Genomic DNA, 57,671 nt, shown 5'->3' with positions numbered 1-57,671 from the left:
CGACGGAGCGCCGCTGGGTGGCTTGCTGGCGGAGCTGCGGCTGGGGCTGACGGGGCACGAGCACGACGACGAGCTCGGGCTGATCAACCTGAAGGGGCGGATTTACGACCCGAAGCTGAAGCGGGTGCTGACGCCCGATCCGGTGGTGTCGGCGCCGCTGTTCGGGCAGAGCTACAACCGGTACAGCTACGTGCTGAACGACCCGATGAACCTCGTGGATCCGACGGGGTACGAGCCGACGGGGCCGGACTGCACGACGTGCGCGCCGTGGACGCCGCCGGGTGATGGCGGCGGGGGAGTGACCATCATCTCGGGGGGCAGCGGAGATGGGGGCGACGGGAACCCTTACTCCCGGGATGGGAGCGCCGACGACCGCGACGACCTAGGTCCGCCTTCGCCTCCGCAGGTGGTGAAGTCGGACGTGGACGGGTTCCAGGGAGCGGGGGCCGGGTCGCACCAGGAGAGCTTGCTGGTGCAGCTGTTGAACGAGCGCGCGCGGCAGGACCGGCTGTACCACGAGGCGCTGCAGCGCGATACGTTCCGGGTGACGCAGTGGGCGATGCTGGGCGCGGGCGCGGCGCTGCTGGTGTGGTCGGGGGGCTACGCGCTGCTGGCGATCGAGGAGCTGTCGGTGTTCGGCGGGGCGGTGGGGATGACGTCGACGCAGGTGGCGGCGGCGAACGCGGCGAGCTTCGCGCTGAAGGCGGTGCCGGCGCTCGTGGGCGAGGTCTGGGTGCTGGAGGGGCTGAGCCAGAACGACCCGGGGAGGATCGCCGACGGGCTGATGATGGCGGCCTCCGCGGGCGCCAGCTTCGGCGACGGGTTGGGGGCGGGGCCGCGCGCGGGTGTGGGAGTGGGAACGTCACCAGGCGTGACACGAACCGCAACGATGACTCAAGAAAGCATTGAGCATATTGCGCTACGGCACTTCCCAACAAGCGGGGCAACTGGCGCCGGAAAATTCGACACTACATCCGTTCGCAGGGTTCGCTCACTTATCAATGAAACGGTCCTGCATGGCGCTAGCAGGCCCAATACACGAGGTCGTCCCGGTCAGATTGTTGAGTATAACTTCGGGCGACCAATCGGTACCGATGTGTCCGGTGCCCCAGCGATGCGGCTGCGGGTTGTTCTAACTCCGGGAGGAGTTGTTAAGACAGCATTCCCCTACTGAGGTAATATGATTGCGCTGGGATATTCGATCGAGAAGGCGCCTCCGAAAAATGCTGATTTGCGGGAGGCGGACGATAGCGATCTTCATTACGACCTGTTTCTTGGTGATATTGTGTTCCGGGTAAACGGATCTGACTTGAGCACGCGATGGGGATGGGTTCCAGTGCTCGATTTTGCGGTATGCCTCCACAGAATTTCTGAAGCTTTGCGGCCAGGTGTGTGTGAGAGCTTTGAGTTTACGGAGTCGGAGCATCGAATCGATTTTTTGCTGAATGGAGAGATTGTTGAGGTTCGCACGACCTACGGAGCTCCATTCGTCTGCGTACCACATGCCGAGCTTCGGGTATCGGCGAAGCGGTTTTTGAAGCAGGTGATTGATGAGCTGGAGTCTAGTTATACGACGTTGAAGCACAATCCATTCATTCGTCGACTCTACCCAGAGTGACAAACCTCCGCACGAGAGTACGCGCGGCAGTAGACGGACCCGCCGGGATCGGCGGCGTTCGCGTATCGGCAGGGGTGCCACCGGTGCGGCATTCCGGTGGCGCGGAAGCATCTCGTGCATCAGGCGATGTGCAAGCTGAGGTGGCATTAATTTCTTGTACGAGGATCCGCGCTCGGACCTGCTGGGACGGGGCTTTCTCGGATTCGGGAGGGTTCGTGTGGGAGCTCAAGATCCCGCGCGGGCGCGCCTCTTGGATGCGCGCCCGCACGTGGTGTCGTACAACCTCGACGGCAGCTTCCATTACGACGCGCGCGGGTGTCTGGAGCGGGACCCGGAGCGGGAGATCCGGTACACGAGCTTCGACCTGCCGCGTGAGATCACCACGGCAGCGGGGGTGACGCGGTTCGACTACGACGCGGCGGGGGCGCGGGTGCGGAAGGTGGGCCCGGCGGGGACGACGGTGACGGTGGGCGGCCTGTACGAGCGGCGGCAGGGGGAGGAGGGGACGAAGCACGTGTTCCTCGTGCCGGGGAGCGACGGGCTGATGGTGGCGCAGGTGGTGGTGGAGGCGGGGAGCGCGGCGCGGCGTGTGCAGTACCTGCATCAGGACGCGCAGGGGAGCGTGACGCTGGTGACGGAGGCGGACGGGAGCGCGTCGAAGTCGGCGTATGCGTATTACGAGCCGTTCGGGAGGCGGATCGAGCGCGACGGAGCGCCGCTGGGTGGCTTGCTGGCGGAGCTGCGGCTGGGGCTGACGGGGCACGAGCACGACGACGAGCTCGGGCTGATCAACCTGAAGGGGCGGATTTACGACCCGAAGCTGAAGCGGGTGCTGACGCCCGATCCGGTGGTGTCGGCGCCGCTGTTCGGGCAGAGCTACAACCGGTACAGCTACGTGCTGAACGACCCGATGAACCTCGTGGATCCGACGGGGTACGAGCCGACGGGGCCGGACTGCACGACGTGCGCGCCGTGGACGCCGCCGGGTGATGGCGGCGGGGGAGTGACCATCATCTCGGGGGGCAGCGGAGATGGGGGCGACGGGAACCCTTACTCCCGGGACGGGAGCGCCGACGACCGCGACGACCTAGGTCCGCCTCCGCCTCCGCAGGTGGTGAAGTCGGACGTGGACGGGTTCCAGGGAGCGGGGGCCGGGTCGCACCAGGAGAGCTTGCTGGTGCAGCTGTTGAACGAGCGTGCGCGGCAGGACCGGCTGTACCACGAGGCGCTGCAGCGCGATACGTTCCGGGTGACGCAGTGGGCGATGCTGGGCGCGGGCGCGGCGCTGCTGGTGTGGTCGGGGGGCTACGCGCTGCTGGCGATCGAGGAGCTGTCGGTGTTCGGCGGGGCGGTGGGGATGACGTCGACGCAGGTGGGGGCGGCGAACGCGGCGAGCTTCGCGCTGAAGGCGGTGCCGGCGCTCGTGGGCGAGGTCTGGGTGCTGGAGGGGCTGAGCCAGAACGACCCGGGGAGGATCGCCGACGGGCTGATGATGGCGGCCTCCGCGGGCGCCAGCTTCGGCGAGGGGCTGGGGGCGGGGCCGCGGGCGGGGGGAGGGGCACGAGCACCGCGCCGGGGAGGTCCGGCCGCGTCGCGCCGGCGTGCCGCGCCCGCGCGTCGGCGGCGGACAGGGGCGCGCCGCCCAGGGTGAGCGTCCCGGTCGCGGCGCCGAGCAGGACGAAGCGGACGCGCCCCGCGGGGTCGACGTCGAGGAGGGGCGCGCGCCGCGCGCCGAGCACGCGCTCGGGGAGGAAGAGATCGCACGGGCGCCCGTCGTCGCGCCGCTCGCCGACGTCGAAGGCGCGGGGCGGCGCGAGGTGCTGGACGAAGAGGACGGTCGTGCCCCACGAGACGAGGATCTCCACGGAGCGCACCGCGGCTCCCGCGGCCTCGCCGGGGCTCGCCGCGTCGGGCGGGCACGCGGCCGTGGGGGTTGCGTCGGTGATGGCGGCGGCGCCGCCCGCGGCGTCCGATGCGTTCGCGCTGGGCATGGATCTCCCCTGTGCGCCGCGCGGAGCGGCGCGCTCATGTCGTCAGAAATCCGGCGGCAGGCGCGTGGATCCGCGCCCTCCGGGCGACGCGCTCGGCGCTCCGGCCGGCGGTCCGTCGTGCCAGCGACAGACAGCGGCGCCGCGGGGAGGTTCCGGCGGCGAGGGGGGCGGGCGTTGCTCGATGGGAGCGCGGCGCGGGCGTCGCTCGGCAGGAGCGCGCCGCGGGCGTTGCTCGGCGGGAGCGCGCCGCGGGCGGCGCGGCGCGAGCCCGCTGAGGCCCGGGCCGCCGGCGGATCAGCTCCAGCCCACCTGCAGCACGCGCGCCCCCGCGCTGCCGCCGCCGATGCGCAGCACGATCCCAGCGGTCGTCCGCGGACGTGGGAGGGGGTGTTCTTTCTGCCCGAGGCGGAGAGCATGTGGGCTGCCGTTTCAGAGGATTCACCCGGCGAGGGGGGGAGGCGCCCGCGCGTCCCGTCGGGCTCTGACGTGCGGGTTGACCTCGTAGACCCCTCGCGAAGGGCGCGATTCAGAGAGCACGCGACCGACGACCCGCGCCGCCCCTCCCTTCGCCTGCGGCGCTCACGCCGCTTCGCAGCTCGGGCTCCGCGCACGCGCGATGGGAGGCGCCTCGCTCGGGAGCCCGAAATGCTTGAGGATGGCGACGATGGTGCGAACGGCGAAGGAAGGTGCCGGCGCCAGGCGGCGAGAGCCGCGCGCTCGACGTCGCGACGTCAGTCGACGGAGAGCTCGACCGCCGTGTCGTCCGGGTACGTGAAGCTCTGCTCGACGGTGAACGGCTCGCCGAGGGAGCACAGGCCCTCGTCTTCACACGTTTCCGCGCCGAAGAGCTCGAGGGCGATCTTGAACGCTCCGGGCTGCACGGCGACCGCGCGCGGGCAGTCGTCGGCGAATGGATTGTCCGGCTGCGCCGCGCAGGCGATCGGCATCTGCTGGGTCTCGTATAGCAGACCGCTCCAGGAGAACGTCGCGCTCTCTCCGGCGGCGATCTCGAACGTGCTCCCGCCCAAGCAGTCTTGCGGCCAGTCGTCTTCCGTCTGGACCTCTTCGCAGGTCATATACACCCACGGGTAATCCGCCGTGCCGAGGCGCCCGCCCTCCGGACCGATGCGGAAGCGCTCGACGCACTCGTTGCCAAGGTGATAGATGGACGTCGCTCGGTGGTTGGTCACCCTGATCGTCACCGGGGTTCCCGGCTCATCGTCCTCGAACGCCGAGCAATCGACCTCGCCGCCGCCGCTGCCACCGTTGCCGCCGGGCCCTCCGCCGGAGCCGCCGTCCCCGCCCTGGCCGCCGCCGCTGGCGGAGCTGCTCGTGGAGCCGGACGGGCTCCCCCCCGTCGTGTCGTCGCCGCATGCGGACGCCAGCAGACAAGCGCAAACCATCGCCAAGAATCTCGACATGAGCGTTACCTCTCGAGCCCGCGGACGGCAAACGGCGGGCCAGGCTGGGCGAGCCCGAAGAACGCGTGGTTTTGTCGCGTCGCAGGAGGGAGCGTGTGCCGCGGTGAGCCTTTCTGTGTCGGATAGGCGAGGACGTCGAATGTGCCTTCTACCGCCCAGTGGCCGGTTGTCGGGGCGCCTCGGGTCGGTCGGCGCTGCGCGACCGAGCGCGTTTGCCGCGAACCTGGGGCGCGGGCAGCTCCGCGGGCGCGCCGACGTCAGGGCGTCAGGGCAAAGCAGTAGATCCCGCCGTAACCGCCGCCGGCGCCGACGCTGGTCGAGCCCTGCTGCGGTCCCCCCGCGTCCACGAGGTTGACGCCCGGGGTGCACCCGGCCGCGTCGTGGGCCGACATCCAGTGGGCCATGTTGATGCCGCCCGGGCCGCCGGCCCCGCCGCCGCCGAAGCTCCTCGGCCACGAGTGCCCGAGACGCGGTTTCGAGCTCCTGTCCGCTGCGGCGCTCGTCCAATCGCTGCACGTGGCCGTCGCGCCATAGAGCCGCCCCTCCGCGTTGCTCCCGGTCAACGTGTCGTGGTTGTCCACCTCGGGCAGGCTCGGATCGGGCTGGTGGTTGGGGACGCCGTCCTCGTTCGGCAGATCGTCGGCGACCGCCTCGTCGGCCCCGGAGGGGCGCTCGTTCAAGAGCTCTTGTTTGTTGTTGGCGACCAGCCGGCCGATGCGGTCGTACCAGGGCCCCTCGCCGATCCGATCGATCGCGTCGACCCGCTTGCCGTCCTCGCCTGCCGCGGCGCTCAGGAACGCGCGCCACGTCTTGCTCCCAGCGCCCGGCAGGCTCTTCTCGGCGATCGTCGCGCAGATCTTGTCCGCTCCGCGGAGGCCGGCGCCCGGGCCGGTCTCCCCGAAGCGGAGATCGCCCCCGAAGCCGTCCTGGGAGCCCGACAGCTCCCGCATGGCGGCGAGGCTGGTTACGAAGAAGCTGAACTTCTCGGTCGTCCCGCCGCCGGTGGACGCGGTGGTGCTGCCGCCGCCGGTGGACGCGGTGGTGCTGCCGCCGCCGGTGGACGCGGTGGTGCTGCCGCCGCCGGTGGACGCGGTGGTGCTGCCGCCGCCGGTGGACGCGGTGGTGCTGCCGCCGCCAGCGGTCGCGGAGCCGCCGGAGCTCGACGACGCGCCGGTCGCTCCGTCGCTCGAGGATTCGGTGTCCGAGGCGGAGCAGCCGAGCGCGGGAGAGAGCAGCGCCAGGGTGAGGGGGAGCAAGGAGAGGTGATAAGCGCGTTTCATGGTCTCGTTTCCTTGTCTTGGTAAGCTGGACTGTCGGTCGCGCCGCGATCGGCGAGGCTCACTGGCCCCGCCCCCGCACGGCTGGTTACAGAACGGCACACGCGGCGTGAGGAGCCGGCAGCCCCTTCGCCGGCCTCCAGCTCCCAGCAAGGCGCCGACGAGGCACGTGGGGGCGCCGGTCGCTCGCTCCGTCCGGCGCCCGGAGCCGTCGGGGCCCCCGGCGTCCGGCGTGCCGCTCACGCCCTCCGTCGAGGTCGAGCAGCCGAGCGACACGGCAGAGAAGCCCGCCGAGGGCGCTGGCGCGGCCTCCGCACCGATGGGGGAATTTTACAATTCCAAGGAGTTCTTGCGACATCTCGATGACCAGGTTGAGGTGTCGCAGGAACGGGGGTCAATCATTATTTACGGGCGCCGCGCCCGCGCGAACGCCGGCGCTCACCTGCCACTCCGGAGGCGTGTACAGTATAGCGGTAACCGCTGAGCCCAACGGGACACGCTTACCCGCTAAAGACTAGGGTGTTCCGGATGGCACGAACACATCGTGGTTGTGCGATGATGTCAACCGAACGTTGGGGCGAGTGGGCGCTTGCCTTCGCAAAGGCGTTTGGACCCCCATACCCACGTCGGCGACCTCCTCGTTGGCCCACATCCAGGTCGGCCAGCGATCGAAGGCGCGCAGCACCGCGCGGGCGCTGCTCCCCGCGTCCGCGCAGCCCTTCACATAGCGGTTGACGCGGTAGCGATCGGGCCAGTCGCCCTCGACGGCGATGAAGGAGGCGCCGGCCTCGACGATCTGCCGCCTGGAGAGCGCTGCGCGCCACGTGTAGCGCTCGCGCGTCCCGTGCGTCGCCTCGCCCAGGAGCGCGCAGCGCGCGTCGCCGATGCGCTCGGTCAAGGGGTCGAGATCGGCCGTGGAGCGCAGCGGCCGAGCCAGCGCGCGGAGCCCGGACACGAGGTCGGGTAAAAGTGTCGCTTCCTCGGATGTCCCGCAGGCGCGAGCTTTCGCGAGGTGTTCCCGGAGACGATCCGGATCGATCCCATCGACTACAAACTGGTTGAACATTTGCACCCCAACCAAGCGCTGCCCGCTCCGGTCGTACGATTCCCAGCGATAAGCGTGATCGAACCGCCCTCCGCTGGGAATGGTCGTCTGATGGTGTCGTCTCGGCCAACCTTCTCCAGACCTCTCCCCCGAACGGCCCTCCTCCCCCTGTTCGTCGCGTGCGGCCCCAGCGATGGCGGCATCACAGTTGATGAGGATGACACCACCAGCACCGGCAGCCCGACCAGCGGCTCTTCGTCGGCTGGCACCACGTGGTCCGTGGCCGGCACCGGCGGCGGTAACATCAGTGGCGTGACCTCGGGAACGGGCGGTCCCTCGACGAGCGGTGCGGGCGTCCGTGGCCCGGACCCGACGGGCGCCGGCGGCTCGAAACCGACGGGCGGCGGGGACACGACGCTGGTCGGGGTCGAGACCCCCGGCGCGGACTGTCCCGTGCCCAACATGCCCGCCTTCAGCGAGCTGAAGGCGTATGACGAGCTGCACGATCCCTTCACCATGATGGAGGGTACGAAGGTGACGACCCGGTCGCAGTGGGTGTGTCGGCAGCGGGTCCTCGGCTTGACGGTGAACGCATCGCGCTGCGCCCTGAAACTTCTCGTTTACCTGTCATTGGCATAGTCACAGCGCAAATTCGCACACGTGACAAAACAGCGTTACCAACGCGAAAACACATAGACTTCTTTACCGTCTGCTATAAGTACGGCGATTGCGTGTCACTTACTACGTGCCATGCACGGCGTGTCGCATTCCGCCACTGCAATCGAAACATGGAGGCCTGCATGCCTGTCCGTTCTCGTGCCTCGCGCAAATTAATCGCTCTCGCGGTTCCCGTCCTCGCCCTCTTCAGCTTCCCTGGCTGCGCTTCAGATATAGGATCCGGCGGTACCGGGGGAGACGGCTCGGGCACAGGCGGCGGGACATCGGGCGGGAGCGGGGGAGTCACCACGAGTGGAGGCTCCGCGACCAGCGGTGCTTCCACGACCAGCGGAGTCGCCGGCATGGGCGGCGGTGCTCCGACGGGCGGAACCGGCACGGGCGGCTCCCCGACCGGCGGGACCGGCGGGACCGGCGGGACCGGCGGGAGCGGCGGGACTGGCGGCGGCGAATTCACGTGTACCCTGCCCACTTTGCCCGAACCGAGTGGTCTGACCGAGGTAAACCCGAAGCTCCCGGATCCGTTCACCTTCTTCAACGGAACGAAGGTCACCACCAAAGAACAGTGGGAGTGCCGCCGCAAGGAAATCCTGGCGATGGCGGCCAAGTACCTTTACGGTCCAGTCCCCTCCGAACCGGATGAAGTGACCGGAACCGTATCCGGGGGCAACGTTTCAATCACCGCCAAGGTAGGCGGAAAGACAGAGACCTTCTCGGCGAGCATCAGCGGGTCCGGCAGCGTCATCGCTCTCAAGCTGTCGGGCGGGATTTTCCCGTCAGGCAGCAAGACGCTGTCGTTCGGGAGCGGCTTCGAAGGCAAAATTAGAAACCTCTTCGGCCTGTCCGAGCTCAACACCAACATCGCCAACGGATGGATGATCGACCGGGTGATGGACGTGTTGGAACAGAACCCGGGCAGCGGACACGATCCCACCAAGGTGATGGTATCGGGGTGCTCCGGATGCGGAAAAGGCGCTTACCTGGCGGGCGTCTTCAGTCGCGCCCCGGTGGTCGTCATCGTGGAATCTGGCGGTGGTGGTGTAGCCAACCTGCGTCAGGCAGAGTGGTTCAGGCACGGTGAAGGTGGTTCCGTTTGGCAGTGCTCGGACGCCAAGCCGCAGAGCATCGACAACCTCGAAGACAGCGGCATCTGCGGACCCTGGGTGACCAGCGCGGCCCGTTGGCTCCGGAACGACCCCTCGAAGGTATACAACCTCCCCTTCGATACGCATATGATCCTGGCGACCATCGCTCCACGGCATCTGGTGCACTTCACGAATGCCAATGGCAGGAACTCATGGTGTCACCTGGGTGGAACCTGCGAAGCGCTCTCCGCATGGGCAGCAAAACCGGTGTGGAAAGCGCTCGGCGTTCCAGAGCGCATGGGCTTTCAGATGTACAGCGCGAACCACTGCGGCGCATCGGGCTCTCAAACCGCCCTTGCAGGCGAGATGTTCAAGCGAGCGTTCGAAGGGAATGCCAGCGCAAACACGGACGTGGTGGGGATCCTGGACAATGGCGTTCAGCAGCCGGTCAGCGAATGGAAAGGCATGTGGGTTGACTGGGATATGGATACAGTGCTGAAGTAGTGATGCCCTCGGGGGCATGAAAGCCATTCTGGCCTTGCCCTCATTCGGCGTAATCCCCGGGCGTCGGTCATTCGCCCCACGAGCCTCCGCCGCCCGCCACACGGGCAGGCCAACACGTCCTCGAGGTACACCCGACGGAGCAGGCCGACGCTCGGCGCGCGTGCTCGACGAGGCGAAGCCCTCGCGACGTGTACCGCGACGAACGGCGCAGCGCTCGGGGCGTGCTCGACGCGGCCAGGTGCTGACGGCGATCACCAACCGTGAGTGCTCCACGGGCGCCCTGGCGGGCTCCACGGAGACGGAGCAGTCCCACTAGGTCCGGTCCAACCGGACGTAGGTGTTCATCCAACGGGCCGCCTCGCGCTGGGCTTCTGGCAGGGGCGGCCCGATCGGCCGGTTCAGGCGCTCGCCTTCCTCCCGCGCGGAGAGCTGGTGGCGCAGGGCCCAGCCCATCGGCTCGAACCAGGCCGGCCCCCCTTCCGGTGCGAAGCGGGGTCGGCTCCCGGCGTCCGCCCCCAGCCCCTGCCAGCGCTGCAGCACGATCGGCAAGAGGGCAGGGTGCAGCAAGTCCGTGAGCCAGGTGCGGATCGCCGGGACGGCGGCCAGGTCGCGGGCCAGCTCCGCGACGACGTCGGCCTCCAGGTACAGCAGCAGGGCCTCCGTCAGCACCAGGACGCCGTTCGAGGCCTCGCCGACGTGGGCCAGCAGGGCCCGGCGCGCGTCGGGCTGGGAGAGATCGACGGGGTGGCGCTCGACGTGGCACCTCGGCCGTTCGCTCGCGAGGACCTCCTCCTTGTAGGCGACCAGCCCCGGCAGGTCGGCCTCGATCCAGCGCAGGGCCGCGGGCAGGTCCAAGCGGTAGGGGCGGGTGTCGAGGCCCGCGGCGAGGTTCAGGACCGTGTCGATGCCGCCTTCCGCGAGGCGCTCGAGCAGCAGCCGGTCGAAGGAGACCGTGCGGGTCACCAGCGAGGCCACGGTGGAGCCGCCCATCGTGGCTTCGATGGCGGCGCCGCGCTCGCCGGCCAGGACCCGCGCCAGGGGGTCGTGGAAGAGCGCGTCGGCGCGATCTCCCTCCGTCCCGCGGCACCAGGCGGCCCAGCGGGCGGTGTCGGAGACGTCGCGGATCAGGGGTTCTGACATGTGGACCTTTTCCGTCCTAGGGAAGCGGGCTGGCGCCGGCTCCGCCACGATGGTGACGTCGGTATTTTGGCCCGCCACGACCTTGAAATCCACCCGAGGATACGACGGCAAGTCACCCAGGAATCCCACCTGGAGCGCAGCCCTCGTGAGCCAGCATGTTCCTCTGCGAGGCCTACGGCGACCTGCTTCTGTTCGGTTTCGGCTTCGTCGCGCCGCTCGAACAGGAGGAGTCCCTGCGGATGCTCTTCACGACGATGGTGAGCGGCGCCATCGTGGAGCGGGGCTATTCGCTCCACGGGGAGGCGCGCGTGCGTCGTGATCAGATCCCGGCCGGGCTCGAGGTCAGCGCGCCGCCGAGCGTGATCCAGCTCGACCAGCCGCCGTCGTAGTACTTGTGCCAGATGGCGTTGTCGGTGCCGCGCGCGAACACGACCAGGCGCCCTTCGGGCGTGACCGCGGACCCGGGCTGATCCACCATGGCGCCGCCGAGCGAGCTCCAGCCGGACCAGCCGCCGTCATAGTACTTGTGCCAGATGGCGTTGTCAGTGCCGCGCGCGAACACCGTCAGCCGCCCCTCGGCCGTGACGACCGCCGACGGGCCCGAGGCGATGGTGCCGCCGAGCGAGATCCAGCTGGACCAGCCGCCGTCGTAGTACCGGTGGACGAGCTCGCCGGTCGAGCTCCTCGCGAAGACGACCAGGCGCCCCTCGGCCGTGACGACCGCCGCCGGATCGTGCGTCGTCGCGCCGCCGAGCGAGATCCAGCTGGACCAGCCGCCGTCATAGTACTTGTGCCAGATGGCGTTGTCGGTGCCGCGCGCGAACACCGTCAGCCGCCCTTCGCGCGTCACGGTCGCGGCGGGGGCCGACGCGAGCGGGCCGCCGAGCGAGGTCCAGCCCGACCAGCCGCCCTCGTAGTACTTGTGCCAGATGGCGTTGTCCGAGCCCTTCGCGAACACCGTCAGGCGGCCCTCCCGCGTGAGCGTGGCGGAGGGCGCCGAGGTGAGGCTCCCGCCGAGCGAGGTCCAGCTGGACCAGCCGCCGTCGTAGAACTTGTGCCAGATGGCGTTGTCCGAGCCCTTCGCGAACACGACGAGCCGCTGCGTCACGTCGCGCAGGATCGGGGACTCCTCGAGGATCGACGTGATCCTGACGCCGGCGTTGGCGCCGCCGCTCGAGGTGCACCCGCCGTTCGTGTGGACGCCGACGATCTTGCCGGACGCGGCGTGCAGCACGCCTGAGCCGGAGTTGCCGCCGAGCGTGTCGAGAGAGTTATACTGGAGATAATCGCCGCTGAAGCCGCTGGCCGGGCCCGCGTCGACCTGCTTGGGCTCGCCGCTCGGGTGGCCGATGACGGCGAGCATGTCGTTGACGGCGGCGTCCGTCGTGGAGACGACCGTGAAGCCGTAGCTCGCCGCGGCGCTCCGCGCGAGCTGCACGACGGCGTAATCGAGGCCGCCTTGCCGGTACTCGCGCAAGGACACGATGTCGAACGACTCCGCCGTCCTGAGGTTGCCGCTCGGGTCCTCCTGGTAACCGAAGTTGACGCGCATCTCGGCGGCCCCCTGGCTCGCCGAGATCGGCGCCTTCGAGGCGGTCCGGGGCCAGGTCCAGCCGTTGCCGTCGGGGTCGAAGCAATGGCCGGCGGTCAAGAAGAGGTTGTGCGCGATCAGCGTCCCGGAGCAGGTGCGGGTGCCGCTCACGTTGCCCGGGTTCGCGTAGCGGGACGCGAGATCGCTCTTCCACTGGATCTGCCCGACCGGGGCCTCGTGCGCTCCGACGAAACCCGTCGTCACGCCGAGGGTGCCGTCGTACTGCTCGACGTGCTGGAAGTCGACCGTGCTGCCGCAGATGGTGGGCTGTGAGACCTCACCCACGAGCTGCTCGTCGAGATCGGGCGCCGCCACGCAGCCCATCATCATCGCCGATGCCGCCGCCAACGCGCTCGAGACCATCGCGGAAACTCGCATGTCGATTCACCCTCGGTTCGTGTTCCGCAGGTCGACGGGGAGCCCTCCCGGCCTTCGCCGGATCCGGCGGCGCCAGGGAGGCGTGCCTGCGTGTCCGGAGCAATGGCAACCTCGATGCCATCGGCGCGCGCGGCCGATCGAGGCGATTCGGGCGCGAAATCGACCGTCGCGCCGGCTCGAGGGCGCCCGGCTAGAGGCTGCAGCCTTCAGGGGTGGCGGCTCGCGCCATCACCTGGAGAGCGCCGCGCTCGCCGCGCAAGCGATGCTGAGAATACTGATGGCTCTAGCGAACGCAGGCTTCGTGGGGCAATCCGAGGATGGCGTCGCGCCCCTCGGACAGAGGCGAGTTGAACGGCACGGCGCCGTCCTTGCCCGCTGTCGCATTGACGTAATCCACCAAGTCTTGGCCGGCGCGGAGCTCGTGCATGCCGATCAGCGCGCGCGACGCTTCCGAGTAATCCTGGGAGAGATCCCGCGCCGCGCCGCCGCCGCCCGAGACCGCGGCTTCGTAGGTCGGGTCGATGACGCACTCGTCATCGGAGAACCAGGCGAACGAGCCGGTGGCGGTGAAATTGCCGTCGTCCACGACGTTGCTCGAGAGCCGCTTCGTCGTCCATTCGTTGAAGGCGGCGCCCCGATCGCTCTTCTCGCGCTGGACGGGGGTTCCGCCCAGGAAGACGTTGTCTTCGAACAGCAGGGTGCCGCCGACCCGCACGCTGGCGAAGTCCTTGTAATAGTTCATGAACACGTTGTTGAACATGTGCGAGGAGCCGCGGCGCAACAAGGGCACCCTCCGGGCCGTGCCGCGGCCTTCGTCATAGAACGACTCGCTGGTGATGAACGCGTTGTGGTGCATGGTGGTGGTGATCTGAGCGTCGATGGTGTGGTCGTCGCTGGAGCCGTGCAGGGTGGCCCGCTTCACGTCGAGGACGCGGTTGAACGACATGGTGATGTCGTGCGCGCCGACCTTCACGTCGAAGGCGGAGTCCCCGGTGAAGCTGAAGCTGTTCTTGTGGATCCAGATGTCGTGGGACGCGCCGGTGGAGCGGATCATGTCCGGATCCAGGCCATGGTCTTCCACGTGGCCGGCGCCCTTGAAGCTCAGGTGGGTGAGGATCACGCTCTCGGCGGTCTGGGTCGGCATGCCGGTGCTGTCGCGGCCTATGGCGAAGCCGCTGAAGCGAAAGACCGCGCGGCTCATGCGACCATCGATGGTGGTGTTGGAGCCGATCACGACGTTGCGAATGGGCAGGCTCGCGTCGTTCAGGGCGACGTTGAAGAACTGATGTTCGCAGTCTGCCGCCGGCACGCCTTTGACGCTGCACCACTCCTTGTAATCGACGCACTGCCGCTCGGTGGCGCCCAGCTTGGCCAGGACCGCGGGCTCGCCGCATTTCAGGCGGTACATGGCGATGTCGTAATCGCTCTTGAAATCGTCCTTGTCGAACACCACCCAGTTGTGCTCGTCGCCGGTGACGGCGTCGTAGATCTGCTGCTCCACCGAGACGTCGGAGCGGGTGGTGATCACCGTCAGGCGGCTGTTGCCGCCGGGGTCGAAGCCGCCCCGGGCTTTTTCCCCGTAGCCCACCGGCCGCCCCAGCGTCTCCGCCAGGCACCGGACGATCTCCTGATCGCTCTTCAAGGACGACTCGCGCCAATTGATGTCCGGGTTGGTCACCAGGTCGATACAGGCCCCGGAAGCTCCGGGATCGCCGGGGCCGCCGGAGGATGAGCTCTCGCCGCCGGCCGACGCGCTGGAGCTGCTGGACGAGGGACCGGCGCCGCCGGCCGACGCGCTGGAGCTGCTGGACGAGGGACCGGCGCCGCCGGCCGACGCGCTGGAGCCGCTGGACGAGGAGCCACCGGAGCTGGCGCCGCTGACGCTATCGCCGCAGGCGGAGAGAGCGGCCATCAGGGCCACAAGAGAAAGCGCGCGCAGAGGTGTGGTGCGCGCGAACAGGACTTGGCGTTGCATGGGGCCTCGTATGGTAGCAACGATCGAGCCACGGAGCGCCGCCGACGCGAAGGTCCGAATAGCGCACCTCTATTGTATTGTTTCACCATGAGCCGCCTTTCGTCCTCTTCGCCGAAAGGCGTGAACGCCACGGTCAAATGGTGGTGTACACGGTGTCAACCAGAAGTTGACAGTCGGACCCGTTGGCTCCGGGCCATCCTCCAGCATCGGGTCGGTCCATCGCACGGAGCGATGGAGGCATTGCCGGCGTGAACATGACCGTTTCGAACGTGTAGGATTCCTGCCGACCTGGCTGCACACATTCGTCGCGGGCGACGCCGCGCGCGATGCGCACGATTGCGACGGTCGATCGGATTCCCTCCGTCGAGATCCTGTGATGTGCTCGCAAGAATCGCGTCCTGCGCTCATCGTCGTATCGCGAGCGCAAGGAGCCCATGCGCCAGGTTCCTGCCCCGTGGGCTGGTGAAGCTCCGGGGCGTCCGCGTGGAAGGAGAGAGCATGAGAATCGAAGTTTGCGGCGGCGGGTGCCTGCGGAGGGTGGCGAGCTTGCTGGCCGTCGGCGCAGGGCTGCTCGCGGGAGGCTGCGCCGAGGAGGTGGCGACCGGCGAGCCGGCGGCCCTGGGGAGCGCGCGCCTCGCGTCGTCCGCGCTCGGCGCCGATCGGACGGAGGAGCGCCGCCATCACGGCGGCGGCGGCGCGCGCGGCAGGTGGCAATCGCGCGGCGTGGGCGGCGGAGGAGCCCTCTTCTCGCCGTCGATCAACCCCCACGACGGCCGCGAGATCTTCATGGCCAGCGACATGCGGGGCGTCTACCGCACGAGGGATTTCGGCAGGCGATGGACGAACCTCGACTTCCGCAACATCCAGGGCGGCGTCCTCTCGCAATTCCGGTTCACCGCCGACCCGGACGTCCTCTACGCCGTGACCTATAAAGGCCCCGAGAACGTCATTTTTGACACGGCAACGCTGGCCAAGAGCACCGACGGGGGAGCAACGTGGGACGCGCCCGTCTCCACCCCGGGGGCCCCCGGAGACGCCCACTACCTGTTCGTGGATCCCTGCGACACCGAGCGGCTGCTCTTCTCGGACACGCGCCAGCTCTACGCTTCGCTCGACGGCGGCAGCAGCTTCCACCTGGTCCACGCGACGGACTGGCCGGGCGGCCTCCTGGTCGGCGGCGTGCACTGGGACGGCGACGACATTTACGCCGGCACGAGCGACGGGCTGCTCGTCTCGCACAACGGTGGCGGGAGCTTCGCGCTCGACACCTCGATCCGCGGCCTCCCGCAGGGCGAGAAGATCGTCTCGTTCGCGGGGGCCGGGCACGGCAGGCGGGCCCGCTTCTTCGCGGTCACCTTCTCCGCCGTCGACAGCGGCGGCAACCCCCTCGTCACCGCGGACACGACCGGCGGGGAGCTCGACGCCTATGCCGGCCTCTACCGGCTAAAGGTCGGCGAGAGGCGATGGATCTCCGCGACGAACGGGCTCGGACCGAGCGACAAGCTCGCGTTCGTCGCCACGTCCGCGGACGACCCTGGCGTCGCGTACGTCGCCGGCGGCGACCGCGAGACGCTCGCGCCCATCGTCCTGAAGACGGTCGACGGCGGGGCCAGCTGGCGGCACGTGTTCAGGACCGATCACAACGCCAACATCGCCACCGGCTGGAGCGGGTCCGGAGGCGACATGGGCTGGGACTTCGGCGAGTACGCGCTCGGCCTCTCGGTGTCGCCCGAGGATCCCCGCCGGGTGGCGATCACCGATCTCGGGTTCGTCCACGTCAGCGACGACGGGGGGAGGAGCTTCGCGCAGGCGTACGTGAATCCGGCGGACGAGCACCGGAGGGGCGCGGATACCCCGAAGTCCCGCTTCTACCGCACGAGCGGCGTCGAGCAGACGTCGGGTTGGTGGCTGACCTTCCCCGACAAGCACACGATCTTCGCGTCGCTCACCGACATCCGGAGCGCCTACAGCGAGGATGGCGGCAGGTCCTGGGCTCGCGACGGCGCGAACGGCCTGACCCTGAACACCACCTACCACGCCGTCCAGCACCCGATCACCGGAGCGCTCTACGCGGCCACCGGCAGCGTCCACGACATCTACCAGAGCCCCTGGATGCGCGACGCCCGCATCGACGGCACGCCGAGCCGCCCGGCCAGAGGGGGAATCATGGTCTCCGAGGACAAGGGCGCCACATGGTCGCTCGTCGCCGATCTGGGCCGCCCCGTCATTTGGCTGGCGCTCGATCCGAACGATCCGGACCAGCTGTATGCGAGCACGGTCAACAGCGTGTCGGGCGGCATCGTCCACCTCGATCTGAGCGCGCCCGGCGCGGCGCCCGAGCCGCTCCCCGCCCCGCCGCGGACGCAGGGGCACGCGTTCAACGTCCACGTGCTGAAGGACGGGAGCATCGTCGCGACCTACTCCGGCCATCAGCCCGGCAACACCCGGACGTTCACCGATCGATCGGGCGTGTTCCTCCTGCCGCCCGGCGCGTCGGCGTGGGAGGATCGCTCCTCGCCGGAGATGCACTACTGGACGAAGGACGTCGTCGTCGATCCGAACGACCGCACCGAGAGCACGTGGTACGTGACGGTGTTCAGCCATGATGACCGCTTCTTCGGCGGGCTGTACCGCACCCGGGATCGCGGCCTGACGTGGCAGCGCATCAGCGACAAGGTCCGCGTCGAGTCGTGCGCGATCGACCCGCGCGACCCGGACCGCATGTACATGACGACCGAGCGGGACGGGCTCTGGATCACCGAGAACCTCAACGACGACGCGCCGACGTTCTTCCGCGACGGCGGGTACTCGTTCCAGCAGCCGGTGCGGGTGTTCTGGAACCCGCACGACCTCGACGAGGTGTGGACGGTCAGCTTCGGCGGGGGCATGCGCGTCAAGCGCGAGCGCTGACGGCGCCTCCGTCGCGCAGCGCCGGGCTCGAGCGCGAGCCCGGCGCGCGGGGAGCTCGCGCCCCACGCGGTGCACCGTCATGTCGGGGGCCGCGCGCCCGTCCTTCACGAAATTCGCTCGGCCGTCGTGGGCTCGTCACCCGATCGCCCTCGGCGGGCCGCCGCGAGGCGCTCGGACGCGTCGCTTGCGCAGAGGCGTCGAGCGTGACAAGCCACCTGGCATTCGCGGGCGCGGGGCGGGCACGAGGGACGGAGCCTCCGGCGCGTTCGCCGCAACGGGCATATCGATCTCGAGAGCGACTGTCGCGGACAGCATCGCGCCCCGCTGGCAGCGAGCCAGCGCGCCCCGGCTCGCAGCATCCCTGTCGTAGACGTGCCCTCTCCGCGCTCGCTGGGACGGGCCGCCGCGCCGCGCGCGGCGCGCCCGCTCAGGAGAATCGCTCATGCCAGACGCGTGGAGCGGGACGGTCGTGCGATCGCGCCGCGGCGACCCCGGAGCGGGTGGCCCGCTCCTTCGCACAGCGATGCTCCGCTCGACGCCCCCCGCTCGCTCCTTGCACCTGAAAGTCCCGGATCACCCCCTCGTCCGAGAAGGAGGTATGTGTGTCGTTGGACCAGCGGTTTGTGAAGATCTGGATCGGAGTCTTGCTCGCGCTCGTCTCCGCTCCAGCCGGAGCCACCCAGCCCCCGGACAGCGCCGGCCGTGACGAGGCTGGATGGGGGTATCGCCGTGCTGCGATGGAGAGCGCCGCGTCCCGGGATTTCTGCGGCCTCGACGCGCCCTACACCGAGCCGCCCTTCGTGGCAGACGAGACGACCGGCGTCGCCTGCCCTGACTCCGCCGCGCTGTCTCCGATCTGCACGGGGCCCTTCTGCCCCGCCAGCGGCGGTTGCCTCGGGACCAGGACGCTGCACGAGGACCTGAATGCTTGCCAGGGGTCGCGCTGCTGCCTGCCGGGCTCCGTCGACCCGGACGGCGTGGTCAACGTCCTTCCCTACCTGGCGAGGCCGGCGGAATGGCCGTTCTCCGCCGACGCGTCCGTCGACCACAGCACGAACGTCGACGACAGCCCCGGCATCGCGACGGCCATCGAGTGCGCGGCGTCGCTGCGCGCCCGCAGGCGCATCGTGGCCTTCCCTGCGGGGCGATACGTGCTGCGCAGCCCGCTGCGGCCTCACTACGACGCGCTGACCCTGGAGGGGCCGGAGCTGTCTCCCCGCGCCGGCCCGGGCGATCCCGGGACCGCGACCCTCGTGGCGATCCCCTGCAATCCGGAGCAGTACCCCGGGGCCATCCAGGTCACCGGGGTCGTCAAGCTGGACGGGACCGTCGTCAGCGCGGTCCGGGGCCTCTGGATCCGCAATCTGCAGATCGCGCTCACGGATGGGCCACGCAGGACGGCCAACAGCGGCATCCACCTGAACACGTGCGCCGACTGCAAGGTGGAGAACGTCATCGTGCGATACTCGCCCCTCGTGCCCCAGCCACCTTCCTGCAAGCCGGCCAATCTGGAGGGCATCGGCTTCTCCTGGGGCTCCGGGGGCGTCATCCGGAACGTGATCGTGGACGGCGTCTCGAAGGGCGGAATCTACCTGTCCTCCGTCGCCGGGTACCACGACACGCCGCCCATCCTCGTAGAGAACTGCGAGATCAAGAACATCAACGGCCCGGTCGGCGCCAGCGCGATCAAGATCGTCACCGCCAACGTGACCGTGCGAAACTGCAACGTTCACCACAACCTGATCCACCCCGGCAACGGCTCCACGACGGGCAGCGGCGGACATGGCCTGTGGATCTCCGCCCAGGTCCCCCCTGGGCCCGGGATCCCCAGCGCGGTGCCGGCGAACATCGTGGTCCAGGACAGCTACTTTCATCATAACGGCGGCGCCGGCGTCATGCTGGCGAGCGCCATCGAGGAGGACCGTCCGACGGGGATCCTGATCGAGAGGGTCGTATCCGCATACAACGCGAGCTATGGCGTGCACGTCCAGGCAGGCACCGGGGTGATGCTCCGGGACGTCGGGTCCTGGGGAAACGGGCTCTACGGCGTGCTCCTGAGCTCGCGAACGACGCTGCCCGCGACCTCGGTCCGGGTGGGAGACGTGACGCTGCAGCGTTTGCTCGTCTTCGACAATGCCCTGCGCTTCGCGTCGGGCTCCTATCCCGGCATCAGGATAGAGGCCAGCGACGTCACGGTCCTCGGCGGTACGGTGGGGCGCTGCGACCCCTCGCGCGGGAGGCAGTCGCGATCGATCCAGCAGCAATGCTGGCTGTCGGGGCCGGCTGGCGCCCAGGCGCTCTTTCATCCGGAGGAGAACGTCATCTCGGGCGTGAGCACCGACGGCGTGAGCGCGCCGGAAGTGCTGGCCTGCCCCTACTGAGGAGCGCCGGAGCGGCGCAGGCAGGGGTCGGCTGGCGGCGACAGCGACGCGAGCGCGCCGCGCGACGGCTCGCTCGGCTGCCGCAGCGCCGCGCGCCCCGCCTATGCCCTCCGCCGCCGCCCCCAGAGCGCCATCGCCCCGAGCAGCGCCGCCCCGATCGCCGCGCGCTCGCCGCCGGCCCCGCCCTGCGGATCCCCCGCGGCCGCGCAGGCGCAGCCGCCGCCCAGCCGCAGGATGACCTGAGCCTGCTGCGCGCCCTCGCACAGATCCACGGTGAGCGGTCGCGCCGCGTTCCGCCCGCCCCCCTGAGCGAGCGGCGTCTCGAGGTTGCCCGTGTTCTGGTTGTCGTGGTGGAAGCTCTCCCACGCGACGAGCGCGCCCGTCGTCGCCTCGGTGTGCCACGCGAAGAGCCAGCCGTCGCGGGTGCCCACCACGACCTCGAGCGTCCCGTCGCCGTCGAGGTCGCCCACCGCCGGCGTCGTCGCGATCGACTGGCCGGTGAACTTCGGGAACCCGCGCGGCTCCCGGCCGCACCCGTCGAAGGCGTGCAGGAAATAGCCGCTCGAGCCCGTCAGCACCTCCGGGTAGCCGTCGCCGTTCAGATCGACCACCGCCTGGCTGCTCCCGACCGTGTGATCCTCGAGGACGAACGGCGCGCGCGGCAGCATCGCGCCCGACCGGCCGCTCCAGACCGCGAGCAGGTGAGGCCCCGGCCGCTCCGCGCCGCGCTCGCCCGCGAGGGCCAGCGCGGCCGCCTCCGAGGCGCCGGCGGCGATCACGTCGGGGGTGCCGTCCTGATCGACGTCGCCCAGCGCCGGATGCGAGAGCAGCGGGAGCATCGTCCGGGCGCCCGCGGCGGGCGAGAGCGGGCCGAACGTCGGATCGAGCCCGGCCGGCGAGCCGCCCCGCGAAGGCGGCAGCGCGCCCGCCGGGGTCGACAGGAGCCCGTCCTGCGCGCCCGGCGAGGCCGGGAGCACGAGCGGCGGCGCGCCGTTGCCCTGGACCACCCCCGCCAGCGTGCCGCCGAACCGGCCGACGACGCCCGAGGCCGCGATCCCCTCCGCGACGAGCGGCGCGAGCGAGAGCGACGGCATCGTGACCGGCCAGCCCGCGAGCACCGGCCCGGAGGGCGCGGCCGTGCCGCGCGCGTCGAGCACGTAGACCGCCCCGGCGTCGCCGTCGTCGCCGAGCCGCTCGCTCGACCCGACCAGCAGGTCCGGGAGCCCGTCGCCGTTGAAATCGGCGACGGCCGGCGTCGCGAGCAGGCGGCTCCGCGCCGGTTCCCGGGCCAGCGGTCCCTCGTAGTGCACCTCCACCGGCCAGCCGCGCAGCGCGCCGCCGTCCGCGTCGAAGGCGTAGACCTTGCCGTCGAACGCCGCCTGGATCACGTCGATCCGGCCGTCGCCGTCGAGGTCGGCGAGGACCGGCGCGGCGAACGCCCCCCGCGCGAGCCGCGCGCCCGCGGACATGCACGGCGCGCTCGCCGGCGCCCCGGGATCGAGGGGGCAGGAGGGGATGTCGGGCAGGCGCACCGGCCACCCCTCGCGGAGCTCGCCGGTGTCGCCGACGACGTAGACCGTGCCCGGCCAGGTCGAGACCGCGATCTCCAGCGAGCCGTCGCCGTCGAGATCCGCGATCGCGGGCGCACCCAGGATCGGCTCGCGGCCGAGCTTCTCCCAGGCCACCTCGCCGTACGCGCGGGCGCCGCCATAAAAGGGCATGTCCTCCGACGTCTCGGGATCGAGCAGGCCGTCGGCGTGGCGCGTCCGGAACGGGAACCCCGGCAGCGGCTTGGGGCCCTTCGGCGTCACCTTCAGCACGTGCAGCTCGCCGCCGGACGTGGGGTAGATGATCTCGCGCCCCCCGTCGCCGTCGAGGTCGGCGAGCTTCGGGCTGCCCTCGCCGCTGTCGCCGACGAGGACGGGAAAGCCGTCGACCAGCGTCGGATCGCTGGCGACGTAGTAGGTGCGCCGCGCCTCGCTGCGCACGTCGCCGGCGGCCCCGCCGTAGCGGGCGGTCGCCCAGGCGCGCACCGTGATCGCGCGGTCGTTCTCGCCGTGGGGGCTGTCGGCGTCGCGGGCGTGGGACGGGTCGATGGTGCGCACGTCGAGCGAGGCGAGCGGGCCGCTGGCGCCGATGATGACCGTCGGCGCGACGTTCACCTCCCGCTGGAGCACCCTGAACTCCGACTCGAGCGGCTGCACGCCGGGCGCCCACTCGATCGCGTAGTCGTACGCCGTCGCCCGCTTCGCCGAGATGGTGCCCTCGATCGGCACGGGCACCTGCGCCTGATCCTTGTAGAGGACCTCGAACCACCGCGGCGACGTGAGGTCGATCGCGGGCGGCACGCGCCCGTCGTGCAGCGCCTCGACGGCGCGGTTCGCGTTGACGCGGCCGTGGCCGAACCGCTGATCGAACCCCGGCTGCGAGGAGAAGTACGGCGACCCGGGCTCGCGCGACTCGGGCACGTCGATGTCGTCGGCGCTCGCGATGAGCAGGCCCTGCATCTCCGCGGTCGACAGGGTGACGCCGCGCTCCAGGGCGGCGGAGTACAGGAGGCCCGCGACGCCGGCGAGCTCGGCGGTCGCGTCGCTGGCGCAGCCGGCGCTCGACACGGCGAGCAGGTTGTTGCCGCCGAAGCTCGAGCACGGGGAGGCGTCGAGGAAGGTGGTCGACGTCCGGACGCTCTGGCCGTCGTAGCGGACGGCGCTCACGGGCAGCGCGTGGTTGCTCATCGCGGGCGCGCTGTGGTGGCGCGAGCCCTCGTCGCCCACCGGCGCGACGACGAGCGTCCCCTCGCCGTGGGCATAATCGAGCGCCGCCTGGAGGAAGGCGGTGCTGTCGACGGCGGTCACCGGGCACTGCACGACGTCGGCCCGGAGGTCGGCCGCGTAGAGGATCGCCTTCGCGAGGTCCTGCGCGTCGGCGACGCGGCTGTCGCCGACGCGCAGCGGGACGACCCTGCACAGCGGGCAGGCGCCCGCGCCGCCCAGCCGGTTGTTCGTCTGCGCCGCTGCGATCTTCGCGCCCTCGGTGCCCTGGCCGTTCCGGGTGTCGTCGAACGGATCGTTGTCGTTCTTGAAGAAGTCCCAGCCCGCGATGTCGTCGACGTAGCCGTTCTGATCGTCGTCGATGCCGTCCGAGAAGTGGAGGATGAGGTCGCCGGCGTCGAGCCGTCCGTTGCCGTTCCGGTCGCCCTGCGGCCGCCCCTCCGACGCCGCGGGCGTGAGCCCCGGCGTGTCCTTGTAGTCCGAGGCCGAGAGGACCCCGTCGCCGTTGCAGTCGAAGCCGGCGAGCTCGCCGTCGCCCGCGCACGCCGCGCCGTCCGCGTGCAGCGGCTTGAAGGGCGCGAGCTCGCCCCGGTTGAGCCACACCTTCTCGAGGAGATCGCCGTCGTCCCAGAGGATCCCGGAGCCGGTGACGGCGATCCGGACGCGCGGGTCGCCCTGGGTGCGCCGCCAGGCGAGATCGATCGCCATGCCGGCGGCGGACTCCTCCGGGCGGGGGCGCACGCTCCCGCTCGGGGCCGGGAGGAAGGAGTAGAAGCTCCACTGCCCGCTCTGCGTGGCCGAGGGGCCGTAGTCGGGATCGTTCGGCCAGTTCTCGGGATCGGCCATGTCCGCTGCGCTGGCCGAGGCGGGCGGCGGCCAGCCGCCGGACGCGTCGGACGGGACGAGCGCGCCCGCCGCGGCGCCGCCGAGCGCCCCCAGACAAGCAAGCGAGGGAAAGCGAAACCAGCGCATGGGCCTGGACCCTACCATCGGTGAAGGCGCGCGAGGGAACCGGCGCGCGCGGCGCAACCGGCGCTCTCCGCAGGAAATCGGCGCTGCTTTCGGGGCGGGCGCGACGGCGCTCGGGGCAGGGAGGCGCGAGGCGCTCAGGGCAGGCAGAGCGCGGGGGTGGGGTGCTCGGCGCAGTACGCCGGGTCGTCCGGCGGACCGATGCGGAGCACCATGTCCTGCGACGCGAGGCGCGGCCGCGCGCCGCAGACGTCGGGGGACGGCGCGGCCTCCGATGGCGCGCACACGCCGGCCTCGTTCGGCACGGTCCAGGCCTGGCCGGTGCCGTAGATGAGGTTGATCGCGTAGCGCCCCTCGGGCAGGCAGCCGTAGACGATCTCGATCGGGCGCCCGAACTGCCGGGCGAGCGCCTCCTCGACCTCGGGCGCGTCCTGCTCGGCGATGATGTCGTTGCCTTCCTTGTCCTTCGCGTGGCTGATCACGAGGACGCCGCCCCGCTCCGGCTCGGTCGGGTGCATGCAGAGCGCGGCGGGCCGGACGCCGACGAGCGCGCTGTCCCGCGGCTCGTTCAGCGGCTCCGCGCCGAGCGTGGCCGTGGTCAGGAGGTCGTCGTAGATCGTGAGCCCCTGGAGGAGCACCGCGGGCGCGGCCTGGCTGATCAGCGGATCGTCGCCGCCCTGCTTCGCGAACACCGCGATCGGGAAGAGCGCCGGGAGGAGGGCCGAGTCGGGCACGTGATCGTCTCCGTCGAGCGCTCCGTCGCCGTTCACGTCCTGGCGCGCGTACGTGAGGGTCGGCGCGGGCTCGCCGCCCACCGGCAGCGAGATCGGGGGCTTCGCCGCGCTGGCGATCTCCTCGTCGGGCACGCCCGCGGCGAGCCGCAGGCGCAGGAGCGACGCCTCGGTGCCGCCGGGATTGCCCAGGCTGAACGTCTCCAGCTGGAAGTCGGAGGCCATGACCACCTCGCCCAGGCCCTCCTGGACGCCGGCGGGCGGCGCGAGCACCTCGGCGACGTGGAAGATCGGCCGCTCCAGCGGGAGCGGGAGGCCGAGGGTGACCGCGATGCCGCTGACGCGCGCGCCGGTCGCGGGGATCGGGGCGGCGAGCGCGATCTCGCGGTACCGCGGGGCGGCGCCGCCGAGCACCTCGGTCGCGTTCTCGATCGCGCCGCCGGCCACGTCGCCCCGGGTCGGCAGGTCGGCGATGCTGAAGATCGGATCGAAGTCGCCGTCGTGGTCGTAGAAGCCGCGGACCTGGTAGGTGCCGGCGGGCAGCGGCGACAGCCGCCACGTGGCGCTCACGGTCACGGGCGGATCGTCCGGCGCGGGGCAGCGGAGCGCGCCGTCGTTCGTGAGATCGAGCGCGGCGCCCAGGCCGCCGAACAGCTCGTCGCCGGGGATCACGTCGAAGCTCGCGGCCGAGGTGCCGAGCCCCTCCGGCGGCGGCAGCAGGCGCGTGTCGAAGCCGAGCACGATCGCGGCGCCGACGACGCGGCCGTCCTTCGTGCAGGGCCGGGGGCCGGTGTAGGTCACCGTGCCGTCGAGCACCCCGGCGGGGCCGCTCTGGTCCGGCAGCGGGATGAAGACGTCCGCCTCCTCGCATCCCGCGAGGAGCGCGCCGAGCAGGAGGAGACCGGTGCGGGGGCTGGATCCGAGCATGGAGGTGCCTAGAGCGAGTACCGGAAGAATCCCATGAAGCGCCGGCCGATGCGGTTGCCGAACGGGTGCATCTGCAGCGGCGCCTCGCCGAGGCCGTCGAGCGCGTTGAAGACGGTCGCGGAGATCTCGGCGCGGTTGTCGAGGAAGCGGTAGCCGAGGCGCGCGTTGAGCAGCGTGTACGCGGGCAGCGGGTAGACGGTGGTGGCGATGACCGTCCCCGCCGGGACCTGCTCGGCCCACGCCTGCGCGGACTGGTAGTGGAACGTGACCTCGCCGTCGACGCCGATCGGGGTGCGGACCTGGACGCCGGCGTTCACCTTGTGCTGGCTGGTGCGCTCGTCCTCGGGGGCGTTGCACCCGGCGGGGCGCTGCTGCTCCGACAGGTTGAGCGCGTAGTTGGCGAAGATGTCGAGCCCCTCGACGGGGTAGACGCGGCCGCCGAGCTCGCCGCCGACCACGTGGTAGACGTCGCACTGGTTCTCGAAGCCGCCGAAGCCGGACGTGTAGCGCCCCGTCTCCGGGTTCAGCCCCCCGACCCCCTGGGCGCGCTGCGAGAGCGTCATGCGCTGCGGCTCGGCGAGCACGATGAGATCGCTCACGCGGTTGTAGTACGCGGTGACCTCGAACTCGAAGTAATCGCTCTGCTGGTTCAGGTAGCTCGCCTCGGCGGTGATGATCTGCTCGGGGTCGATGATGAAATCGGACCGGACCGGCGGCCGCGTGGTCGAGAGGAGCTCGAGGCCGGGCAGCGCGAGCTGGATCGGCAGGTCGACGTAGGCCTCGAGCGACGTGGGCGAGCGGAACGCGGTCGAGCCGGAGAGGCGGATCGCCTGGCGGGCGGTCGGCTTGACGATGACGGAGCCGCGCGGCGACGGGATGAGCCGCTCCAGGTAAGGCACGTAGTCGAGCCTGCCGGAGGCGACCACCGTGACGCGTTCGCCGAGCTTCATCGAGTCCTGGAGGAACACCGAGCCGTGGTGCTCGATCGGCATGTCCCCGTCGAGGTAGCTCCAGTCGGTCGCCTTGAGCCGGTAGCCGAGGCCGATGTGGAAGTCGTGCACGACGGGCGCGGGCGCGCGGAGCGTCTTCGCGAACTCGAGCTCGGCGTTGACGATGTGCTGGCGCGGCCGCCCCGCGTACAGGGTGTGCCCGAGGTACGCGGCGTTGAGCAGGGAGTAGCCGTCGATGTACGAGTAGTACGTCCGCGCGTTGACGTTCTCGCCGCGGTACGCGACCGAGGCGTCGGTGTTGGCGGCCTCCAGGTTGTAGTCGTTGAACGGGCCGATGCCGTAGATGTCGAGCTCGCTCCGGGAGTAGCCGGCGCCCACCGCGAGCTCGCGGCGCGGCCCGAGCCGCTGCGAGGCCCGGAGATCGATGCGCACGTTCTGCGCGCCGAGATCCTGGCTCTGACCGCTCGTCTCGAGGTCGATGCGGTCGCCCGAGACCTCGCGCGTCCACCGCGGATAGCGCGTGTAGCCCGCGGACAGGCGGTACGCGAAGTCGCCCTCGCGCGCCGAGGCCCACACCGAGCCGTAGCCCTGCTGGTGATCGCCGTAGCCCGCGCGGAAGCCGCTCTTCCCGGCGCCGGGCTCGATCGTGATGATGTTGACGATGCCGGCGAACGCGTCGGCGCCGTAGAGCGCCGAGCCCGGGCCGCGCACCACCTCGATGCGCTCGATCTGATCCACGTCGATCGAGAGCGCCTCCCAGAACGTCGAGCCGAGCACGTCGTTCTTGACCGTGCGCCCGTTCACGAGGACGAGGAGCTTGTTCGCGAGGCGGCTGTTGAAGCCGCGCATCGAGACGTTCTCGTCGCCGCCCGTGATCTGCATGACGTCCATGCCGGCGACGCGCCGGAGCAGCTCCGGGATGCGGGTCATGCCGGAGAGCCGGATGTCCTGGCGGGTGACGATGGTCGTCGAGTTCGGGGAGTCGAGCGGGCTCTGGGCGCCGCGCGACGCGGTGATCACGGTCTCCTGGTAGACGTCCTCGGTGCGGGCGGCGCCGACGATCCCCGCGGCGTCGACGTGCGCCGCCCTCGAGGCCGGCGCGGGCGTCGGGGCCGCGGCGGCGCCGGTCGGCGCCGCGGCTCCCGCGGGGGGCTGGGCGGCGGGGGGCTGGGCGGGCGCGTCGTCGGGGGCGGGCTGGGCGGGCGCCTGCGGCTCGGGCGCGGGCGGCCGCCTCGGCTCCGGGGCCGCCGCGGCGCGCTGCGCGGCGAGGCGCTGCTCCAGCTGCTCCACGATCCGCGTCACCTGGTCCCGGTCCGCGGGATCGCTCGCGAGGTACTCGCGGTACGCGGCGATCGCCTGCTCGATGTGGCCGGCCTCGGCGTGCGCGCGCGCGATGTTGAAGACGACGTTCGGGTGCGGGAGGATCTCGTTGGCCTTCTGGAGCTGCCGGATGCCCTCGTCGAACTGCTTCTGGGCGATGAGGTCCATGCCTGCCCGGAAGTGGAGGCGCGCCTCGGTGCGGGCGTCGGCGAGCGCGCCGCGCGCGGCGGTCGTCGCGCCGAGGGCGACGGCGCAGGCGAGGAGCCGCCGCGCGAGCGCCGCGCCGCTGCGCGGCCGCGCGGGGCGCGGCGGGCGGGCGTCGTGGGTCGGGGCGGGCGCCGGGGCGGCGCCGTTCCGGCCGTGCGAGCAGGAATCGGGAGACGACATGAGTTCGCCCTGTCCTCATCGGGGCCGGGGGCGCGACCGCGATCCTCCGGCGACAAAGGCCGGGCCGCGACGGCGATCCCGGCGAGAGCTCGGGAGCGCGGATGGCGCGGCTCCCCACATCACACCGAACACTTCATCGACGAGGGGAGCGCCCGGCGCGCCCCTCCCGCGAGCGCGAAGCCACTCTGGTCATGGCGAGCGGCTCTGGCCGCGAAGGCGCGGCGATTCTACCAGAGCGGCCGGCGCGCGTGCGCGCAGAGCGGCCGGCGCGCGTTCGCGCAGGGCGGCCGGCGCGCGTTCGCGCGCTCGTCAGTACGGGTTGCTCTTGTATGGATCGGCCTTCTGGACGTTCGCCCTGGGCTTGCTCGGGGCGCCCGGCGCCGCGATCGGGGCCGGATCGAGCCGCGCGCGCACCCTCTCCTCGGCGCCGGAGACGCGCACGAGCGCGGGGCGATAGCCCGTCTTCTCGAACACGAGCTCGTGCTCCGACGCGAGCGCGGCCGCCGTCCCGCGCCAGATGATCTCGCACGGCGTCTCGGCGCAGAGCTCCTTGTTGCCTTCCCGGACCGCCGCCCCGGGCGGCGTGCTCTCGACCTGCAGCGGGCGCGCCGGGGGCGCGCTCGCCGCGGGCGCGGTCGCCGCCGGCGGCGCCTCGACGGCCGGCGTGCTCCCCGCGCCCTGCTCGCGCGCCGCGGCGCTCGTCTCTGCCGCCGGCGAGCGCGTCGTCATGACGGCGGCGACGCCGATCACGGCGGCGAGGGCCGCGGCGATCGCCCAGGGCACGAGCCGCCTGCCCGGGCTCGCGCCGGGCTGGGTCGACGAGAGCCCGTCGGGGTGCGGCGCCGGGCGCGCCCCCACCGGGTCGGCGCCCATCGAGGCGGTGCCCATCGAGTCGGTGCCCATCGAATCGGTGCCCATCGAATCGGTGCCCATCGAATCGGTGATCGACGGCGCGACGAACAGGGGCGCCGCCGGCGGCCGCAGCGCGCTGTCGGTGGCGACGGGGGCGGTCAAGGTGGCGGGCGAGCTCGTGGGAGGCGACGAGTTCGGCGTGGAGAGGCCGGAGATATCGCTCGTCGCCGAGTACGACGGCATCGGCGGATACGACGGCGCCGATGGATACGACGGCGCCGATGGATACGACGGCGCCGATGGATACGACGGCGCCGATGGATACGACGGCGTCGATGGATACGACGGCGCCGATGGATACGACGGCGTCGATGGATACGACGGCGCCGATGGATACGACGGGGGCCGCGGATACGCCGGGAGCGACGGATACGACGGCGCCGACGGGCGGTGGCTCGCCGCGCCGGGCAGCATGGGCGCGGTCTCCCCGGTGTCCCGCGTGGAGATGCCCCCCGCGGCGAACTTGAGCGCGGCCAGGAGCTCGTTCATCGAGGAGAACCGCTGCGCCGGGTCCTTCTCCAGGCAGCGGTAGACGATCCCCTCCATCGTCTGAGAGATGGAGAGGCTCGGGTTGTGCGCCTGCATGGGCGGGACCGGGTCGTTGACGTGCGACATGAGCGTCCCGACGCTCGCGCCCTTGTCGAAGGGCACCTGGCCCGCCAGCATCTCGTACATCATCACGCCGAGCGCGTAGATATCGGTGCGCGCGGACACCCCGCTGCCGGCGATCTGCTCGGGCGCCATGTACTTGGGCGAGCCCATGAACAGGCCCTGTTGCGTCAGGTCCTCGCCGCTCTGGGTGTCCTTGACCAGCCCGAAATCGAGCACCTTCACGTGATCGTGCTCGTCCTCGTGGTCGACGAGCAGCACGTTGCCGGGCTTGAGATCGCGGTGCACGACGCCGAGCCCGTGCGCCTCGCGGAGCGACCGGCAGATCTGGCGGGCGATGTGCGCGGCGCGCGCCTCGGGGAACGGCCCTTCCTCGCGGAGCACGCGGTGGAGGGTCTTCCCCTCGATGTACTCCATCGCGATGTAGTAGATATCGTCGTCGCTCTGGCCGTAGTCGAACACGGTGACCGTGTTCGGGTGCGAGAGCTTCGCCGCGGTCGACGCCTCGAGGAAGAAGCGCCGGTGGAACTCGGGATCGTGATCGCCGTCGTACTTGGGGCTCAGCACCTTGAGGGCGCAGATGCGGCCGAGCGGCGCCTGCTCGGCCCTGTACACCTTGCCCATGCCGCCGCGCGCGATGACGCTGACGATCTTGAAGCGACCGTTGATGACACGCCCTAGCAGCGGGTCGGGCGCGGCAGACCTCGATCCCCTCGAGCTGCCGGTTACCTCTGGCTGTCGGCCATCAGGCATGTCGTGCCTCTCCTCGGGCAGCGTGAGGAGGTAAAGATTGGACACACAGCAGCCGCCTCGAAGGCAGTGTGACTGAGGCGACTCTGAGGTGTCAATCTGCAGTGTCACGATACGCGCAAGAAATGCGCGGAGATTGGTGCGCTGCCGTCCGGACGGCCGGTGAGCCGCGGCGCCGTGATGACGAGGCCGCGGCGCGGCGCGTGAGCGGCGCGGCGTGGGCCGCCCGAGGCGGGCGGCTCAGCGGCGGACGGCGACCGCGAACAGGAACCCGCCGTCCGGCAGGGGGCCGCCGATCCAGAGGCGGTTCGCGTCGTCGGTGAAGAGGGAGAGTTGCGTGCCCGCCGTGGCGAGCTCGACGAGCGGGGCCGGGGAGCCCTCGGCGCGCACGCGGCCGCCGTCGTCGCTGGTCGCGACGGCGACCGGCGCGAGCGCCTCGTAGGTCGCGGGGTCGCTCGGTTGAAAGACGACGACGCCCGGCGCGCCCTGCTCGGGCGCGAGGGCAGCGAGGCTCGTGCCGCTGCCTGGCAGCGAGAAGAGGACGTCGCCCTCCGTAGGCCCGGCGCCTCGCGCGATCGCCTCGGTCGCGAAGCCGCGCGCCTCTTGCGTTCCGTCTGCAGACGGGAGCACGGCGACCACGTTGCCGCGGAGGTCCGCGGCGACGGGGCCGGACCTGTCGCCCCACGCCGCGACGGCGGCGGGCGCCGCGCAGCTCGCGTCGCCCTCGGGCACGAGCCGCGCGTCCTGCCCCGCCGCGCCGCAGCGGTCGGCCGCATAGAGGCCGTTCGCGCCCGCGGCGGGATCGCCGAGCGGCGACAGCCCGGTGTAGAGCAGGCGCCCCTCGACGGCGGCGGCCGCGAAGAAGCCGTTCACCTCGTAGCGCTCCGCCACCGCGCGCACCGCGCGATCCTCGATCAGGATCACCTCGCCGAGCGTGTCGGGGAACGCGCTGGTCCACGAGAGCGCCGTCCAGCCGAAGAAGGGCAGGTCCACGGCCTGTGCGCCGAGGAAGGCGCCGTCGGGGACGCCGGCGTCGATCGTCGTCGATGCCGCGGCGAGCTCCCCGTCCGCTCCCTCGGGCGGCGTGAGCCGCACGATCTCCGCCGCGCCGCCGGCGTCGCTCCGCGCGAACATCGGCCCGCCGTGCCGTCCCCAAGTCACCGAGGCGAAGCCGATCTCCTCGTCGGTCGTGTAGACGGCGACGGCGCACCACGCGGGGTCGACCAGCGAGAAGGGCGCGCCGTGGGATCGCGCGTCCAGGCACCCGACGCTGTCCGCGCCGCCGCCCGACGCCGCGCCGGCGCTCCCGCCCGCGTCATCGCCGCAGCCCACCGCGAACGCCGCCGCCGCCGCGCAGAGCGCCGCCGTGGCGAGGCGCGCTCTCCTCTGTTCCTGCTGCTCCTGCTCCATCCAGCCGTCCCAGCGCATCGGTCCTCCGAGGATCCGCGGCGCTGCGGTCCGGTGATCGCGTCCGTCCCGGGCTCCGGGCCGGCGGGGGCGCTGCGCCGGATCTCGGCTCCGCCGGCTCGCTGGCCCGGCGCGCCTCGCGGCGCCAGCGCCGGCGCGCGCGGCGGTCCCGCCGGGCTGGCCGAGCCGCGTAAACAAATCGGCGGCCATCGTCAAGAGATCCCGAAGAGATCCCGGCGCCCGGGGCGTCCGGAGGGGCGATCTCGGCACAAACCAGCGGGCTGGCGGCTGCCGCCGCGCTGCGTCCTGTCTGTTCCCTAGAACGACCGTTGCGCTCGACGTTCAGATGGACGACGCTGTGCGCCGCAGCCGGTGTCGGGCACGCTCCGGTTCGCGCTCCTTTCATCCACCGCGGGCCGTGACCAAGACACCCCCTCCTCCCATCACTGCCGGAACGGTCATCAACGATCGTTACGACATCCGTCAGAGCCTCGGTAAGGGCGGCATGGGCGAGGTCTTCCTAGCCTTCGATCGCTCGACGCAGCAGACCGTGGCGCTCAAGGTGGTCCGCGAAGAGTCGCGCATGCCGGGCGACGACGAGGCGCTCCGCCAGGAGCTGCTCCTCGCGCGCTCGGTCGGCCACCCGAACGTCTGCCGCGTGCACGACCTCGCGCCGAGCCCGTGGGGCCCCATCCTCGTGATGGAGCAGATCCCCGGGCAGACGCTCCACACGCACATCCGCAAGCGCAAGGCCCAGGGCGGCTACACGGCCGACGAGTTCCGCAAGATCGCGAGCGAGGTGTGCAACGGGCTCGCGGCCATCCACGCGCAGGGCCTCGTGCACGGCGACCTGAAGCCCGGCAACGTGATGGTCTCCGAGGGCCGCGCGGTGATCCTCGACTTCGGCTTCGCGCAGGAGCGCGCGCGCGCCTCGGCGCGCCGCCCCGGCGCGCCGCCCGACGGCGGCACGCCGAACTACATGTCTCCCGAGCGGCTGCGCAACGGCGGCGCGAGCCCCGAGGACGACGTGTACGCGATGGCCCTGACGCTCTGGGAGATGTGGACCTGCCGCGTCCCCGAGCCCGGCTACAAGCCGCGGCTCAAGACGATGAAGCAGCAGATCATGTTCGACGTCCCCGCGGGCCTGTCGATCGACGAGGTGCGGCAGATCTTCCGCGGCCTCAACGAGGACCCGTCGATGCGGCCGCAGGCGCGGCACATGCGCTTCTTCAACCCGTCGCAGCTCACGACGAGCCCGATCCAGCTGCCGCGCGAGCGCCTCGACCCGGGCCCGCCGCCGGGCGGCGCCTTGAAGCTGAACTTCACCCCCGGCGCGCAGTCGCTGCTCGTGACGTACGCGACGAACGCGCCGGAGATCGTCGGCACGCTGCTCCCGCTGCACGACACGAAGCTCGCGCTCGGCCGGCGCAGCGATCAGAGCCTGTGCGTGCCCGAGGCGACCGTGTCGGGGGCGCACGCGATCTTGAAGTGGCAGACGGGCTCGTGGCTCATCGAGGATCAGGGCAGCACGAACGGCACCTACGCGGACTTCAACTACGAGCGCAAGTCGCAGGTCTCGCTGCTGCACGGCGGCGAGGTGCAGGTCGGCGAGTGCCGGATGAAGCTCGTGACGTTCGGCCCGGACTCGCCGCAGCACCGGCGCGCCAAGCAGTACCTCGCGAAGCGCGACGGCCTCACCGGCCTGCTCGTGCGCGAGCACCTGATGAAGGCGATCGACGAGGACGGCCTGTTCGCCGACTGGGCCGAGGTGCCGATGCAGGTCGCGCGCTACGAGCTGCGCGGGCCGAACCGCCAGGTCAGCGAGCGCCCGACCATCCTGGAGATGCTCGCCCTCCGCAAGGCGGCGCAGCGGGTGATCGATCTGACCGAGATGCTCCTGCTCAGCCTCACGCCCGCCGTGGCGGGGCGGACGGGGCCGCTCAAGTTCGTGGTCTCGATCGTGGGGCCGAGCATCGACGAGGCGCGCCACGTGGTCGAGCAGGTGGTCGCGCAGGTTCAGGGGATGCTCCCCGAGACGCTCGAGCTCGGCGCGACGCTGGTGAAGGGCGAGCCCGGGCGCCCTGCGCGGACGCTCATCGATTGAACCTGAACGCGTCCGATGAACAGCCGGCCTCCGTTCCCGTCCAGCCCGCCGTCTCAGCCCTCGCCGTACCGATACCTCGGCCGCGGCGGCGGCGAGCGCCCCGTGCGGCTCCAGATCATCATCGCGCTCGTCGCGGGGCTCATCGTCGTCGCGGTGCCGCTCTACCTCTGGCGCCGCCCGAAGCCTGAGTCGATCCCATCCGCGGACGCCGCGACGGCCGACGCCGGCGCTTACGCCTGGGACGCGGGCGCGCTCGCCGACGCCGGCGCCCACGTGGACGAGGGCGTCACGCTCTCGCCGTTCACCACGATCAAGTGCGAGAACCCCGGCCCGGGCACCACGCCGCCCGAGCGCTGCGATCACGTCACCTTCTTCGAGGACGCGCTCGCGCGCGCGATCCGCGACAACGTGCAGTGCGCCCCGTCCGGCAAGACGAGCATCACGGTGAGCTACGTCCTCGAGATGGACTTCCGCCGCAAGCGCACGAACCTCTACGCGGGCAAGTCGACGACGGTGAACCGCGCGAAGACGAAGGAGCTGCTCCGCTGCGTGAAGCGCGCGATGCCGACGCCCGACTGGGGGACGATCCCGCACCAGTACGTGAAGTACAAGATCAACGTCATGGCGACGTACCCTGCCAACGAGTCCTACTGAGGCGAGCGGCGCGTGCGGTGCGCATCGATCGTGCTGATGCGCTGCGCGCCCTCGCTCCTCGGCGCGCTCCTCGCGACCGCGGCGCACGCGCAGCAGAGCGCGCCGGCCGCTGACGCCGCGCCTCGGCAGATCGAGGGCTACTCGAGCTACGAGCGCGCCACGATCGAGCGCACCCTGGCGCGGCTCGGCGCGACGCTCGATCCCGCGCCCGAGGGCAAGATCGTCGAGGGGATCGACGTGGTCCCGTTCGAGGTGATCGAGGACCGCGATCCCGCTCCGTCCTTCCTGAACTGGTTCCACGTGCTCTCGCGGCCGTACGTCATCCGGCGCGAGGTGCTGCTCGCGGTCGGGCGCCCCTACGAGCAGGCGCTCGCCGACGAGTCCGCGCGCAACCTGCGCGGCCTGAGCCAGGTGTCGCTCGTCCTCATCATCGCCGTGCGGGGCAGCGCGCCGGGTCGGGTGCGGGTCGCGGTCGCCACCAAGGACGTCTGGAGCCTGCGCCTCAACTCGAACTACCGCTTCGCCGGGGGGAAGCTCGAGTACCTCTTCCTGCAGCCCGCCGAGACGAACCTGTTCGGCATCCACCACGCCGTCGCGGCGCAGCTCACGCTCGATCCCGGCGCGCTCTCGCTCGGCGTCGCCTACGCGATGCCGCGCATCGGGGGCAGCCACGTGCGGCTGCGGACCGAGCTGAACGCGATCGTCGCGCGGGAGACCGGCGCGCTCGAGGGCTCGAGCGGCACGTTCGTGTACGGGCAGCCGCTCTACGCGACCGAGGCCGAGTGGGCCTGGGACGCCGAGATCTCCTGGCGCGACGAGGTGACGCGCCGCTTCATCGGCACGAAGCTCGCCACCTTCGACGCGAAGGCCACGCCGGACGACGATGGCGTCCCGTACCGCTACCGCAGCGATATCCTGGTGGGCGGCTACACCGTCACGCGCAGCTTCGGCGGCCGCGGCGGCGCCGCCTCCACCGTGAAGCACGACTTCTCGGTGGGCATCGAGGCGAGCCGCAGGGTCTACCGCCTCGACGCGCCCTCGGGCATCGCGCCGGCCGCGATCGCCGAGTTCGAGGCGAGCGAGATGCCGGTGAGCGACACCCGCGTCGCGCCCACGTTCAAGTACTCCACGTACTCGACCCGCTTCTCGCGCGTGCTCGACTTCAACACGCTCGCGCTGCAGGAGGATTACCGCCTCGGGCACGAGCTCTCGATCCTGATCTACCCGGTCACGACCGCGCTCAACTCCACCCGGAGCTTCCTCGGGGTCTCCGCCGCGGCGGCGTACACCGTCGCGCTCGGCGACGGCCTCGCGCGCGCGGTGGTCAAGACGATCACCGAGTTCGACCGCTCCCAGATCTTCGACGCCTCGATCGAGGCGCGCGCGCGCGTGCACACGCCGAGCTTCGGCCTCGGGCGGCTCGTGTTCGACGTGCGGCTGCTCGACCGCTACCGGAACTACCTCAACCGGAGGTCGCAGCTCGGCGGCGACACCCGCCTGCGCGGGTACCCGACGGCGGCGTTCATCGGCGAGGACGTGCTCTCCGCGAACCTGGAGCTCCGCTCGCGCCCGGTCGAGATCTGGTCGTGCCAGATCGCGGGCGCCGCCTTCTTCGACGCCGGCGACGCGTTCGACGGCTACGGCGAGCTGCGCCTCAAGCAGTCGGCGGGCTTCGGGCTCCGGGCCCTCTTCCCGCAGCTCAACCGCGTCGTCATGCGCGCCGACTGGGGCTTCCCGCTCACGCGCGGCTACCGGGAGCCCGATTCGCTCCCGGGCGACATCCTCGTCACCTTCGGTCAGGCGTTTCCGATGCTCCCTGCGGACGAGTAGGCGGGCCGCGCGGCCGCGCCGCCCGGCCCCTACCGCGCCGGCGTGCCTCCCGGGGCCGCCGGCGCCGCGCCCGCCACCCGCGCGCGGTGGGCCGCGAACGCCTCCCGGAGCGCGGGCGGCACCGGCTCCCGGTCGAGCGCCGCGAGCGCGTCGGCCGCCGGCCTGCCCGCGAGCAGCGCGTGCCAGGCCCGCTCGAGCGCGCCCCTGAGCCGCGCGGCGTCGTCCTTCTCCGGCTCCTTCGGCCTGCCCTGGCCGCCCGCGTCCGCGCCCGAGCCTCCCGCGCGCGCCGCGTGGAACGACCGCGCCGCGCCGCCGCGGTGCGTGTAGCGACCGCCCTCGAAGCCCGCGACGTCGAGGAGAGCCGGCGCGATGGGATCCCCCTCGGTCACCGGGACCCTACCGGCGAGCTCCAGCGTGCCGTCGTGGTCGACGTCGAGCGCGAACCGCGGCGGCGCCGCGAGCTCGACGGCGTACCTGGCCGCGCCGAACGGCTGCACGGCCCAGATCTCCAGCGCGCCCGCCTCGTTCCTGAGCACCACGTCCGGCGCGCCGTCGCGGTTGAGATCGGTCCCGGAGCGGAACGCCCCGAGCTGCTCGGTCGCGTCCGGCTCCGAGCCCGGGGGGAGCGACGGTACCAGCTGGGTCGCCTGGCTGCGGTCCGCGCGCGCGCTGTCGAGGGGCCCTGCGGCCATGACCACGCCGCGCGGGGTCGCCACGCGGACCGCCGAGGTGCGGCGCCCGATCGCGTCGGTCCCGCCGTAGCCGCGCAGCACCACCTCGCCCCCCCGGCGCGGGAGCGCGCCGCGGAGCTCGACCTCGAGCGTCAGCCCGAGCTCGGCGGCCTCCACGTCGATGGCGCGCAGGTGGGCGTCGAGGTCCGGGGGCGCGACGTACGCGGCGAGGGGCGGCATGCGCGCGGCGCCCCAGGGAGAAACCTGATGATCGCTCGCGCAGGCGGCGAGCAGAACGCACGCCGTCAGCGAGAGCTTTTCTGTTACCGTTCCCTTCCGCATGCGCCTGCTAGTCGCCGACAAGATGGACCTCTCGGCTCTGGAAGAGCTCAAGGTGCTCGGGATCCAGATCGAGTCCCGGCCGGAGCTCACCAGGGACACCCTGCCGGCGGCCCTGGACGGGGTCGGCATTCTGGTCGTTCGCTCGACGGAGGTCACGGCGAAGGCGATCGAGGCTGGACGGCAGCTCAACCTGATCGTGCGGGCCGGGGTCGGCGTGGGGACGATCGACGTGGCGGCGGCGAGCGCGCGCGGCATCTACGTGGCGAACTGTCCCGGCAAGAACGCGACCGCCGTCGCGGAGCTGACGATGGCGTTCATCCTCGCGCTCGATCGCCGCCTCGTCGACGCGACGTCCGAGCTCCGGGCCGGCCGCTGGGAGAAGACGAAGTACTCGGCGGCTCGCGGCCTGTTCGGCCGGCGGATCGGGATCGCGGGGCTCGGCGCGATCGGCCGCGAGGTGCTGCTGCGCGCCCGCGCCTTCGGCCTCGAGCCGCACGCCTGGTCGCGCTCGCTGACGCCGGGCCGCGCCGCCAAGCTCGACGTCAGCTACGCCCGGACCCTTGAAGAGCTGGCCGCCCGCTCGGACATCTTCACGATCCACCTGACGGCCACCCCGCAGACGCGCGGCATCGTCGGCCGGAGCGTGCTCGAGGCGCTCCCCGACGGCGCCATCGTCGTGAACGCCGCGCGCCCCGAGGTCCTCGACTACGCCGCGCTGGAGGAGCTCATCCCGCGCAAGGGGCTGCGGGTCGGCCTCGACGTCTTCGCCAGCGAGCCCGACAAGGGCTCGGCGCCGTTCGAGTCGCACCTCCTCGGGCGGGGGCTCGTCTACGCGACCCCGCACATCGGCGCGCAGACCGAGCAGGCCCAGCGCGCGGTCGCCCTCGAGACGGCCCGGATCATCCGCGCCTTCTTGACGGAGGCGGACCTGCCCAACGTGGTCAACATCTGCGCGACCTCGCCCGCTCGCTACGCGGTCGTCGTCCGGATGCTGGACAAGGTCGGCGTGCTCGCGAACACGCTCAGCGTCATGAAACGCCACGGGATCAACATCGAGGAGATCTCGAATACGGTCTTCGAGGGGGCCACTGCCACGTGCACGAAGATGCGGGTCACCGGCCGGCCGAGCGAAGCCTGCCTGAAGGAGATCGCGGCGTTCGAGGAGGTCCTGCACGTGGATATCGTCGCGCTGCCGAATCTGGCGTAAGGCGGCCCGCCTCCCGGCGGTGACGCGGCGCGGCCCGGACGCGGGCGACGCGGGAAAGAACCGGCGGGGAGATCCCCGGCCATGCAGGAGCGGTTTGCCCGTATCCCCCCTTGCATGAAGGCCCGCATTCGACTAGGTTGTCCGCCGACAACTAGGCGGATCCGCGAGCCGGATTCCCAGTTCGGGAATCGGCTCTTTTTTTTTGGCGCAGGGGCGCCGGGCACCGTCGCTCGGGGCTCATGGCGCCGGAAGGTCCCGGATCCGCCGAGGGTGACGTCTCTCACATGCCGCAACCGATGGAGCCTACGACCAGAGCCGCGTTCGATCTCGGCCGCGTTCGCGACGCGGTCGCGCCGGTGCTCGCCTCGCACGGGGTCACGCTCGTCGACCTGGAGTGGACGACCGAGCGGGCGGGCTGGACGCTGCGAATCACGATCGAGCGCGAGGGGGCGGCCGACGTGGGCGGCGGCGTCACGCTGGACGACTGCGCGGACGTGTCGCGCGACGTCTCGTCGGTCCTCGACGTCGAGGATCTCATCCCCAACCATTACAACCTCGAGGTCAGCTCTCCTGGTCTCGACCGGCGGCTGCGGACCCCTGCCGAGTTCGCCCGTTTCCTCGGCAAGGCGGCCAAGGTGAAGCTGTCGCGGCCCGCGCCGGACGGCCAGCGGCTGCTCCGGGGCGAGCTCCTTCAGGCTCCTGAGGGGCAGGTCGCGGTCCTGGTCGACGGCAAGCGGATCGAGGTGCCGGTTTCGGATGTCGTGGAGGCGCGCCTCGTCTTCGAGCTCACGACGCAGCCCAAGCCCAAGAAGGGGCAGCGGCACGGCAAGGAGACCGCTAAGGAGTCGGGGCAGGCCAAGAGGTCCGCGGGGGCGGCTCCGGGACCGTCCTCCGGGCGGAGCGAGCGCGGCTCCGAGAAGCGCAAGTAGAGAGAAGAAAGATCAGGAGACAGGGACGTCATGGCAACGATGGCAGCGATGCCGACCTCGGAGACGAGCCTCGGCAGCATCCTCGATCAGGTCGCGAAGGAGAAGGGGATCGACAAGAAGATCCTTGTCGAGACGATCGAGGCCGCGATCTTGAAGGCCGCGCAGAGCGTCTTCGGCCCGACCCGCGAGCTCGAGGCGCGCTTCAACGAGGACACCGGGCAGATCGATCTCTTCCAGTACATGACCGTGGTCGAGGCCGTGACGGAGCCGGAGCGCGAGATCTCCATCACCGACGTGAACAAGCTCAAGCTGGACGCGACCCTGGGCGAGGAGCTCGGCTTCCAGGTCTTCTGGCGCCCTGAGGACGCGGAGAAGGCGCGCGATCAGGACAAGGAGTACGGCGACATCCTGAAGCTCAAGCACGGCCGCACGACCTTCGGGCGCATCGCCGCGCAGACGGCGAAGCAGGTCCTGCTCCAGCGCGTGCGCGACGCCGAGCGCGATCTCATCTTCAACGAGTACAAGGATCGCAAGGGAGAGCTCATCCGCGGCATCGTGCGGCGGTTCGAGAAGGGCAACAACATCATCGTCGACATCGGCCGCACCGAGGGGGTGCTCACGTTCCGCGAGCAGACGCCGCGCGAGACGTACCGGCCGGGGGACCGCATCGTCGCGTACGTGAAGGACATCGATCGCGAGGCGCGCGGGCCGCAGGTCATCCTCTCCCGCTCCGACCCCCGGCTCGTCGAGAAGCTCTTCGAGGCCGAGGTCCCCGAGATCTACGAGGGCATCGTGCGGATCGTGTCGGTCGCCCGCGAGCCGGGCGCCCGCTCCAAGATCGCGGTGACGAGCCGCGACGCGGACGTCGACCCGGTGGGCGCGTGCGTGGGCATGAAGGGCTCGCGCGTGCAGGCCGTGGTCCAGGAGCTCCGCGGCGAGAAGATCGACATCGTGCCGTTCGACCGGGATCCGGCGCGCTACGTCATCGCCGCGATCCAGCCGGCCGAGGTGCACAAGGTGATCGTCGACGAGGCCGACGGGCGCATGGAGCTCGTGGTCCCGGACGAGAAGCTGTCGCTCGCGATCGGGCGCAAGGGCCAGAACGTGCGGCTCGCCGCGCAGCTGACCAACTGGAAGCTCGACATCATCAGCGAGACGAAGTTCAAGCAGATGGAGGAGGAGGCGATCTCCGCCCTCCAGCAGATCGACGGCGTGACCGAGCAGATCGCCAAGTCCATGTACCGCCTCGGCTTCCGGGCGCTGGAGGAGGTGAGCGAGGCGTCGGTCGAGGAGCTCGCCGCGATCCCGGGCCTCGGCGGCGCCGAGGCCGCCGAGCGCATCAAGTCGCAGGCGGACACGACGATGGAGCGGCTGCGGCAGGAGCGCATCCGCTCCGCGAGCTCGCGCACCGAGCCGCTCACCGACCGCGAGCGGCTGATGTTCATCCGCGGCGTCGGCGAGCGGACGGTGGTGCTGCTGGAGGAGGCCGGGTACCGCAGCGTGGAGGACGTGCTGCGGGAGGACGAGGATCGGCTGGCGATCCGCACCGGCCTCGGCATCAAGAAGGCGCGCGCCATCAAGCAGGGCGCGCGGGACTTCGTCGAGAGCGAGCAGAAGGTGCTCGATGCAGCGCGGGCGGACATCCGTCGCGCGGCGGAGGCGAGGCACGCGTAAGGATGGAATCGACGGTGAGCAGACAGAGCGACGCGGGTGAGCGCGAGCCCTTCGAGAAGGGGCGGGTGCGCACGTGCGTCGGCTGCGGGGAGCGCGTCGGCGTCGAGGACGCCCGCGGCGCCCGTCCGCTCGTCCGGCTCATCCTCGGCCCCGGCGGCGTGATCGCGGTCGATCCGGGCGACGGCGGGTTCGGGCGGGGCGCGCACGTGCATCCGCAGCGGGACTGCCTGGCGGCCGCGGTCGCCCGGGGCCTCGCCCGCGCCGCGAAGGGGCGGGTCCACGCGATCGTCGGGGCCGCCGGCCCGGGCGGCCCGGGCGAGGAGCGCGCCGGCGAGCCGGCCGCCCCCGGGCCGGAGCCGCTCACGACCATCTCGCTGGCGCGGGCGATCCGGGAGGCGACGGAGCGACGGCTCCAGGGGCTCATCCGCGCGGCCGTCCGCTCCCAGGGCGTGGCGGTCGGCGCCGACGCGGTCGTCGGGTCGTGCCAGCGGGGCGAGGCCGCGCTCGTGCTGGTCGCGTGCGATGCGGCGGCGGGCGCGGATCTGCCGGAGGTGCGGCGGGCGATCGCCGAGGGGCGCGCCGTCGCATGGGGCAGCAAGCAGGTGCTCGGCTCCCTGGCGGGCGGCCCGCGCGAGCGCGGCGTGGCGGTGATGGCGATCTCCTTGCCCTCGATCGCCGCCGCCGTCGCGCACGCAGCGCACGTCGTGGACACCTGCGCCCGCATCGAGCGCGGCGAGGGCGCCGCGGAGGGCGGGCGCGGCGGCTCCGGTCGAAAGGGGCGGCCCTCGCGCAACGCGGCTGCCCGATCCGAGGAGGGCGGGAGCCCCGAGCCGCAGAAGGCCGCGCCCGGCCCTGCCGGCCCGCCGCCCCGCCGTGGGCCGGGGAGGGCGGGGGTGGACGTCGAGCACCCCAGGCCTTCCGCTCGGCCGGCGTCCGAGGGGGGCGGGGGACAACCTGGCAGCCCGACGGGCGAGCTTGCTGGCCGCGAGGCGCGGTTGGCGTCAGAGAGTGGGTCCGGTCGGCTTCTTGCTACTGCGCCGGGGACCGGGGAAGGCGGCGCGGTCGGGGGCAGGGCGGCGATGTCCGGTTCTACCGGACGCGCCTCGACGGTGGACAGAGTGGCCGCAAATCGTCGCCCGCGCGGATGGGTGAGGCGGATTGGTTAACGTGGAGCGAGGTGCATGAGCAAAGTCCGGGTCTACGAGGTCGCCAAGCAGTTGAACATGGACCAGAAGACGCTGGTCGCGCTCTTCCAGTCCATGGGTATAGGCGACGTGCGCAACCACATGAGCGCCGTCGAGTCCGACGTCGTCGAGCGGGTTAAGCGGCACCTCGAGCGGCAGAAGTCGCCTGAGGTGGTGGAGGAGCGGATCCGTCCGACCGTCGTGAAGCGCCGCGCCCGGCCCGGGGCTGAGCCCGAGCCGGCCGAGGCGCCGCCCGTGCGCGCCGCTCCGGAGCCGGCGCCCTCTCGGCCTGTGGCGGCGTCCGCTCCGGCTTCCCCGCCGCCCGAGCGCGCTGCCCAGGAAGAAGCGCCGGTCCATCGCCCCGCTCCGCCGCCCGCCGCTCCCGTCGCAGCGCCCCCGGCGCCGGCTCCCGAGCCGGTGGTCGCCGCGGCCCCGCGCGAGCCTGCGCCCGCGCCCAGCGCGCCTGCCCCGGAAGCGCCGCCCGTTGCGGCTGCGCCCCCCGCGCCGGCAGCGCCGCCGCCCCCGGCGGCTCCCGCTCCCGCAGCACCCGCGCCTGCCGCGGCGTCCGCGCCCGCGCCCGCGGAGGAGACGAAGGTGACCTCGCCCGAGCCGAAGCCCGCTCCGCCCGCCGCCGCAGCGGCGCCCGCCGCAACGGCGCCCGCCGCCGCCCCGCCCGCGCCCACCGCGGCGCCCGCGCCCGCCGCGGCTGCTCCCGCGGCGCCTGCGCCGGCTCCGGCGCAAGCGGTCGCTCCCGCGGCGCCCGCCGCGCCTGCGCCGGCCCCGGCGCAGGCGGCTGCGCCCGCGCCGGCCCCGGCGAAGCCCGCGGCTGCCGCAGCGCCCGCTCCGGCCCGGCCGCAGGCTGCGCCCTCGACGCCGGCGCCCGCTCCGGCGCAGGGGGCCTCTCGGCCGACGCAGCCGCCCCCCGCGGGGCAGCGGCCGGGGGCTCCGGCGCAACCGGCGGCGTCCGCGGCCCGCCCCGGCGCGCGGCCGACGCAGCCGCCGGCGCCCGCGGCCGCGGCCAAGCCGGAGGAGGCGGCGCCCGCGAACCAGGCGCCGCGCCGCCCGTCGTCGCCGCCGAAGACCGGCATCGAGGTGTGGCAGGGGCGCCCCGGCGTCACGATGCCCGCCGCCCGCACCGGCACGCCGCCGGCGCGGCGCACGACCTACGATCCGCGCGCCAACGCCCAGCAGGCGCGCCCCGGCGGCCCCAGCTTCGGTCCGGGCGGCCGGTCCATGCCGGGCGGCCGGAACGCTCGCCCGGGGACCTTCGGGCGGCAGCGCCCGGGCGGCGCCCTGCCGCGCAAGCCGGTCCAGGTCTCCACGCAGGAGATGGCCTCGCACAAGAAGGTCATCAAGATCGAGGAGCAGGTCACCCTCCAGCAGCTCGCCGCGAAGATGAGCCTGAAGGCCACCGACGTGCTCATGCGGCTCCTGTCGATGGGCATGACGGGCGTGAACATCAACAGCACGCTCGACGCCGACACGGCGAAGATCCTCGCGAGCGAGTTCGGCTGGAGCGTCGAGGACGTGGCCGTCAGCGAGCAGGACACGCTGACCGCGGCGATGCAGGCCGGGGTCGACGCCGACGAGGACGTCGAGATCCGTCCGCCCATCGTCACCGTCATGGGCCACGTCGACCACGGCAAGACGTCGCTGCTCGACCGGATCCGGAAGGCCACCGTCGCCGAGGGCGAGGCGGGCGGGATCACCCAGCACATCGGCGCTTACCGCGTCGAGACGCAGCGGGGCACGATCGCCTTCCTCGACACGCCGGGCCACGAGGCGTTCACGGCGATGCGCGCCCGCGGCGCGTCGCTGACCGACATCGTGATCCTGGTGGTCGCCGCCGACGACGGCGTGATGCCCCAGACCAAGGAGGCGATCTCGCACGCCCAGGCCGCGAAGGTGCCGATCATCGTCGCGGTCAACAAGATCGACAAGCCGGGCGCCGACGCGGACAAGATCAAGCGCGACCTCGCGGCGCTCGGGCTGCAGCCCGAGGAGTGGGGCGGCGAGACGATGTTCTGCAGCGTGTCGGCGAAGATGGGGCAGGGCATCGACCAGCTCCTCGAGTCGGTCCTGCTCCTCGCCGAGGTCCAGGACCTCCGCGCCAACCCGAAGAAGCGCGCCAGCGGCACCGTCATCGAGGCGCTGCTCGATCGCGGCCGCGGCCCGGTCGCGCGCGTCATGGTCCAGGACGGCACGCTCCGCACGGGCGACATCCTCCTGGCCGGCGCCGCGTGGGGCAAGGTCCGGGCGATGACCGACGAGCTCGGGCGCTCCGTCGCCGAGGCCGGCCCCGCGACGCCCGTCGAGGTCCTCGGCCTCAACGAGGTGCCGAGCGCGGGCGATCCCGTCCACGCCGTCAAGGACGGGAAGACCGCGGAGGAGATCGCCGAGACCCGCCGCAAGAAGGCGTCGAAGACGCTGATCCCGCAGGACTCGCGCGTCTCGCTCGAGTCGATCACGAAGAACCTGCAGGAGGCCGATCAGCTCGAGCTCAAGCTGATCATCAAGGGCGACGTGCAGGGCTCGGTCGAGGCGATCACCCACGCGCTGGCGAAGCTCTCGACCGAGAAGGTGAAGGTCACCATCGTGAACGGCGCCGTCGGCGGCATCACGGAGGGCGACGTCAACCTGGCGGTCGCGTCGAAGGCGATCATCGTCGGCTTCAACGTCCGGCCTGCCGGCAAGGCGGGCGCGCTGGCCGAGAACGAGGGCGTCGAGATCCGGCTCTACAACATCATCTACAACGCCGTCGACGACATCCGGAGCGCGATGGAGGGTCTCCTCCCCGCGACGAAGGTGGAGAAGGTCCTCGGCCGCGCCGAGGTCCGCCAGGTCTTCAAGATCACGAAGGCGGGCACGGTCGCCGGCTCGATGGTGATCAGCGGCTCGGTGAAGCGCAGCGGCGAGGCGCGCCTGATCCGGGACAACGTCGTCATCTGGACGGGGCGCCTCTCGGGGCTGCGCCGCTTCAAGGACGACGTGAAAGAGGTGGTCGAGGGGTTCGAGTGCGGTATCTCGCTCGACGGCTACTCGGACATCAAGGAGAAGGACATCGTCGAGAGCTTCGAGATCGAAGAGGTCAAGACGAAGCTCTGAGCCCGTAGATGTTCGTCGGCGTCCTCCGTCTCCGCCTCGATATCGTCGGGGCCCGCTCCCTCAAGGACAAGCGCAGCGTGGTGCGCTCCTTGAAGGAGCGGGCGCAGAGCCGGATGCGCGTGTCGATCGCGGAGGTCGGCGTGCTCGACGATCCGCGGCGGGCGACGCTCGGCGTCGCGGTCGTCTCGAACTCGGCGGCCATGTGCGACCGGGTCCTCGCGGACGTGGCCGCGATGGCCGGGTCGCTGCCCCACGCCGTCCTCACCGACCGGGCGACCGAGATCGTGCCGTTCGGCGAGGGGGGAGCGGGGGTGCAGGGCGGCATCGAGCAGGCGCTCGGCCGCGAGGATGAGGATCTGGGAGCGGCCTCGGACAGGCTCGAGGACGCAGAGGACGACGAATGAGCGGCACGGTGAAGCGGGCGACGCGGGTCGCCGAACGGCTCCGCGAGGACCTGTCCAACCTGCTCCGGGAGCTGCGCGATCCGCGGATCGTCGGGGTGCTCGTGTCGCGCGTGGAGATCACCGACGACCTGCAGAGCGCGAAGGTCCACGTGCGCCACGAGTTCGGGGCGGAGGACGCGGCGTCGCGCCGCGCCCTGCTCAAGGGTCTGGACGCGGCGTCCGGCCGGCTGCGCAGGGACGTCGCCCGCACCATGGGCCTGCGCGTGGTGCCGACGCTGCGGTTCTTCTACGACGAGGGCCCCGACGCCGAGCGGCGGATCGAGGAGCTGCTCCGGGAGATCAAGGACGACGCGGGCGACGGCCGCTCGTAGCGCCGGGGCGCGGCGCGCGCCCGGGCAGCGCTGCGCGCGGCTCGGACGGCCCTGCGCGCGGCTCGAGCGCGATCACCGGGAGATGAGCCGCTCGATCGCCTGCGCGGGCTCGAGGTCGAAGCGCCACGGCCCCATCTTCGTCGGGGCGTCGAGCGCCGTCTTCAGCGCGCGGAGGAACTCGCGCCGCGGCCACTCGACGGCGCCGAAGCGATCGAGGTGCTCCGTGTACACCTGGCAGTCCACCAGGGCGAAGTCCCAGGCGACGAGGTTCCCGAGCAGCGCGGCGAACGCGACCTTGGAGGCGTCGGGCGCGCGCGCGAACATCGACTCGCCGAAGAACATCCGCCCCAGCGACACGCCGTAGAGCCCGCCGACGAGCTCGCCGTTCGACCAGGCCTCGATGCTGTGCGCCACCCCGGCGGCGTGCAGCGCCGTGTAGCCGTCGACGAGCTCCTCGGTGATCCACGTGCCGCTCTGCCCCGGCCGCGGCGTCGCGCTGCAGGCCCGCATAACGTCCGCGAACGCGGTGTCGGTCCGCACCTCGATCCCGCCTCGGCGCACCCGCTTGCGCAGCGAGTGCGGGATGTGCGCCTCGCGCGGCGGCAGGACGAAGCGCGGATCCGGGGAGAACCAGAGCAGCGGCAGCCCGTCGTGGGGCCACGGGAAGATGCCCCGGCGATAGCCGGCCAGGAGCCGCTCCGGCGAGGCCTCGCCGCCCACGGCCACGATCCCCTCCGGGGTCGCGCGCTCGGGCGGAGGGAAGTCGAGCTTGCTCGTGAGCACCGGGACGCGCATCGCTGTCGGATCGAATCCTCCCACCGGAGCACGCGGTTGCAAAGAGGCGCCCTGCGTCCGCGCGCCGCGCGCTCAGGACGCGCACACATAGTCGGAGCCCTCGACGAAGCCGCGCGCGGCGAGGTGCTCGCGGATGAGCGCGCGCGCCCCCCGCGCCCCCACGGCGACGATGAGGGTCTGCGCGCCCCGCGAGAGCCCCGACGGATCGACGATCGGCGCCCCCTGCGCGATCCGGCCGATCTTGCGCGGATCGATGTCGACGAACCGCTCCGGCCTCACGCCGTTCCGGGCGAGCGCCCTCGCCAGCCGCCTGCCCGTCTTGCCCGCGCCCCACACCGCCACGGGGCGCGCCGAGCCCAGCTTCCTCGCGAGGTAGTGCGCCTTGGCCTCGAGGAACCGCGCGATCGCGTACCGCGGATCCGCGAACGTCGCGCGGCCCTCGCGGTGCCGCCAGCGCAGGCCGAGCTCCGGGAGCTTCGCCATCCGCGCGCCGGCGGCGTCGAGGCGCAGCCACAGGTCGTAGTCCTCCGCCCAGGGGGCCTCCCGGAACCCGCCGACCTGCTCCAGCGCGCTCCGCCGCAGCATCACCGACGGGTGGCACAGCGGGGACTCCACGAACATCTCCCGCGCGTGATCCTCGGGGGTGAGGATCGAGTTCAGCCAGTCGACGTAGCGGAGCATGCCCTCGCCGATCGGCCCGGCCGCGAACGCCTCCACGCGGGCCCCGACGACGGCGAGCCGCGGATCTCGCCGGAGCGCCTCGGCCTGGCGCGCGAGGCGCCCGCCGACCGAGATGTCGTCGCCGTCCATGCGCGCGAGCAGCTCGCCGCGCGCCACCTCCGCCGCGCGCGCGAGCGCCCGCGCGATGCCCACGCCGCCGGTCGCGACCGGGACGACGCGGCGGTCGCGCCGCGCGATGCGCGCGACCGTGGCCGGGCCGGCGTCGGTCGAGCCGTCGTCCACGGCGATCACCTCGAGGTCGACCTCGCGCTCGGCGAGCACGCTCTCCAGCGCCTCCTCGATGGTCGCCTCCGCCTGCCGGTACGGGAGCAAGACGGAGACGAGCGGCGCCACGCCGAGACCATGGCGGCGCGCCGGCGCAGCGTCCACAGGAAGGGCGCGCGCCGGCGGCGCGACGTCCACAGGAAGGGCGCGCGCCGCCGGCGCGGCCCGGTCAGAGGTCGCGGGCCAGCCGGATGCCGCTCATCTGCCACCGCGCGTCCGGCGGGAAGAAGTTCCGGTACGTCGCGCGGAGGTGCGTCGCCGGGGTCGCGCACGAGCCGCCGCGGAGCACGAGCTGGCTGCTCATGAACTTGCCGTTGTACTCGCCGAGCGCCCCCGGCCACGGGCGAAACCCGGGGTAGGGCGCGTACGCGCTCGACGTCCATTCCCACACGTCGCCGAAGAGCTGCCGCGGGGCGCCCGGCCGCGCCGGCGCTTCCGCGGGCTCCGGGTGATAGCGCCCGCTCTCGGCGAAATTCCCCTGGAGCGCCGCCTCGCCCGGCGCGGCGCCGCCGGCGACCTCCCCCGCGGCGGCGAGCGCGCCCTGCGCGGCGGTCTCCCACTCGGCCTCGGTCGGGAGCCGCGCGCCCGCCCAGCGGGCGTAGGCGTCGGCCTCGTAGTGGCTCACGTGGCAGACGGGCTCGTCGGCGTCGATCTCGCGGAGCCCGTGCAGCGTGAACAGCTGGAGCCCCCCGTCGCGCTGCTCCCAGTAGAGCGGCGCCTCCCACCGGTTCGCCACGACCGCATCCCAGCCGCCCGACAGCCAGAGCTCCGGCCGCGCGTACCCGCCGTCCCGCATGAACTCGAGGTACTCGCCGCACGTCACCGGCCGGTCCGCGAGCGCGAACGCGCCGACGAACACGCGGTGCCGCGGCGCCTCGTTGTCGAACGCGAACCCGCCCTCGCCGTGGCCGATCCAGCGCACGCCCTCGGCGTGCTCGACGAAGCGGAGCTCCCCGGCGGCGCCGCCGCGCCGCCCCGGCGGCGCGCCGCCGAAGATGGCGGGGCGCAACGGGTTCTGCGCCATCGCGTGCTTCAGATCGGTCAGGATGAGCTCCTGGTGCTGCTGCTCGTGGTGCAGCCCCACCTCGATCGTGAAGGCGAGATCGAGGTGCCGGCCCGCGGCGATCTCGTCGAGCAGCGCGCGCATGCGCTCGTCCACGTGGCGCCGGTAGCGGTAGGTCTCCTCGACGGTCGGGCGCGACAGGACCCCGCGCCGCGGCCGGCCGTGCCGCTCGCCCACGCTCACGTAGTACGAGTTGAAGAGGTACCCGAACTGCGGGTGGAAGGGCGCGTACCCGGCGCGCTGGCCGAGCACGAACGCCTCGAAGAACCACGCCGTGTGCGCGAGGTGCCACTTCACCGGGCTCGCGTCCGGCATCGACTGGACGACGTAGTCCTCGGCGCAGAGCGGCGCGCAGAGCGACTCCGTGAACGCCCGGACCGCGTCGTACCGCGCCCTCAGCCTGCCCGCGACGCGCTCTGCCTGTTCCATCGCGTTCACTTCGGATCCCTTCGTCATCGGCGAGCGATGTCGCTGCGGCGGGAGCGGGCGCCTAGCGCTTCTTGAAGTCGCCGAGGTGCGTGATGTACCAGCGGCCCTGCCACGAGATGATCGTGTGGACGTCGACGCTCGCCGGCTTGCCATCGAGCTCGTACTTCAGCTTGCCGTGGAAGGAGCGGTAATACCCGATCTTGTTGACCTCGTCGCCGGGCGGCACCCACTTCGGCCTGGAGCCGACCTCGAAGCCGACGAACCGCGCGCCCTCCCAGCTCTTGCGCTTCCGGTGCATCGCCTTCACGTCGTTCGCGTAGGCGGCGTGCAGGTTGTCCCAGTACTTGCCGGGATCCTTCACGTCCTTGAGCGGGATGAACGGCTCCTTGGGGAACCAGAACGGGTCGGCCAGCGCCGGCTCGTTCTTCACGATGGCGTCGAACAGCGCCCTGGCCCGCGCCGTGAGCTCCTCGCTCTCGAGCGGCGGCAGGATCTTGTTCGTCGCGATCGCGGTCGTATCGGCGCTGGCGGCCGGCGGCGCTCCCGGCGGGGGCGCCCCGTCCGTCGCCGCCGCCTCGTCGGCCGCGCGCGCGCCCCCGTCCAGCGGCGGCGCCGGCGCGCCCGCGTCCTCCGGCTGCGGCGCCGGCGCCGCGCCGGAGGACGCAAGCGCGCTGGCGGCCGCCGTCGCCGACGCCGGCGGGGCGGCGGCGGCCGACGAGGGCCGCGCGCTCTCGGCGGGCCGGGCGTCCGGCGCCGGGGTGGGCGCCGCGCACCCCGCGATCACGGCGAGCGCGCCCGCGACGACCTGCTTCATCATGCGCGTGCCCTATCGCAGCGCCCCGGCGCCGACAAGCGACGCCGAGGCGCGGCCGCGCGTCGGATCCGCCCGGCGGCGGGCCCGGCTCACTTCTCGACGATGATGAACTGCACGCGCCGGTTCTTCGCCTTGTTCGCGGGCGTGACGTTCGGCGCGACCGGGCGGTCCTGCCCGTAGCCCTTCGCGAGGAGGCGCGAGCCGTCCACGCCGGCCCGGATCAGCCAGGCGCGCACCGAGTTCGCGCGGGCCTCGCTGAGGGTCTGGTTGTGCTCGCGCCCGCCCGTGTTGTCGGTGTGCCCCTGGATCTCGACCTTGCGGATGTTCGGGTTCCGCTGGAGCACGTCCGCGATCTCCTCCATCAGCGCGTTCGAGTCGCCCAGGATCTTCGCCGAGTCGGTCTCGAAGTGGATCTGCCGCGAGATCTTGATCTCGTTGCCCTGCACCTTCACGAGCGAGACCTTCGGCCGCTTGTTCACCGTGAGCGCGGCGCGCGTGTCCTCGCTCGTGCGGACGTCGGCCTGGTTGACGTGGTTCATGTAGCCCTGCGCCTCGACCTTGAGCGTCACCGCGCCGGCCGGCAGATCCGGGAAGCGGAAGGCGCCGCTCGCGTCGCTCGTCGCCGTCTGCTCGCGGCCCGCCGCGTCGGTCAGCCGGATCGTCGCGCCGGCGACCGCGTCCCCGCTCTCCGCGTCCTTCACCGTCCCGACGATGTTGCCCGTCTTGGGCAGCGCCTCGAGCGAGCAGTCGACGTCCACGAACGTCGGCCCCTGCGGCGGCGCCGCACCCGGTCCGGCGCCGGGCAACCCCGGCTGCGGACCGAAGGGATCGGGCTGCCCGGGCTGCGGGCCGAACGGCCCCGGCTGCGGGCCGAACGGCCCCGGCTGCCCGGGTTGCGGACCGAAGGGCAGCCCGGGCTGCGGGCCGAAGGGCTGTCCGGGTTGCGGACCGAAGGCGCCCGGCTGCCCCGGCTGCGGGCCGAACGATCCGGGCTGCCCCGGCTGCGGGCCGAACGGCCCGGGCTGCGGACCGAAGGGCCCCGGCTGCGGGCCGAACGGCCCGGGCTGCCCAGGCGCCGCCCCGCCGGCGAGGATCGTCGCCTGGCACGTGCCCGGCTTGTAGCCGTTCGCCCGGACGTTGAACGTGTACGTCCCCGGCTCGAGGTGCCGCGTGAGGAAGCGGCCGTCCGGCCCGGTCGCGTACGGCGGCTGGGGCACGCCCTCGATCGTCACGATCGCGTCCGCCACCGCCGCGTCGGGCCTGTTCTGCTCGTGCACGAAGCCGCGCGCGAAGGTCTGCGGCGCGGGCACGAGCTGCGGCGGCTCCTTGACGATCTGCGGCGCAGGGGCCGGCGGCGGCTCCTTCTGCTTCGTGTCGTAGGCGTAGCCGATCCCGAGGTACAGCGTCCACGGCGCCTGCGGCGCGACCTCCTCGATGAACACGGAGGTCGCCGACAGGCCGAGGTCGAACGCCGCGTGCCCGGAGAGGCCGCGGAACGCCTTCTGGAACGGCGTCACCCGCACGCCGAGCGACAGCCGCGACGGCGCCGCGGCGTAGCCCGGTCCGCCCTGGCTCTGCGGGTCCGGGGACGCGAAATCGTCGAGCCCGAGGCAGACGTCGCCGCGCGACACGCGGCTCGTGTGGCACTCGTAGCCCTGCCGGTTCACCGGGATGTCGAGCGAGTACTCGAGGTACGGCTGCACCTTCGGCAGCGGCACCTCCACGCCGAGGTGGGTCTGGAAGAAGTCGACCCGGTTGATGCCGAGTCCGAACCGCTCGATGCGCGAGATCGGCTGCCGATCGCGCCCGTCGGTGAACGCCTTGGCCCGCTCCTTCTCGACCTCCTCCACGAGCTTGCCGGAGTTGTCGAGCTTGTAGCCGAGGTTCAGGTTGACCCGAAGCGGGAACCCCTTGCCCTGCGGCTTGCGCAGGTCGAGCGTCGCGAGCCCGCGGAACACCGCGCTCGTGCCGCCGCCGGCGAGGCCCACGTCGCCCGTGCCGTTGAGCAGGAGCAGCTGCGCCTCGCCGCCGAAGGTGAGCGGCTTGCCGATCTTCGTGGGCGTGAACGCCTTCACGCCGAACGTCGTGTCGCCGAGCACCTGCAAGAGCCGCGGGCGGCCCTGATCGTTCGCGTTCGCGAACGTGCGGATCGACGCATAGCCCTCGAGGAAGGGCAGGGGGGTCGCGTTCAGCGCGAAGAACGCCCCCACGTGGCTCGCCGAGTCCTCCCGCGCGTCGGGGCCGCAGGTGATCGGGTGGCCGGCGAGCGTCGACTCGGCCGGATCGCAGAGGAAGCCGCTCGTCGAGAACCAGTCGAGCAGGAACGACACCCGGAAGGTGCCCGGCGCGCCCGAGCCCGCGTACGACGTCCTGAGGAGGCCGGTCGACCCCCACAGGTTCGGCTGCGCGGTGAGCGAGAGCGCGCGCTCCTCCTCGTCCCACGCGGTGGAGCGCGGCGCCGTCGCGCTCGCCTGGGCACCCTGCTCGCCGACGGACGCCTGCGCGCCGAAGGAGAAGCTCGCGTCCGGCGGCGGCTGCCCCGGCTGCCCGAACTGCGGCGGCGCGTCGCCCGGGAAGCCCGGCTGCGGGCCGAAGCCCGGCTGCGGCTGAGGGCCGAACTGGGTCGGCGGCGCGTCGCCCGGGAAGCCCGGCTGCGGGCCGAAGCCCGGCTGCGGCTGGGGGCCGAACTGGGTCGGCGGCGCGTCGCCCGGAAAGCCCGGCTGCGGGCCGAAGGGGCCGGGCTGCGCGGGAGGAGGCGGAAGCGGCTGCGGTCCGAAGGGCGGCTGCGGCTGCTGCGCCTCGGCAGCGCCCGCGAGCGTGAGCGAGCCGACGAGCGGCAGCGCCGTGAGCGCAGCGCGCCGGGGCCTATCGCCGAACACCTTCCGAAGCGTATGCATCGAGCCTCATCCGCGAGATCGAACAAGGAAACGCCCGCCAATCGGGACGGTGGGGACCTCGCGCGCGGCCCGTTGTACCATCCCGGGCGGCCCACGAAACAGCGGTTTTCGTCGATGGCAGATCCCCGACGAGCCGCGCCGCGCGGCTCGATAAGTGCGGCCTCACCGCGGCGAGGCGCGATCGTCGGGCCTCCGTCGCGCCTCGTCGCGCCTCGTCCTGATGGCCCGCGCCGGCGCCCGGCGACCCGGTCGCAAACGTGCTCGGCCGCGGCGCCCCGCGGCCCCGGCGCTGCTCGATCGGGGCCGCGCAGCCGCCCAATCCCGCGGGCGCGCATGCTAGGAAAGCGATCAACATGGCATCCCGGGGGCGCATCCTGATCGTCGACGACGAGGCCAACGCGCGCGCGGCGCTCTCCGAAATCCTCCGCGAGGAGGGGTACACCACCGAGACCGCGGCCGACGGCTTCAAGGCGCTGGGCAAGCTCGAGGAGTTCGCGCCGGACGTGGTCCTGACCGACCTGAAGATGCCGGGGCTCGACGGCATCCGGATGATGGAGAAGGCGCAGCTCGCGCTGCCGGACGCGACGTTCGTCGTCATGACGGCGTTCGGCACCATCTCGAGCGCGGTCGAGGCGGTGAAGAAGGGCGCGTACAACTACCTGACGAAGCCGCTCGATTTCTCGGTGCTCGCGGTGGTGGTCGAGCGCGCGGTGGAGCGGGCGCGGCTGCTCCAGGAGAACTCGCGGCTGCGCGAGCGGCTGCGCGAGCGCAACGCGTTCGGCCACGTGATCGCGAGCCACCCGAGCATGGTGAAGCTCCTCCGGCTCGTCGAGCAGGTGGCGCCGAGCCGCGCGAGCGTGCTGATCGTGGGCGAGACGGGCACGGGCAAGGAGCTCATCGCCGAGATGATCCACCGCGCGAGCCCGCGGGCGAAGGCGCCGCTCGTCCGGCTGAACTGCGCCGCGCTGAGCGAGTCGCTCCTGGAGAGCGAGCTGTTCGGCCACGAGCGCGGCGCCTTCACCGGCGCCGTCGGCCGCCGCGAGGGCCGCTTCGAGCAGGCGAACGGCGGCACGCTGTTCCTCGACGAGGTGAGCGAGATCCCCCTCGCCACGCAGGTGAAGCTCCTGCGCTTCTTGCAGGAGCGCACGTTCGAGCGGGTGGGCGGCAACGAGACCCTGAAGGTCGACGTGCGGATCCTCGCCGCGTCGAACCGCGACCTGCGCCAGCGCATCGCGGAGGGGCTGTTCCGCGAGGATCTCTACTACCGGCTCAACGTCGTCACCCTCGAGATCCCGCCGCTCCGGGAGCGCCGGAGCGACATCCCCGAGCTCGCGACGTTCTTCCTGGGCCGCTACGCGCAGGAGAACGGCAAGCGGATCGAGGGCTTCACGGACGAGGCGCTGTCGGCGCTGACGAGCTACTCGTTCCCTGGCAACGTGCGCGAGCTGGAGAACGCGATCGAGCGGGCGGCGGTGCTCTGCGACGGCGCGCGCATCGAGCTCCGGCACTTGCCGGCGCAGATGTCGTCCGAGCCGGCCGAGGCGTCCGACGCGATGCCGCGCGTCCCGGGGAGCACGATCTACGATCTGGAGCGCTACGCGATCCTGCGCACGCTCGAGGCGTGCAAGGGCTCGACCTCGAAGGCGGCGACGATCCTCGGGATCAGCCCGCGCAAGATCCAGTACAAGCTGCACGAGTACAGCGCGGCGACGGCGCGCGGCCGCGCGCGGCCGGGGGACGGCGCGTCGGGCGAGGGCCCCGACGGCGAGGAGGGCGCGTGAGCGACGGTGTCGAGGCGATGGTCGAGGAGCGCGGCGAGCGCGCCGCGCCGTCCCGCTCCGGCGGGGAGGCGCCGGGCGGCGAGCTGCTGATCGACGTCCGCGGCCTGCTGAAGACGTTCCGGGTGGGCTTCTTGCGCCGGAGGGAGGTCCAGGCGGTCAAGGGGGTGAGCTTCGGCGTGCGCCGCGGCGAGATCTTCGGCTTCCTCGGGCCGAACGGGGCCGGCAAGACGACGACGATCAAGATGCTGACGGGCCTCATCGCCCCGACCGGCGGCGAGGCGTACCTGTTCGGCGCGCGCGTCCCGTCGCCCGAGGCGCGCCGGAAGATCGGCTTTTTGCCCGAGAACCCGTACGTCTACCCGTACCTCACCCCGCGCGAGTTCGTGGAGCTCTGCGGCCGCCTGTCCGGGATGCGCGGCGCCTCGCTGCGCCGGCGGGCGATGGAGGTGCTCGATCAGGTGAAGATCGCGTACGCCGCGGATCGGCAGGTGCGCCGGCTGTCGAAGGGGATGCTGCAGCGCACGGGGCTGGCCGCCGCGCTGGTCGCCGATCCCGAGATGCTGATCCTGGACGAGCCCATGAGCGGCCTCGATCCGGTGGGCCGCAAGGAGGTGCGCGATCTCATCTTTGCGGAGCGCGATCAGGGCCGGACGATCTTCTTCTCGACGCACATCCTCAGCGACGTCGAGGCGATGTGCGATCGCGTGGCGATCCTGCGCGAGGGCCAGGTGGTGGTGAGCGGCGCGATCCGCCAGCTCCTCCGGGGCGACGTGCTGCGCACCGAGGTCACGCTGGCGGGCGCGAGCGAAGACCTCCTGGGGGATCTCGCCCGGATGGGCTTCGCGACCACGGGCCGGGGCGACGTCGTGGTGGTCGACGTCGAGGGCGAGGCGCGCGTGCGCGACGTGCTGCAGGCGTCGCTCGCGGCGGGCGCGCAGGTCGTCGAGGTGGCGCCGCGCCGCGAGACGCTGGAGGATCTCTTCATGCGCCGCGCGCTGTAGCCAAGGCCAGTCATCCCTCGGACAACCGCCCGAGGGGAGCGCGTCCCTCGGACATACGGTAGGCCCCCGGAGAGGGTGTCCGCTGGGCGGGGTGGGGGATGGGCCGATGTTCGAGGCGGAGACATGGCTCATCCGGCTTGCCGGATGAGCCATGTCTCCGCCGAGTTCGGCGGGGCCCCCACCCCGCCCAGCGGACACCCTCTCCGGGGGCCGGGCAGGCCTGGCTACGCCGTGGCCCCCGCCACGTCCTGCTTGGCCGCCTCGATGATCTCGAGCGCGTACGCCCCGATGGTCGACGCGTCCTCGCCCTCGACCATGACGCGCAGCTTCGGCTCCGTCCCGCTCCACCGCACGAGGATGCGCCCCTTGTCCCCGAGCGTCTTCTCGATGCGATCCACCGCGACCCGCGTCCGCTGCATGCTGTCGAGCGGCAGCCGCGTCGAGAACGTCGCGTTCTCCAGCACCTGAGGCACCCGCTGCATCGCCTTCGACGCGAGCTCGCTCAGCGGCTTGTCCTCCTCCATCATGATCGCGAGCACCTGCAGCGCCGCCACGATCCCGTCGCCCGTCGTCGCGTGGTCCAGGAAGATGAGGTGCCCCGACTGCTCCCCGCCGAACGAGTAGCCGCCGTTCCGCATCGCCTCCACCACGTAGCGGTCCCCGACCGCCGTCCGCACCACGTGCCCGTTCTGCGCCTTGAGCGCGCGCTCGAGGCCGAGGTTCGACATCACCGTCGTCACGATCGTGTTCCGCGGCAGCTTCCCGGTGCGCAGCATCCTGAGCGCGCAGAGCGCCATGATCGCGTCGCCGTCCACGACCTCGCCGCGCTCGTCGACCATGATCACCCGGTCCGCGTCGCCGTCGAGCGCGATGCCGATCGCCGCGCCCCGCTTGAGCACCTCGGCCTTCACGTGCTCCGGGTGCAGCGCGCCCGTCTCGCGGTTGATGTTGCGGCCGTTCGGCTTCACGCCGAGCGCGGTCACGTGCGCGCCGAGCTCGGTGAACACCGAGGGCGCCACGCGGTAGGCCGCCCCGTGCGCCGCGTCGACCACGATCTTCACGCCGTCGAGCGTCAGCGCCGTGGGGAACGTGCTCTTGCAGAACACGACGTACCGCCCCCGCGCGTCGTCGAGCTTCACCGCGCTGCCGATCGCCGAGCCCACCACTCGGGCCTCGTCGAGCTCGTGGCTCTCCATGAGCCGCTCGATCTCCTCCTCCGCGGCGTCGGGCAGCTTGTAGCCGTCGGGCCCGAAGATCTTGATGCCGTTGTCCTGGTACGGGTTATGGCTCGCGCTGATCACCACCCCGGCGTCGGCCCGCATGCTCTGCGTGAGCTGCGCCACCGCCGGCGTCGGGATCGGCCCGCTCAGCATCACACGCCCGCCCATGGCGCACACGCCGGACGCGATCGCCGTCTCCAGCATGTAGCCGGACAGCCGCGTGTCCTTCCCGATCACCACCCGCACCTGCCGCGACTTCCCGTGGCTCGCGACGAAGGCGATCGCGCGCCCGAGCCGCAGCGCCATCTCCGGCGTCATCGGCGGCTGGTTCGCCACGCCGCGCACCCCGTCGGTGCCGAAGAGCTTGCGCCCAGCCGAGTCCTTCTGCGGTGCGCCCGTCGCCGACGGAGCGCCCTCCCTCTGATCCTTCTTGGTCTGCTTCGGCACGGTCCCTCTCTGTGGTTTGG

39 protein-coding genes (1 of these 39 only partly in view) are annotated in these 57,671 nt (G+C 72.0%); 21 read left to right on the top strand and 18 right to left on the bottom strand.

Features of this window, described 5'->3' with window-relative positions; translation table 11 throughout:
• From NQZ70_RS35825 to NQZ70_RS35815, 3 genes are all read left to right on the top strand, one after another.
• On the top strand, positions 1–1,174 hold the 3' end of the coding sequence (locus NQZ70_RS35825; protein WP_129578241.1) for an FG-GAP-like repeat-containing protein. Its footprint begins 5,207 nt before the window's first position; only the last 1,174 of its 6,381 coding nucleotides appear in the window; its start codon lies beyond the left edge, outside the window; it ends in the stop codon at positions 1,172–1,174.
• A gap of 6 nt (positions 1,175–1,180) precedes the next feature.
• A complete protein-coding gene (locus NQZ70_RS35820) occupies positions 1,181–1,618 on the top strand; it encodes a hypothetical protein (protein WP_129578240.1) in 438 nt (145 codons plus the stop codon).
• 268 nt (positions 1,619–1,886) lie between these two features.
• Positions 1,887–3,269: an RHS repeat domain-containing protein gene (locus tag NQZ70_RS35815; RefSeq protein WP_272826337.1), complete on the top strand. Its 1,383-nt coding sequence runs from the start codon at positions 1,887–1,889 to the stop codon at positions 3,267–3,269.
• A 1,071-nt stretch (positions 3,270–4,340) separates the two neighbouring features.
• On the opposite strand, the gene NQZ70_RS35810 is transcribed toward NQZ70_RS35815, so the two are convergent.
• Positions 4,341–5,030 carry a hypothetical protein gene (locus NQZ70_RS35810; protein WP_129578238.1) on the bottom strand — a complete coding sequence of 230 codons (690 nt, stop codon included), beginning with the start codon at positions 5,028–5,030 and terminating at the stop codon, positions 4,341–4,343.
• A gap of 257 nt (positions 5,031–5,287) precedes the next feature.
• Positions 5,288–5,980 (bottom strand): hypothetical protein, encoded by a 693-nt coding sequence (locus tag NQZ70_RS35805; RefSeq protein ID WP_129578237.1) that lies wholly within the window; start codon positions 5,978–5,980, stop codon positions 5,288–5,290.
• Between NQZ70_RS35805 and NQZ70_RS35800 the strand changes: the two genes are divergently transcribed.
• Positions 5,979–6,296: a hypothetical protein gene (locus NQZ70_RS35800; protein ID WP_129578236.1), complete on the top strand. Its 318-nt coding sequence runs from the start codon at positions 5,979–5,981 to the stop codon at positions 6,294–6,296. The genes NQZ70_RS35805 and NQZ70_RS35800 overlap by 2 nt on opposite strands.
• Positions 6,297–6,821: 525 nt before the next feature.
• On the opposite strand, the gene NQZ70_RS35795 is transcribed toward NQZ70_RS35800, so the two are convergent.
• Positions 6,822–7,262 (bottom strand): erythromycin esterase family protein, encoded by a 441-nt coding sequence (locus tag NQZ70_RS35795; protein ID WP_237244338.1) that lies wholly within the window; start codon positions 7,260–7,262, stop codon positions 6,822–6,824.
• Positions 7,263–7,319: 57 nt separating this feature from the next.
• Between NQZ70_RS35795 and NQZ70_RS35790 the strand changes: the two genes are divergently transcribed.
• Both NQZ70_RS35790 and NQZ70_RS35785 read left to right on the top strand, forming a co-directional pair.
• Entirely contained in the window at positions 7,320–7,991 is a 672-nt protein-coding gene (locus tag NQZ70_RS35790; RefSeq protein WP_165373714.1) for a hypothetical protein, read from the top strand.
• Positions 7,992–8,371: 380 nt separating this feature from the next.
• Positions 8,372–9,616, top strand: a complete 1,245-nt coding sequence (locus NQZ70_RS35785) for a hypothetical protein (protein WP_261344324.1) — start codon at positions 8,372–8,374, stop codon at positions 9,614–9,616.
• 312 nt (positions 9,617–9,928) lie between these two features.
• On the opposite strand, the gene NQZ70_RS35780 is transcribed toward NQZ70_RS35785, so the two are convergent.
• Positions 9,929–10,849 (bottom strand): class I SAM-dependent methyltransferase, encoded by a 921-nt coding sequence (locus NQZ70_RS35780; protein WP_129578234.1) that lies wholly within the window; start codon positions 10,847–10,849, stop codon positions 9,929–9,931.
• Between the two features lie 62 nt (positions 10,850–10,911).
• Between NQZ70_RS35780 and NQZ70_RS35775 the strand changes: the two genes are divergently transcribed.
• Positions 10,912–11,145, top strand: a complete 234-nt coding sequence (locus NQZ70_RS35775) for a hypothetical protein (protein WP_129578233.1) — start codon at positions 10,912–10,914, stop codon at positions 11,143–11,145.
• Here NQZ70_RS35775 and NQZ70_RS35770 read toward each other — a convergent pair.
• Together NQZ70_RS35770 and NQZ70_RS35765 are read right to left on the bottom strand one after the other, a co-directional pair.
• Positions 11,076–12,725 (bottom strand): trypsin-like peptidase domain-containing protein, encoded by a 1,650-nt coding sequence (locus tag NQZ70_RS35770; protein WP_129578232.1) that lies wholly within the window; start codon positions 12,723–12,725, stop codon positions 11,076–11,078. The genes NQZ70_RS35775 and NQZ70_RS35770 overlap by 70 nt on opposite strands.
• A 283-nt stretch (positions 12,726–13,008) precedes the next feature.
• Entirely contained in the window at positions 13,009–14,313 is a 1,305-nt protein-coding gene (locus NQZ70_RS35765) for a hypothetical protein (protein WP_272826335.1), read from the bottom strand.
• An 885-nt stretch (positions 14,314–15,198) separates the two neighbouring features.
• Here NQZ70_RS35765 and NQZ70_RS35760 point away from each other — a divergent pair.
• The gene (locus tag NQZ70_RS35760; protein ID WP_129578230.1) at positions 15,199–17,610 is read left to right on the top strand and encodes a hypothetical protein; all 2,412 of its coding nucleotides are present in this window, start codon (positions 15,199–15,201) and stop codon (positions 17,608–17,610) included.
• 602 nt (positions 17,611–18,212) lie between these two features.
• Complete coding sequence (locus NQZ70_RS35755; protein WP_237244337.1) at positions 18,213–19,991, top strand: right-handed parallel beta-helix repeat-containing protein; 1,779 nt, start codon at positions 18,213–18,215, stop codon at positions 19,989–19,991.
• Between the two features lie 101 nt (positions 19,992–20,092).
• Here the strand turns inward: NQZ70_RS35755 and NQZ70_RS35750 are convergent, their stop codons facing one another.
• The 5 genes from NQZ70_RS35750 to NQZ70_RS35730 form a co-directional block, all read right to left on the bottom strand.
• Positions 20,093–23,734 (bottom strand): FG-GAP-like repeat-containing protein, encoded by a 3,642-nt coding sequence (locus NQZ70_RS35750; protein ID WP_129578228.1) that lies wholly within the window; start codon positions 23,732–23,734, stop codon positions 20,093–20,095.
• Positions 23,735–23,868: 134 nt separating this feature from the next.
• Positions 23,869–25,389 carry a hypothetical protein gene (locus NQZ70_RS35745; protein WP_129578227.1) on the bottom strand — a complete coding sequence of 507 codons (1,521 nt, stop codon included), beginning with the start codon at positions 25,387–25,389 and terminating at the stop codon, positions 23,869–23,871.
• 8 nt (positions 25,390–25,397) lie between these two features.
• A complete protein-coding gene (locus NQZ70_RS35740) occupies positions 25,398–28,046 on the bottom strand; it encodes a porin family protein (protein ID WP_272826333.1) in 2,649 nt (882 codons plus the stop codon).
• A gap of 309 nt (positions 28,047–28,355) precedes the next feature.
• Entirely contained in the window at positions 28,356–30,320 is a 1,965-nt protein-coding gene (locus NQZ70_RS35735) for a serine/threonine-protein kinase (RefSeq protein ID WP_129578226.1), read from the bottom strand.
• A 237-nt stretch (positions 30,321–30,557) separates the two neighbouring features.
• Positions 30,558–31,745, bottom strand: coding sequence for a hypothetical protein (locus NQZ70_RS35730; RefSeq protein ID WP_129578225.1), 1,188 nt, complete (start codon positions 31,743–31,745; stop codon positions 30,558–30,560).
• 397 nt (positions 31,746–32,142) lie between these two features.
• Here NQZ70_RS35730 and NQZ70_RS35725 point away from each other — a divergent pair, with 397 nt between their 5' ends.
• The 3 genes from NQZ70_RS35725 to NQZ70_RS35715 are packed head-to-tail and all read left to right on the top strand — an operon-like array spanning position 32,143 to position 36,312.
• The gene (locus NQZ70_RS35725) at positions 32,143–33,828 is read left to right on the top strand and encodes an FHA domain-containing serine/threonine-protein kinase (RefSeq protein WP_272826330.1); all 1,686 of its coding nucleotides are present in this window, start codon (positions 32,143–32,145) and stop codon (positions 33,826–33,828) included.
• 15 nt (positions 33,829–33,843) lie between these two features.
• On the top strand, positions 33,844–34,482 hold the full coding sequence (locus NQZ70_RS35720; RefSeq protein WP_129578223.1) for a hypothetical protein: 639 nt from the start codon (positions 33,844–33,846) through the stop codon (positions 34,480–34,482).
• Between the two features lie 12 nt (positions 34,483–34,494).
• A complete protein-coding gene (locus tag NQZ70_RS35715; RefSeq protein ID WP_129578222.1) occupies positions 34,495–36,312 on the top strand; it encodes a hypothetical protein in 1,818 nt (605 codons plus the stop codon).
• Between the two features lie 29 nt (positions 36,313–36,341).
• On the opposite strand, the gene NQZ70_RS35710 is transcribed toward NQZ70_RS35715, so the two are convergent.
• Positions 36,342–37,325 (bottom strand): VCBS repeat-containing protein, encoded by a 984-nt coding sequence (locus NQZ70_RS35710; RefSeq protein WP_237244334.1) that lies wholly within the window; start codon positions 37,323–37,325, stop codon positions 36,342–36,344.
• Here NQZ70_RS35710 and NQZ70_RS35705 point away from each other — a divergent pair.
• The 7 genes from NQZ70_RS35705 (at position 37,324) to rbfA (ending at position 46,199) form a co-directional block, all read left to right on the top strand.
• Positions 37,324–38,532 carry a phosphoglycerate dehydrogenase gene (locus tag NQZ70_RS35705; protein ID WP_129578221.1) on the top strand — a complete coding sequence of 403 codons (1,209 nt, stop codon included), beginning with the start codon at positions 37,324–37,326 and terminating at the stop codon, positions 38,530–38,532. The two genes, NQZ70_RS35710 and NQZ70_RS35705, sit on opposite strands and share 2 nt — an antisense overlap.
• Before the next feature lie 296 nt (positions 38,533–38,828).
• The gene (gene rimP / locus NQZ70_RS35700) at positions 38,829–39,461 is read left to right on the top strand and encodes a ribosome maturation factor RimP (protein WP_129578220.1); all 633 of its coding nucleotides are present in this window, start codon (positions 38,829–38,831) and stop codon (positions 39,459–39,461) included.
• 48 nt (positions 39,462–39,509) lie between these two features.
• Entirely contained in the window at positions 39,510–41,135 is a 1,626-nt protein-coding gene (nusA, locus tag NQZ70_RS35695; protein ID WP_275938176.1) for a transcription termination factor NusA, read from the top strand.
• 14 nt (positions 41,136–41,149) lie between these two features.
• Complete coding sequence (locus tag NQZ70_RS35690) at positions 41,150–42,301, top strand: DUF448 domain-containing protein (protein ID WP_165374337.1); 1,152 nt, start codon at positions 41,150–41,152, stop codon at positions 42,299–42,301.
• A 15-nt stretch (positions 42,302–42,316) separates the two neighbouring features.
• Complete coding sequence (gene infB, locus NQZ70_RS35685; protein ID WP_129578217.1) at positions 42,317–45,424, top strand: translation initiation factor IF-2; 3,108 nt, start codon at positions 42,317–42,319, stop codon at positions 45,422–45,424.
• Between the two features lie 8 nt (positions 45,425–45,432).
• Positions 45,433–45,828, top strand: a complete 396-nt coding sequence (locus NQZ70_RS35680; RefSeq protein ID WP_129578216.1) for a DUF503 domain-containing protein — start codon at positions 45,433–45,435, stop codon at positions 45,826–45,828.
• Positions 45,825–46,199 carry a 30S ribosome-binding factor RbfA gene (rbfA, locus tag NQZ70_RS35675; RefSeq protein WP_129578215.1) on the top strand — a complete coding sequence of 125 codons (375 nt, stop codon included), beginning with the start codon at positions 45,825–45,827 and terminating at the stop codon, positions 46,197–46,199. The genes NQZ70_RS35680 and rbfA overlap by 4 nt, the downstream gene beginning before the upstream one ends.
• 72 nt (positions 46,200–46,271) lie before the next feature.
• Here the strand turns inward: rbfA and aat are convergent, their stop codons facing one another.
• The 5 genes from aat to NQZ70_RS35650 all read right to left on the bottom strand — a co-directional run bounded on the left by aat (position 46,272) and on the right by NQZ70_RS35650 (position 53,202).
• The gene (gene aat / locus NQZ70_RS35670; protein ID WP_129578214.1) at positions 46,272–46,994 is read right to left on the bottom strand and encodes a leucyl/phenylalanyl-tRNA--protein transferase; all 723 of its coding nucleotides are present in this window, start codon (positions 46,992–46,994) and stop codon (positions 46,272–46,274) included.
• Positions 46,995–47,066: 72 nt separating this feature from the next.
• Positions 47,067–48,068, bottom strand: a complete 1,002-nt coding sequence (locus NQZ70_RS35665) for a glycosyltransferase (protein ID WP_129578213.1) — start codon at positions 48,066–48,068, stop codon at positions 47,067–47,069.
• Positions 48,069–48,168: 100 nt separating this feature from the next.
• Entirely contained in the window at positions 48,169–49,491 is a 1,323-nt protein-coding gene (gene egtB, locus NQZ70_RS35660; RefSeq protein ID WP_207217578.1) for an ergothioneine biosynthesis protein EgtB, read from the bottom strand.
• Positions 49,492–49,552: 61 nt separating this feature from the next.
• Positions 49,553–50,308: a hypothetical protein gene (locus NQZ70_RS35655; RefSeq protein ID WP_129578211.1), complete on the bottom strand. Its 756-nt coding sequence runs from the start codon at positions 50,306–50,308 to the stop codon at positions 49,553–49,555.
• Between the two features lie 86 nt (positions 50,309–50,394).
• Positions 50,395–53,202: an OmpA family protein gene (locus NQZ70_RS35650; protein ID WP_129578210.1), complete on the bottom strand. Its 2,808-nt coding sequence runs from the start codon at positions 53,200–53,202 to the stop codon at positions 50,395–50,397.
• A 353-nt stretch (positions 53,203–53,555) separates the two neighbouring features.
• On the opposite strand from NQZ70_RS35650, the gene NQZ70_RS35645 reads away from it, so the two are divergent.
• Together NQZ70_RS35645 and NQZ70_RS35640 are read left to right on the top strand one after the other, a co-directional pair.
• Complete coding sequence (locus NQZ70_RS35645) at positions 53,556–54,983, top strand: sigma-54 dependent transcriptional regulator (RefSeq protein ID WP_129578209.1); 1,428 nt, start codon at positions 53,556–53,558, stop codon at positions 54,981–54,983.
• Positions 54,980–55,984 (top strand): ABC transporter ATP-binding protein, encoded by a 1,005-nt coding sequence (locus NQZ70_RS35640; RefSeq protein WP_129578208.1) that lies wholly within the window; start codon positions 54,980–54,982, stop codon positions 55,982–55,984. The genes NQZ70_RS35645 and NQZ70_RS35640 overlap by 4 nt, the downstream gene beginning before the upstream one ends.
• A gap of 224 nt (positions 55,985–56,208) precedes the next feature.
• Here the strand turns inward: NQZ70_RS35640 and glmM are convergent, their stop codons facing one another.
• Complete coding sequence (glmM, locus tag NQZ70_RS35635; RefSeq protein ID WP_129578207.1) at positions 56,209–57,651, bottom strand: phosphoglucosamine mutase; 1,443 nt, start codon at positions 57,649–57,651, stop codon at positions 56,209–56,211.
• Positions 57,652–57,671 lie beyond the last annotated feature (20 nt).

The sequence above is a fragment of the Sorangium sp. So ce836 genome (assembly GCF_028553905.1).
In the GTDB taxonomy this organism is placed as follows: domain Bacteria; phylum Myxococcota_A; class Polyangia; order Polyangiales; family Polyangiaceae; genus Sorangium; species Sorangium cellulosum_D.
This window is presented reverse-complemented; position numbering and strand designations above follow the sequence as displayed.

What these genes read in the sequence shown, in the direction of transcription:
- NQZ70_RS35820 (WP_129578240.1), top strand. Translation starts at nt 1,181, where the DNA reads ATGATTGCGCTGGGATATTCGATCGAGAAGGCGCCTCCGAAAAATGCT.
- NQZ70_RS35810 (WP_129578238.1), bottom strand. Translation starts at nt 5,030, where the DNA reads ATGTCGAGATTCTTGGCGATGGTTTGCGCTTGTCTGCTGGCGTCCGCA.
- NQZ70_RS35800 (WP_129578236.1), top strand. Translation starts at nt 5,979, where the DNA reads ATGGCGGCGAGGCTGGTTACGAAGAAGCTGAACTTCTCGGTCGTCCCG.
- NQZ70_RS35805 (WP_129578237.1), bottom strand. Translation starts at nt 5,980, where the DNA reads ATGCGGGAGCTGTCGGGCTCCCAGGACGGCTTCGGGGGCGATCTCCGC.
- NQZ70_RS35785 (WP_261344324.1), top strand. Translation starts at nt 8,372, where the DNA reads ATGGGCGGCGGTGCTCCGACGGGCGGAACCGGCACGGGCGGCTCCCCG.
- NQZ70_RS35775 (WP_129578233.1), top strand. Translation starts at nt 10,912, where the DNA reads ATGTTCCTCTGCGAGGCCTACGGCGACCTGCTTCTGTTCGGTTTCGGC.
- NQZ70_RS35770 (WP_129578232.1), bottom strand. Translation starts at nt 12,725, where the DNA reads ATGCGAGTTTCCGCGATGGTCTCGAGCGCGTTGGCGGCGGCATCGGCG.
- NQZ70_RS35760 (WP_129578230.1), top strand. Translation starts at nt 15,199, where the DNA reads ATGAGAATCGAAGTTTGCGGCGGCGGGTGCCTGCGGAGGGTGGCGAGC.
- NQZ70_RS35750 (WP_129578228.1), bottom strand. Translation starts at nt 23,734, where the DNA reads ATGCGCTGGTTTCGCTTTCCCTCGCTTGCTTGTCTGGGGGCGCTCGGC.
- NQZ70_RS35745 (WP_129578227.1), bottom strand. Translation starts at nt 25,389, where the DNA reads ATGCTCGGATCCAGCCCCCGCACCGGTCTCCTCCTGCTCGGCGCGCTC.
- NQZ70_RS35740 (WP_272826333.1), bottom strand. Translation starts at nt 28,046, where the DNA reads ATGTCGTCTCCCGATTCCTGCTCGCACGGCCGGAACGGCGCCGCCCCG.
- NQZ70_RS35735 (WP_129578226.1), bottom strand. Translation starts at nt 30,320, where the DNA reads ATGCCTGATGGCCGACAGCCAGAGGTAACCGGCAGCTCGAGGGGATCG.
- NQZ70_RS35730 (WP_129578225.1), bottom strand. Translation starts at nt 31,745, where the DNA reads ATGCGCTGGGACGGCTGGATGGAGCAGGAGCAGCAGGAACAGAGGAGA.
- NQZ70_RS35720 (WP_129578223.1), top strand. Translation starts at nt 33,844, where the DNA reads ATGAACAGCCGGCCTCCGTTCCCGTCCAGCCCGCCGTCTCAGCCCTCG.
- NQZ70_RS35705 (WP_129578221.1), top strand. Translation starts at nt 37,324, where the DNA reads ATGCGCCTGCTAGTCGCCGACAAGATGGACCTCTCGGCTCTGGAAGAG.
- NQZ70_RS35710 (WP_237244334.1), bottom strand. Translation starts at nt 37,325, where the DNA reads ATGCGGAAGGGAACGGTAACAGAAAAGCTCTCGCTGACGGCGTGCGTT.
- rimP (WP_129578220.1), top strand. Translation starts at nt 38,829, where the DNA reads ATGGAGCCTACGACCAGAGCCGCGTTCGATCTCGGCCGCGTTCGCGAC.
- nusA (WP_275938176.1), top strand. Translation starts at nt 39,510, where the DNA reads ATGCCGACCTCGGAGACGAGCCTCGGCAGCATCCTCGATCAGGTCGCG.
- infB (WP_129578217.1), top strand. Translation starts at nt 42,317, where the DNA reads ATGAGCAAAGTCCGGGTCTACGAGGTCGCCAAGCAGTTGAACATGGAC.
- NQZ70_RS35680 (WP_129578216.1), top strand. Translation starts at nt 45,433, where the DNA reads ATGTTCGTCGGCGTCCTCCGTCTCCGCCTCGATATCGTCGGGGCCCGC.
- rbfA (WP_129578215.1), top strand. Translation starts at nt 45,825, where the DNA reads ATGAGCGGCACGGTGAAGCGGGCGACGCGGGTCGCCGAACGGCTCCGC.
- aat (WP_129578214.1), bottom strand. Translation starts at nt 46,994, where the DNA reads ATGCGCGTCCCGGTGCTCACGAGCAAGCTCGACTTCCCTCCGCCCGAG.
- egtB (WP_207217578.1), bottom strand. Translation starts at nt 49,491, where the DNA reads ATGGAACAGGCAGAGCGCGTCGCGGGCAGGCTGAGGGCGCGGTACGAC.
- NQZ70_RS35655 (WP_129578211.1), bottom strand. Translation starts at nt 50,308, where the DNA reads ATGATGAAGCAGGTCGTCGCGGGCGCGCTCGCCGTGATCGCGGGGTGC.
- NQZ70_RS35650 (WP_129578210.1), bottom strand. Translation starts at nt 53,202, where the DNA reads ATGCATACGCTTCGGAAGGTGTTCGGCGATAGGCCCCGGCGCGCTGCG.
- NQZ70_RS35645 (WP_129578209.1), top strand. Translation starts at nt 53,556, where the DNA reads ATGGCATCCCGGGGGCGCATCCTGATCGTCGACGACGAGGCCAACGCG.